A 57,671-nucleotide genomic window follows, 5' to 3' on the forward strand; every position below is an offset into this window, starting at 1 on the left:
TGCCGATGAAGCGGGTGAAGGCGGTGGGGTAGCGGTCCACGAAGGTCATGCCGCGCTCGCTCAGCCGCGGGATCGGGGACACCACCTTCATGCCACCGGAACCGACGAAGACCAGGGCCAGCAGGGCGTTGAGGATGATCAGGGCAATAAACACGGGGGTCTCCTTGGGGAAGTGGGGCCCTGAAAACGGGCAGAACCTCACCGTAGCGATAAATAGTTGAACTCGCAAGTATTGAAGCTTCACGGAATTTCGATAGGGTGGACTCATGGATACCCCGCGCTGGCTCAATGACGAAGAAATCGCCCTGTGGAAGCGACTCCAGGCGATCAGCGAGATCCTCCCGGCCACCGTGGATGCCCAGCTGCGCGCGGATGTGGAACTCACCCGCTACGAGTACTACGTCCTCGCCATGCTCTCCGAGGCCCCCGAGCGCAGGCTCCCGATGAGTACCCTGGCGCTGGTGACCAATGGGTCGCTCTCGCGGCTGTCACACGCGGCCCGGCGGCTCGAACAGGAGGGGTGGATTGTGCGCGAGCGGGTCCCCACCGACCGCCGGGCAATGATCGCCACCCTCACCGAGGCGGGCTTTGCGAAGATCGTGGACGCCGCCCCCGGACACGTCGAGCGGGTGCGCGAAGTGCTGTTTGACCATCTCGACCCCGATCAGGTTGCCGCGCTCAATGCCGCGCTGGCCCCGGTCCTCGCCGCGCTGCTGCCCGAGCTGGGCGACCCCGCCGAGTGCCCCGGCAGCTGCTAGCCCCTGAAAACCTGAGAGATTCGGTGCCGGGCCGCGGGATTTTCGGAGGTGGGCGCGGCCCCGTCATAGCGGATCTCACGGATATCGCATCACATGTCGTATCCAAATTGTTATCGGTTCGTCGAAAAACGTTCGCGTCGGGGTGAGGTGGAGGGTGAAACCCGACATAGACTACGTCTCAGGTGGCGAAAAGTCGGCAAAATTCGCCATCGCGTCGGATGACGAGGGGAGTGCCGGTGCTGAAGCAGATGACGGTTGGATCGGAGTCGATCCCGCTCACCCTGCCCGGACTCGTCCCCGTGGGTACGCCTGAAAACTCCAGCACCGCCGAGCGACGTGACCTGGCCCAGACTGGCCTGCGGGTGCACCCGATTGCGCTGGGTACCTCGGTGTTTGGGTGGACCGCCCAGACAGCCGACTGCGAACTCATCCTGGATCGCTACGCCGAGCTCGGCGGAAACTTCCTGGACACTGCGGACAGCTACTCGGCCGGTCGCAGCGAGCACATCATCGGCTCCTGGATGTCGCGCCGAGGGGTCCGCGATCAGAGTGTCATCGCGACCAAGATCGGCCGCCACCCGGACAACCCGGGCCTGGGATCGGTCAGCATCGTGCGCGCGGTCGAGGCGAGCCTGGAGCGCCTGCAGACCGACTACATCGACGTCCTCTACTTCCACGATGATGACCCCACCGTTCCACTCGAGGACGCCCTCGGGACCGTCGAATGGCTGATCGAGAGCGGCAAGGTGCGTCACCTCGCGGTATCCGCCTACCGTCCCGAACGCCTGGTTCAGGCGCGCATCCTGGCGGCCTCGGGCTACCCGCGGATCGCCGCGGTGGGCACCCACTACTCGCTGCTGCACCGCAGCAGCTACGAGGGAACCCTGGAACTGGTGTCGCGGGGCCAAAACCTCGCGGTGGTTCCCTACCTGACCCTGGAAAACGGCTTCCTCAGCGGCAAGTACCGTTCGCGGGCGCAGCTGGACACCACCGCACGCGGAACCCGGGTGAGCAGCCTGGTCAACCGTCAGGGTCTGCGCGCGCTGCAGGTGCTGGACCGGGTGGCCGAGGAGCAGGGGGTCACCCCCACCACGATCGCGCTGGCCTGGGTGCTCTCGCGCCCCGGCATCACCGCCCCGGTGGTGAGCGCGAATGACCCCGAGCAGGTGGACGCGCTGATGGCCGCACCGGCCATTTCGCTGACCCGTGCGCAGAGCGCCGAACTGGAAAAAGTGTGGCACTCCTAGTCGCGATGGTCCGCTGCGTCGGGGTGCTAATTTGGCCCCGCGCCGGACAAACCCATCGGAATGTGAGCGTCCTGGCTTAGGGTGGAGCCGATGATTCCCCCGAGAGCGTTCCCCCTCACCGAGCCCAATATCGACTTTGAAACCGCGGCCGGCTCGCGGATTCGGCGCACCGTTTTGCCCACCGGCCTGCGGATTCTCAGCGAGGAGATGCCCGCCGCCCAGAGCGCCACGATCGGCTTCTGGGTGGGTGTGGGTTCCCGCGATGAGCTGGCCACCGAGTCCGCCGTGGGTGCCTCGGGGTTTGGATCCACCCACTTCCTCGAGCACCTGCTGTTCAAGGGCACCCCGACCCGCAGCGCGCTGGATATCGCGATCGCCTTTGACGCCGTCGGCGGCGAGCACAACGCGCTGACCGCCAAGGAATACACCTGCTACTACGCCAAGGTTCGCGACCAGGACCTCGGCATGGCCACCTCGGTCCTCGCCGATATGATCGCCTCCTCGCTGATCGACCCCGAGGAGTTTGAGCGCGAGCGTCAGGTCATCATCGAGGAACTGGCGATGCGGGAGGACGATCCCGGGACCGCGGTCTGGGAGCTCCTGTTTGAGGCCGTGCTCGGCGAGCACCCGCTGGCCCGCCCGATCGGTGGTACCCCCGAGACCATCGAGGCGTGCACCCGCGAGGCCGTACTGGAGCACTATGCCCGCAACTACCGCGCCGCCGATGTGGTGATCTCGGTGGCCGGGGCCGTGCGTCATGATGAGCTGGTCGCCGATGTGGTGTCCGCGTTGACCGAGGCCGGCTGGGATCCGACTATTCAGGCCGATCCGGTGCCGCGTCGTCCGCTGGTGCCGGTGAATACCCGGCCCGCTCGCTCGCTTGTGGTGGAGCATCGCCCGATCGAGCAGGTGCATCTGCTCCTGGGCTGCACCGGAATCGCAATGCGGGACGAGCGCTGGCCGGTCATGAGCATCCTCAACTCGATCCTCGGCGGTGGCATGTCCTCACGCCTGTTCCAGGAGATCCGCGAGAAGCGAGGGCTCGCCTACTCGGTGTACTCGTTCTCCAGCGCGTTCTCCGATACCGGAGTGTTTGGGCTCGGCGCTGCGTGTACCCCGGCCCGCGCCCGCGAGGTTGCCGACCTGATGTATGCGGAACTGATCACGATGGCCACGGACGGGGTCACCGAGGAGGAGATGGCGCGCGCCCTCGGGCAGCTCTCCGGTGCCTCGGCGCTCGCCCTCGAGGATTCCGACTCGCGGATGTCGCGGCTTGGCCGCGCCGACCTGATTCTCGGCGAGTTCCAGGAATTAGACACCATCCTGGAGATGCTTGCCGCCGTCACCGCCGAGGACGTGCGAGCACTCGCTCGCGAACTCGCGGATCGGCAGTTTACGGTTGCCGCGGTGGGGGCAATCGACGAGAGTGTATTTGACGGCTTCGGTGAGTCCTTAGAAGGGAAACGATCATGAGCCAGTATCTGTACCTCGTGCGTCATGGCGAACAGCAGGACGCCGAACACGGAATGCCCGACGGACCCCTCTCCCCGCGTGGTCGTCGCCAGGCCCGGCTGATCGCCGAACGCCTGAGCGGGCTTCCGCTCACCGCCGCCTACCACTCCCCGCTGCAGCGGGCCGCCGAAACGGCCGAGCTGATCGCCGAGCGTCTGCCCTCGATCTCGCTGGAATCCTCGGCCCTGCTGTTTGACTGCGTGCCAACCGGCAAGACCCCGGATACCCCGAGCGCGTTTGACTCGTTCTTCGGCGGCATCACCGACGCCGAAACCGAGGCCGGCACGGCGCAGATGAACGATGCGGTGGCCGAGTTCCTGGCCCCCAAGAGTGGCGAGCGACACGACCTAATCATCAGCCACAACTTCGTGATCGCCTGGTTTGTTCGGGAGGTGCTCGGCGCACCCGACTGGCGCTGGATGACCCTGGACCAGGCCAACTGTGGGCTCACGGTGATCCACCGCAAGCCCGGTCGGCCCTGGACCCTGCTGACCCACAACGATCTGGCCCACCTGCCGATGGAGCTGCGGACCGGACTGCCTGATCCGCTGCCGGTTTAACGTCCGCCGAGCCGGCCGCCGCTGAGCTGCCCGCCACTGGGCTGGGCTCTGCTGGGCGGCCGTCGTTGGTGTCACCACCGGTGGCCCCCATACAAAAAGTCACCCCGCACGCGGGGTGACTTTCTGGTTTCGCCGGCTAGTCGGTGAGGGTCTTGCCGTACCAGTGGTTGGCGTTGGGGTTTGAGTTATAGGGCTCGATTTCCACATAGCCCGAGCTGCGGTACAGTCCGCCGGCGGCGGCCAGGGTCGCGTTGGTATCCAGGACCAGCTCGGTTGCTCCGAGCGCGCGAGCCTCCTCCTCGAGTCGGTTTAGCAGGGTGCGGCCCAGGCCGCGTCCACGCGTGGCCGGGCGCAGGTAGACATGCTTGATCTCGAACCGGGTGGGGGAGAGCGCGCGTACGCCGCCGCATCCGAGCAGGGTGTCATCCTCGGCGAGCACGATGAACGAGCCGGCCGGGGGAATGAAGCGTGCCGGGTCGGGCAGGGTGACCACGTAGTCTCCGTCTTCAAACCCGACCGCGCGTTCGCCAAAGTACTCCATCAGGAGCGTGTGCGAATCGGGAGTATCGGTGCCGAGGCGGTGAAAGGTGAGCATGCAATAATGCTACGCCGCGGTCGCGCACTTTAATCACGAGTGTGATCGAGACAGGGTCGCGTTCACTTTCCGACATTCTGAACCGCGAGGCAAATCGGGTCTCAAATATTACATATCGTAAGCTCGATATGTTTAAAAATACTGAATTGAGGTGGGGCGCCCCACCGAATAGTGCGCACACTCGCCCACGACGCGGCCTGGCCGCGCTGCTGCTTTCGGCCCTGCTCACCGCATCCGCCCTGGTCTTGGCACCCGCCGCCGCACAGGCGGCCCCCGAAGGTGTGGAACGCGGCTGCGTGATTGATGCCGTGACCGTCTCCAACGAGGCCGGCCAGAGCGTGGAGGGCACCACCGTCAGTCGCTATTCGCGGCTGATGATCGGGTTCAACTGGAGCAAAACGGCCGACTGCGTGATCAACGAGGGCGACACCGCCACGATCACCTTCCCCGCCGAACTGCAGATCTCCGGTGCCGCGGTGACCAGCAACATGTTTGACGACGCCGGCAACCTACTGGGAACCATGACGCTCAGCCCGCAGAAGGCGGGCACGCCGGCCACCGTGAAGCTGGTGTTCTCCAAGTTTGTGGGGGACAACCAGCTCGCCTCCGGCACTGTGCGCGTGCTCAGCACGATTAGCTCGACCGTGATACCCGGGGAGGACCCGGTACCGCTGGAGTTTGTGACCGATACCGGCACCACCACGGTGTCGATCATCATCACCAACCCGGCCATTCCCGCCCCCGACCCCGAGGTGACACATAAGTACTGCTACTGGCGCGAGGGAGGCACCTCGCTCTACTGCGATATCTGGCTGCCTCGGACCCAGCTCACCGCCGCCGGCGAGCCGATTCCGTGGACCGATGTGACCATCGAGGATCGCCTGAACAGCCCCGGTCAGCGCATCGTCCCCGATTCCTATGTGCTGCTGGCCTCCGAGGCCACCGACGTGAACGCCAACGGATGGCCGCGCTGGGGGACCGCCTTCAAGCCCGCGACCCGGGCCGTGGACCTCGGATTCTCGGTCGTGGAACAGTCGGAGGGTGGCTTCACCGCGCATCTGGACACGACCGGTCCCCGGTTCGGCTATCTGATGCTGCGCTATGACGTGGAAATCACCGATGCCACGCTGCCCCAGTATTTGAACACCGCGATCACCCGAATCAATGGTCGGGCCGCCGAATCGATCCTCTGGACCACCATCAATAACGGCGTCAGCGGTGGCGGATCCGCGAGCGGCCTGGGGATCGTCAAGGGCGAGATTGGTGCGATCCCCGGACGGGTCGCGGACACCGCGCCCACGATGGCGGATGCCCGGATCTACGACCTCGAAAAGGGCCGGGAAGTGGTCATCGAAATGGTAAACCGTGGCGGCACTCCGCTGACCAACGTGACCGTCTCCGACCGCCTGATCAACGGGTCCGAAGCCCTGGAAAACGTGATGTGCGCCTTCCCGGGCGATGCCAGGCAAACCGTGGGAGTGCAGGCACCGGACGGCACCTGGAACATCACCTGGGAGGCTTCCGTTTCCGGCGGCGCCACCTGGGCCCCCGGTGACGCGGGCATGTTTCAGTGCACCGGGTGGCTGGGCCTGTACGGCGTGGGCGGTGCCCACACCGATGAGGCACGCATCGTGGCCACCGATCCGGTCCGCAACGCCGTGCTCACCAACACCGCGCGCTACAACGCGGTGACCGGTGGGGTCCGCGTGGTGCGCTACGACGCCCGCGACAACTTCAGCGCCCCGCTGACCGCGGGCATCGTGACCAAGCCGCTCGGCTTCGGCGATGCCGACTACTATCGCGATGCGAACACCGCCGAAACCGCGATCGAATATCCCTATGCGAACGGTGCCGATATTGTTGAGCCCGTGCGCTGGACCGTCAGTAACATCGGGGGCAGCACGCTGGCGGATATCGTCCTGTCCGAGCAGACCCTGGAGGGATCTCCGCTGGCCAACGCGCGGTGTGAGTTCCCCGACGGCAGCGCGGGGATGACCTGGCCGGGCCCGTGGGCACCGAGCACCAGCTTTGAGTGCGCGGGCGAGCTGACCCTGCCGGCCCAGACCGATGGTGTAGCGGACGAGTCGCCGCAGACCCATGCCAGCGAGGCCGTCGTTCGTGCCTCGGTGATTCTGCCCGATGTGGATCAGAACTACCGGGTGACCGGTGAGCCGATGACCGATCTCGATGGAAACCTCGTGCACGCCGGCCTGGAGGTGACCGATTCGGATCCGTACTACGCGATTCGCGCCGGAAAGCCGGCACCGGAGCCCACGCCGGAGCCGAGCACCGAACCGACACCCGAGCCGAGTATCGACCCGAGTCCGGAACCCAGCGTGGATCCGACCCCGGAACCCAGCGTGGATCCGACCCCGGAACCCAGCGTGGATCCGAGTCCGGAACCCAGCGTGGATCCCACGCCCGAGCCGAGTATCGACCCGAGTCCGGGCCCGAGCCCGGACCCGAGTGTGGATCCCACTCCCGAGCCGAGTACCGGGCCGACTCCGAAGCCGAGCATCACGCCGAGCGGTACGCCGACCCCGAGTGTCGAGCCCAGTGCCGATCCCTCGCCCGAGGCGACCGCAAGCACGGATCCGAGCACGGATCCGAGCACGGACCCGAGTACGGATCCGGCCGCGCTCCCCGGCGGCGGAGCGGGCACTGACTCGACCGCCCTGGCCCCCACCGGGACCGCGCCGATCGCCTTCCTGGGTGGTGCGCTGATCCTGCTGGCCCTGGGGCTGGCCTTCCGTCCGCGTCGACGTGTGGCAAACGCACACTCGCGGCGCTAGCCGTCGCCCCACCCCACCCCACCGGGCTCGCGTTCGGTGGGGTGGGGTGTGTCGTCACTCCGGACCACGAAGTTGCTAGATTAGGGGTATGACTACACGGGTTGCGATCGTTGGTGCCAGCGGAAAAATGGGACGACTGTTTAGCCGACTGCTGGAGGCCAGCCCCGACTATGAGGTGCACGCGGCCCTGACCTCACGCAGCGACCTGTCCGAGATGGACGGCGCCGACCTGGTGGTCGACGTGAGCACCCCGGCGATCAGCCCCGCGGTGGTCGCCCATGCGCTGGCCGCCGGTGCCAACGTGCTGGTGGGAACCTCGGGGTGGTCCCGGGAGAAGCTGGACGCGCTGGAGCGCACCATCCCGACCGGCCGCGGCGTGCTGATCATCCCCAACTTCTCGGTGGGATCGGCGCTGGGCACCGCGCTGTCGATCCTCGCCTCGCGATTCTATGAGTCGATCGAGATCATCGAGTCCCACGCCTCCACCAAGATCGATTCCCCGAGCGGCACCGCCGTGCGCACGGCCGAGCTGATCGACCGTGCCCGCGCCGATCTCGGCCCGGTGGAGGCCCCGCACGTGGACCAGCGCGCCCGCGGCGAACTGATCGCCGGGATTCCGGTGCACAGCCTGCGCCAGCGCGGGATCGTCGCCCAGCAGCGGGTGATCCTGGGTGGGCCGGGGGAGACCCTGACCATCGCCCACGACACCATCGACCAGAGCGCCTATGAGCACGGCATCACGCTGGCCCTCGCCCGGGCGCAGCACGTGAGCGGCCTCGTGGTGGGGCTGGAAAACGTGATCGACCTGGGCCTGGGCGGCCAGGCTTGATGCGCGCCCGCACCGACGAGGCGGGGGCACGCTAGTGCGCGCCCGACTGCCCGCCATCCTGGTCTCCGCCTTCCTGGTGATCTGCCTGATCCTGGTGGGTCAGAAGGCGCTGGTGGCGATCGGCACAGGGCAGCCCATCGCGATCGTGATCGGCATCGCCCTGGTGGTGCTGCTGCTCGCCGGGGTCTGGGCCCTGTGGCGGGAGCTGCGGTTCGGGTCGGCATCCAGCCGTCTGGGCCGCCTGCTGGAGGAGCGTGGCCTGGTGCCCGAGGACGAGGTTCCGGTACGCCCCAGCGGACGCCCCGAACGCGCCGCCGTGGACGAGCTGTTCCCCGCCTATCGCGCGGCCGTCGAGGCCGAACCCGAGAGCTGGACCGCCTGGTTCCGGCTGGGCATCGTCTATGACGGGGCCGGGGATCGCATCCGCGCGCGTCAGGCGATCCGAGAGGCGATCCGGCTGGAGCGCGCTGCCCGCTAGCCGCGGGGAACACTTCGGTCGTTGGCAAGTCGCCGCTAGCCGCCCGTCGGCGAGCCTCTCCTGAGCACCCGTCGACCTCCCCTCCGTCAACCGATCGGTTGACCCCGGGGTCCCTCGATCGTGCCTCCCCGCGGATGCGCGCGGCCGCCAGCATGGAGGTATGACGGTTGCACTCCATATTCACGACCTCCGGAAACAGTATTCCGGGACCACAGCGGTAGCCGGCCTGAGCTTTGACGTGGAGGCCGGAAGCCTCTGCGCGCTGCTCGGTGCCAACGGGGCCGGGAAGTCCACCACGATCGCCTGCATCTCGACCCTGCTGGGTTTTGACGCGGGGGTGATCGACGTCCTGGGCGACCGGGTGGGTTCGGGACCCGCGGCCACCGCGCGCATCCGCGGCCGAATCGGGGTGGTGTTTCAAACCTCGGTGCTGGATCCGCTGCTCAGCGTGCGCGAAAACCTCACCGTGCGCGCCCGGCTCTACCGGCTCGACGCGGCGAGCACCGACGCCCGCATCAACGAGCTGGCCGAGATGACCGACCTCACCGGGTTTCTGGATCGCCGCTACGGCACCCTCTCCGGCGGGCAGAAGCGGCGCGCGGATATCGCCCGGGCGCTGATCCACTCGCCCGACATCCTGATCCTCGACGAACCCACGGCGGGCCTCGACCCCGCCAGCCGGGAACGCATCTGGGATGCGATCCACACCCTGCGCCGGGCCACCGGCATGACCGTGCTGCTGACCACCCATTACCTGGCCGAAACCGAGCTCGCCGACGACGTGATCATCATCTCCGGGGGTGCCCTGGTCGAGCGCGGATCCGCCGCCGAGCTGCGGGCCCGGCTCGGAGCCAGCCGACTGAGCATCACGCCGCGCCCCGACGCCGCCGCGCTGATCGCCGCCTGCGCGGCGCTGCCCGGCACCTGTGAGGGCGACCGCTTCGAGCTGCGCCTGCCCGGAAGCGCCGTGGCCCTGGATCTGCTGGCCGCCCACCACACCGACATCCTCGACTTCGAATTCCGGCACGGCACGATGGACGACGTGTTCCTCAGCGTGACCGGCGATACCCCCAAGGACCCCGCATGACCACCATCTGGACCCTGACCCTGCGTAACCTCCGCCTGTTTTTCCGCGACCGAATGCGGGTGTTTTTCTCGCTGCTGTCGGCGCTGATCCTGGTTGCCCTCTACGTGTTCTTCCTGGGCAATCAGATCACTTCCTCGGTCACCGCCCAGCTTCCCGGAGCCCCCGCGGAAGATGTGGACCGCTTCATTCGGGCCTGGGTGTTTGCCGGGGTCATCATGATCACCTCGCTGACCGCGAGCCTGGGCGCGATGGCCGTCTTTGTGGATGACCGGGTGGCCCGCCGTTTTGATGACTTCCTGGTTGCCCCGCCCCGGCGCGGACACCTGACCCTCGGCTACCTGTTGGCGGCCTTCCTGGTGGCCGCGGTGATCTCGCTGCTGCTACTGGCCGCCGCGCAGATCACGCTGGCGATCTCCGGCGGCGGGATGACCCTGGGCGAGCTCGCCACGGCCGCGGGCATCACCCTGCTGTGCTGCCTGGTGTTTGCGGCGCTGTCGGCCCTGGCTGCCTCGTTTATCGCCTCGACCGGGGCGTTTGCGGCGCTGTCGACCATCGTGGGAACCGGGGTCGGGTTCCTTGCCGGGGCCTATGTGCCGCTGGGTACCCTGCCCGCGGGCGTCGCCAAGGTCCTCACCCTGCTGCCCTTCGCCCAGGCCGCGAGCCTGGTGCGTGGACCCCTCACCGCGGGTCCGCTGGATGCGCTGGATTCCGCTCAGCCGGGTGCCGGCGAGAGCCTGGCCACGTACTTCGGCGTGCACGCGATGGTGGGGGATACCGAGCTGGGGGCACCGCTGCTGATCGCGATCCTCGCCGCACTCGGAATCGTATTCCTGCTGCTGGCCATCGGCCGGTTCGGGCGGCGCCTGCGCACGGTATGAGCCGCTGTGTCAGAATGAGGGACATGAAACTCAGACGGGGGTGGGACCTTGCGGTTTCCGCCTGCATGGTGCTGCTGATCCTGCTGGCCTTCGTCTCGGTCACCCACGAGGGTGCCTCGCGGCTGGATGTGGGAACCCGCGCGGTTCTGATCGCCGTGGGCCTGGGGGCCCTGGCGGCCTACTATCTGCTGTGGGCGCGCCCCCGCAACGAGTCCAACGCGGTGGGATGGGGTGCCGCCTGGGTGATCCCGATTGGTGCGCTACTCACCTTCGCCAGCCCCTCGATGTTCACCGCCCAGGTAATCCTGTATCCGATGATCTGGGAGGGCAATGCCCGGCCGCGCCGGCCGCTGATCCTCTCGGGGATCGCCGCCATCGCGATGACCACGACCTCGATCCTCGGCACCGAGGGGCCGGACTGGCCGGGGAATGCCCTGGTCATCGGCGCCGTGTCCTATGCGTTCAACCTGGCGATGGGACTGTGGATCTCGGGCATCTCCCGGGTGAGCGCCGAGAACGCGCGCCTCTACGACCAGCTGCGCCTGCGGCAGGAGGAGATCGCCGCGCTCAACCGCGACGCCGGTGCCATGCACGAGCGGGGGCGTCTCTCCCGAGACCTGCACGATACCGTCGCTCAGACCCTGACCGGCGTGGTGATGCTCTCGCGCAGCGCACTGCGTCAGGCCGAGGCGGGTTCACCCAAGCTTGTGGACACTGTGCGGCTGATCGAGTCCAGCGCCGCCGAGGCGCTCGCCGAAACCCGGGCGATGGTCGCGACCGCCTCCTCGCTCGAGGAATCGACCTTCGCCGAAACCCTGGAGCGCTTCTGCACCCGGTTTGCCCGGGAAACCGGGATCGCCGTGGACCTGGAATTCTCGCTGGATCCTGGGCTTGTACTGTCCCGCGCCGAGGAGGTCATCCTGCTGCGCTGCGTCCAGGAGGGGCTGGCCAACGTGCGCAAACACTCGGGGGCCAATACCGCGTGGGTGCGCGTGGCCTCGGGCCGGGCGAGCGTGCGACTCGGGATCGCGGATAACGGTCGCGGCCCGATCACCGCGGCCCCCGAGCCACACGCACCGGGGGAGGAGGCCGCCACCGCTCAGCCGACCGGTGGGCAGTTTGGGCTCGCCGGTCTGGCCGAACGCCTGGGAGGGGTGGGCGGCACGGTCGCCCTGACTGCACAGCCCGAGGGCGGGGCTCTGCTGAGCGTCGAGCTTCCGCTGAGTGCCGATCCGGGCACCGCTCCGAGCTCCGATCCCCACACTGATCCGAGCATCCGTCCACATATTCGTCCGAGCGCCGTTCCGAGCACCGAGGAGCAATCATGACCGCCGAGCTACGGGTTTTTGTGGTGGACGATCACCCGATCGTGCGCGCCGGAATCTCGGCGACCCTGGAGGACGCCGCGGGGATCACCGTGGTGGGCACCGCCGCGAGTGGACCCGAGGCGGTCGCGCGGGTGCGCGCGATTCCCACCGACGTGGTGCTGATGGACCTGCGCATGCCCGGCGGAGACGGGGTCGCGGCAACCGCGCAGATCCTCGCCCACTGCCCGGACACCCGCGTGCTGATCCTCACCACGTATGAGAGTGATGATGCGATCCTCGACGCGATCGAGGCGGGGGCCGCCGGCTACCTGCTCAAGGCCGCGCCCGAGGAGGAGATCATCGCCGGCGTGCGCGCGGTCGCCGCGGGCAAAACGGTGCTGGCGCCGGAGATCGCCGCGGCCCTGGTGTCGCGGATGCGTCAGCCCGCCGCGCCCACCGGCCCCACCCTCACCCCGCGCGAGCGCGAGGTACTGGCTCTCGTTGCCCAGGGGCGCACCAACGGGCAGATCGCCCTGGGGCTGCACGTCTCCGAGGCCACAGTCAAAACACACCTGGTGCGCATCTTCGACAAGCTCGGCGTGGGCGATCGCACCCGTGCGGTGACCCTGGCCCTGGAACTCGGCCTCCTCCGCGACTAGCGCTCCGGGCATGATCAGCTCACCGATCCTGAGCGTTTGGGGATAGTCTCCGGGGTTTGCACGGATGTTTTCCTATATTGGAATCATGCACACGCCTATCCCGGACTATCTGCACGAAGTACTCGAGAACACGCGGGACGACGGGGAGGTTGCGGCCTATATCCCCGAGCTCGCGCGGGCGAATCCCGATCTGCTGGCCAGCGCGCTGTGTATGTCCGACGGCAAGATCTATGCGGCCGGAGACATCCACGAGCGCTTCACCATCCAGTCGATCTCCAAGCCGTTTGTCTATGCCCTCGCCCTTCAGGAGCGCGGGTTTGAGACGGTCTTGGACAGGATCGGGGTCGAGCCCAGCGGGGAGAGTTTCAACTCCGCCTCCCTGGATCCCCGCACCCAGCGTCCCGAAAATCCGATGGTCAACATCGGCGCGATCGCGACCCACGCGCTGGTGCGACCCGAGGCCAGCCGGGACGAGCGGTTCGAGGCGGTCCGGGCCGGTCTTTCGGCGTTTGCCGGCCGCGAGCTCGACGTGGATGAGGCGGTCTACGCCTCGGAGATGGGTACCGCGTTTCGCAACATGTCCCTCGCCTATCTGGTGCGTTCTGTCGACGGATTCACCCAGGACCCCGCGGACATCGTCGAGGGGTACACCCGTCAGTGTTCGATCCTGGTGGATGTGCGGGACCTGGCGGTCATGGCCATGACCCTGGCCAACGCGGGGATTAACCCGATCACCCGGGAACGGGTGGTGAACGAGCACGTGGCTCAGCAGGTCCTCTCGGTGATGACCACCTGCGGCATGTACGACGCCGCCGGGGACTGGATGACCCAGGTGGGCATCCCCGCCAAATCCGGGGTGGCCGGCGGCATCATCGGGGCACTGCCCGGGCAGGTGGGGGCGGCGGTATTCTCCCCGCGGCTGGACCCGGTGGGCAACTCCGTGCGCGGGGTGCAGGCATTCGAACGCTTCTCCGGCGACATGGGGATGCACCTGCTGAAGTCCCCGCCGCTCTCCCGGGACGTGATCCGGCACGCTAATCGGCGGGTGTCCGGGCAGGGGGAGTTCCACGTGATCGAGTTGCAGGGTCCGCTGCGCTTCTCGAGCGCCGAACGGGTGATGCGCGAGCTGGAGCAGATCCCCAACGACCGCCAGGCCATCGCGCTGGATCTGGCCCGCGTCTCCTCGGTGGATGATGTGAGCCGGCGGATGCTGATGGAGGGTCTGCGACGACTGATCCTCGAGGGTCACGCGGTGTACCTGGTGGATCCGCGCTCCTCGATTCCCAACCGGGACCTCGGCGACGGAACCTTCCCCGCCGATGCGGCCTCCCTGGAGACGCTGGGTCTCGCGCTTACCGAGGGCAGCTAGCCGCCCGGGCCCACTCGTCCGGGCCACCCGTGCGCGCCGAGTGTACGCACGGGCGCGGAAGCCGACACCCTAGTCGGCGGCGAGCGCCACCTTCAGCGCCGAGGCGGCATCGGGATGGCTGAACTCGAAGCCCTCACCCTGCAGCACGGCCGGGTGAATGTGCTGGTCTACCAGCAGCAGATCCTCGGCCGCATTCTGCAACAGCAGGCGCAGCGCAAACGCGGGGGCGGGCAGCCAGTAGGGACGTCCCAGGTTTTCGGCGAGCGCCCGACCGATCTCGCCCGAGGTGGCCGCCACCGGGCCGGTGATGTTGACCGGGCCGGACAGGGTTGAGGTGAGCAGGAACTCCAGTGCGCGCACCTCGTCCTCCAGGGACACCCAGGGCCAGACGTTTTTGCCCGAGCCGAGCGGGCCGCCGAGGCCCAGCTTGGCGAGGGTCAGCATGGGGCCGATGGCACCGGCCGGATCCAGCACGATGCCGGTGCGGGCAAGTACCACGGTGCAGCGATCCGAAGCCTCCAGCGCGGCGGCCTCCCAGCGCTGGGTCAGCTCGGCGAGGAATCCGGTGCCGCCGGTGCTCGACTCGTCCAGGTCGATGCCGGGGCGGGATCCGTAGAATCCCGAGGCCGATGCGTTGATCAGGATCCGCGGGGGAGTGGCGGCGGTACGAATGGCGCGCACGATGGTCTGGGTCCCGTTGAGTCGGGAGGAGAGCAGGGTGCGCTTATAGCTCGCGGTCCAGGGGAGCTTGCCGATGCTGGCCCCACCGAGATTGATCACGGCTTCGATGCCGTCCAGGGCGTCGGCTGGAAGGAAGTGCGCGTCGGGATCCCAGCGCACCTCGTTCTCGGCGGCGGGCTCGCGCCGCACGAGCACCCGGAGGGAGTGCCCGGCGGCGCGCAGCCTTGCCTGCAGGGCGGAACCGATCAGACCGGAGGCACCGGCCAACAGAATGTTCATGTTCACACCCCGCTTTCTGGCTAGGCCAGGCTTGCTTCGAGGGTGATCTCGATGCCGGCCAGGGCGGCCGATACCGGGCAACCGGCCTTGGCCTCGGCGGCGATGCGGTCGAAGTCCTCGGCCGAGATGCCCGGCACGGTCGCGTTGACCAGCAGGTGGCTGCCGGTGATGCCGGTGCCCGGAACGAAGGTGACGGCGGCGGTCACGTGCAGGCGCTCGGGGGTGAAACCGGCCTCGGTGAGCATGTTCGAGAAGGCCATCGAGTAGCAGGACGAGTGTGCCGCGCCGATGAGTTCCTCGGGGGTGGTGACCTTATCCGAACCCTCGGATCGGGCCTTCCAGTTCACCGGAAGGTTCGCCGCGGAGGACGAATCCAGGTTCACGGTGCCCGAACCCTCAAACAGGGACCCGGTCCAGACGGTGGTTGCTTCGCTGGTAATTGCCATGGTGTCCTCCACAGGTAGCTGATGGTGGCCGTCGAGCCGAACGCCCGACAGGCCTCGTGTATGCCGAGCCTAACGCTTTCACGGCGGGCACGCACCTTCCTTTCTGGCGTTTTTCAGGGACCGCTGTGGGCAACCGGTCGCGCCCCCGCACGCCGCGCCCGAGACAAAAAATCTGGGGGCCGGGCGGATGCCGGTCAAACTTCCCGAAGGAGGGGACAATTCGAGGGTGAAGTCCCGCCCACTTCGATCCCAAAGCGCATCGCACGCGATAGGCTGGAGCCGTGTCAGAGATCGAATTCCGCAGCGAAATGACGGTGGAACTGGTTCGTTCAAACGCCAGTGACGCCGATGTCCTGTTTGCAGCCCGGGTGTCCACCCAGGGTGAGCAGACCCTCGAATCCGCCCAGAGCGGTGACGAGGCCACGAGCCGCGACCGCGGTCTCATCAACTACCTCATGCGAGACCGTCACGGTTCCCCGTTTGAGCACAACTCGATGACCTTCTACGTGCAGGCACCGATCTTCGTGTTCCGCGAGTTCATGCGTCACCGCATGGCCTCCTATAACGAAGAGTCGGGCCGCTACCGTCAGCTGAACCCCACCTTCTACGTGCCCAACGAGCAGCGCAACCTGGTCCAGGAGGGTAAGCCCGGCGCGTACAACTTCCTGCCCGGTACCCCCGAGCAGACCGCGCTGGTGCAGGCCGAGGCCGAGGCCCAGTCGATCGCCGCCTATGAGTCCTACCAGCGCATGCTGGAGGCCGGCGTGGCCCGCGAGGTTGCCCGCATCGTCCTGCCGCTGAACCTGTACTCCTCGATGTATGTGACCGTGAACGCACGCTCGCTGATGAACTTCCTCAGCCTGCGCACCAAGCGTGAGGGCACCCACTTCCCCTCGTTCCCGCAGCGCGAGATCGAGATGTGTGCCGAGCAGATGGAGAACTTCTTCGCCGAGCTCATGCCGCTCACCTATGAGGCGTTCAACAAGAACGGCCGCGTCGCCCCGTAGGGACACACGGATCCAAACGACCCCCGGACATCGTCCGGGGGTCGTTCTGTATTTTGGGGTGCGGACCCGGGCAGCCGGTGCATGATCGGGGGTCCGCCGGGATGTGTCCGAGCCCGCACGGAGGCAGGCTCGCGGCCGCCGCGTAATAATCACGGCACCCGAACAAAATCGCGAAAATCCGCGTGTTTTCGGCGTTTAGCCAAGAAATCTCCACGCCCTCCGGGGCAGATAACGTCATCTATTGCAACCGGGCGTAATACTCCGTCACGCCAAAATGACCCCCGCCCGAGGGGCTGGTACCGTGGCGCTATGACCCCGCAGAACATGATGCCAGCACGAGCGCTTTCGCGTCTCTGTTGCCGGGCACTCATGCCGTAGCGGGATCGCCCCGCTCCCTCGCCGCGCCCTCCCCGCCCGGCAGACCGTCTCTGCGGTTTCGGCCGCCGTCGCAGCATCGCCCGCTCCGGGCACCCTGCGCTGCACCATCCTCGCTCACTCGCGTGACCACACCGCGAACGTGCTCATTGGTGCACCCTGCCGCGCCCCCTTCGCGACGCCCTGGACTCCATCCCTCCCCAGAAAGTATCCCGATGTCTCGACGTACCACCCTCCTTGCCCTCCCCGCGCTGATCGCGGTGTCGGCGCTGGCCCTGACCGGCTGCTCGGCCCCGAGCGATGCCGCCCCGGTTGATGGCGGCTCGATCACCTACGCCACCGGTAAGGACATCACCTGCCTCGACCCGCACGTGGGAGGCGACATGCCTCAGGCCACGATCGCCGCCCAGTACCTCGACTCCCTGGTGGCTCAGGACGATAAGGGCGCGATCCACCCGTGGCTCGCCAAAAGCTGGGAGACCAGCGCCGACGGTCTCACCTGGACCTTCCACCTGCGCGACGACGTGAAGTTCACCGACGGCACCCCGTTTGACGCGGCGGCGGTCAAGGCCAACCTCGACCACATGGTCAACCCGGCCACCCAGTCCGGCACCGCCGGAGGTTACCTGCGTCAGTACGTGAAGACCGACGTGGAAAACCCGACCACCGCCGTGGTGACCCTGAACAAGCCGTACCAGGCGTTCCTCGAGGTGCTCGCCCAGCCCTTCCTCGGCATCGAGTCGCCCACCGCCCTGGCCCGTCCGCAGGCCGAGAACTGCGCCTCGCCGGTGGGATCCGGACCCTTCAAGATCGTGGGCTACACCCCGCAGCAGGAGGTCAAGCTGGTGCGCAACGACGGGTACAACAGCCCGCCGCCGTTTGCCAAGAACAAGGGCCCGGCAAAGATCGCGAACATCACCTGGAAGATCATTCCCGAAAACGCCACCCGCTACGGCGCGCTGCGCACCGGGGAGGCCGACATCATCGACTTCCTACCGCCGGAGAACTTCGCCGAGGCTAAGGCCGACAGCACGATCGCGCTGAGCCTGACCGACCGTCCCGGTAACCCGACCGCGCTCCAGCTCAACACCACCCGGGCACCGTTCAACGACGAGGCCGTGCGCCGCGCCTTCCTCACCGCCTCGAACACCGAGGCCAGCGTGAAGAGCGCATTCCTGGGGACCGCCTCCTACGCCGGTGGTCCGCTGAGTTCGGTCACCCGGTTCTATGACAAGGACTATGAAAAGACCTACGCGTTCGACCTGAAGAAGGCCAATGATGCGCTGGATCAGGCGGGCTGGACCGAGCGCGACTCGGCCGGGTACCGCACTAAGAACGGCACCCGCCTGACCGCCGTGCTCCCGCTGACCCCCACCAGCTGGCCCGCCGCCACGGTCGAGCTGCTGACCCAGATCCAGGCTAACGAGAAGAAGGCGGGCATCGAGGTCAAGATCGAAAACGTGGATGACGCGACCGCCAATAAGCGGGGCAACACCTTCGACTACGACCTGCGGGTGGGTTACTGGAACACCAACACCGCCGACGTGCTGCGGATCGTTTTCTCCAGCGCCGCCCGCGAATCCGCCGGATTTGTGCCCAACGGGGCCGGCTATGCCAACCCGGATCTGGACAGCATCCTCGATCAGGCCCTGGCCACCACCGATGACACCACCCGCGGCGAACTGTACAACAAGGCGCAGAAGATCATCGACGATGCGGCGATCAGCCTCTCGCTCTACAACCAGAGCACCCAGCTGGCCAGCCGCAAGGATAAGGTAACCAACGTGGTGGTGGAGCCCTCACTCAAGCTGCCCTACCTGTACGACGCTCAGGCGGTGGCGAAGTAGTGTCCGGCACCGTTTCGCCGGGCTCGGTCCCGGAGATCGCCGATCCCGGCGTGGACGCCCAGTCGGTGCAGGTTCCGGCCGCCGCCTCGGCCGCGGGGTTTTCCGCGCCCGCCGCGGGCCGCGGCTCGCGTCCGAACCCGGTCTGGCGAATCGGTGCCCGCCTCCTCGGGGCCCTCGCGGTCCTCTTCGCCGTGGTCACCCTCACCTACTTCGCCCTGAAGCTGGTGCCGGGTGACCCGGTGCTGGCGATCCTCGGCGGGGGAGGGGCCGCCCCGAGCGACGCCACCGTCGCCGCGGTGCGCGCCCAGTACGGCCTGGATCTGCCGGTGTATCAGCAGTACCTCAACTACCTGGCGGGTGTGTTCCGCGGGGATCTGGGTACCTCCTATATCTTCAAGCGCCCGGTGCTGGAGTACCTGGGCCCGCAGATCTGGCCCACCCTCCAGCTGACCCTCGCCTCGGTGGCGCTGGCCTGGCTGATCTCGCTCGCGCTGACCCTGCTCACGGTGCGCCGCGGGCGCGTGGCCGACGCAATCGGCAACGCGGTCGAGGTGCTGTTTGCGGCGATCCCACCGTTCTGGATCGGCATCATCCTGCTGGTGGTGTTCTCCTTCACGCTGGGCTGGTTCCCGGTCGCCGGGAACGCCGACCTGCGCGCGCTGGTGCTCCCGGCCCTCGCCCTGGCGATTCCACTAGCCGGGTTCCTTGCCCAGGTCACCCGGTCCTCGTTTGCCGAGGCGCTGGATCAGCCCTTCGTGCTCTCGGCCCGCGCCCGCGGTGCCAGCACCACCGGGGTGCGGATCCGGCACGCGCTGCGTCACGCGCTGCTGCCGGGCCTCGAACTCTCGGGCTGGGCCGTCGGGTCGCTGATCAGCGGCGCGGTTGTGGCCGAGGTCATCTTCTCCCGGCAGGGCCTCGGCCGGGCCCTGGTGGATGCGATCGTCGCCCGCGATACCCCGGTGGTCCTGGCCGTGGTGGTGTTCATCGCGCTGGTCTACGTGGTGGTCAACATCCTGGTGGAACTGCTGGTGCGCGTGGTGGATCCGCGCCTGATTCGAAAGCGAGCCGCAGCATGAGTGTCCTGAGCGCCCCGGTGACCGCACGTTCGCGGAACCGATTCCTCGCCGAGCTGGCCCGCACCCCGATTACCGTGATCATTGCGGCGGTGATCCTGGCGGTCATCCTGCTCGCGGCGATCTGGCCGAGCCTGTTGCAGAGCCACGATCCCTTCGGCGTGGATCCGCAGGCCAACCTGCTGCCGCCGAGCCCGCAGCACCTGTTTGGGACCGACCAGTCCGGCCGCGACATCTTCTCCCGCATCATCGAGGGCACCCGCCAGTCGCTCGTGGTGGGGGTGGGCGCGACCCTGGTGGGCCTGATCATCGGCGGACTGCTGGGCATCACCGCGGCCCTGTCCGGTCCGCGCACCGACGCGGTGATCAGTCGGATCATCGAGGTCCTCTACGCCTTCCCGAGCCTGCTGCTCGCGCTGCTGTTTATCGCGATTGCCGGCACCGGGGTGACCACCCTGGTGTTTGCGGTGGGGATCGGGACCGCACCGGGATATGCACGGATCCTGCGGGTCCAGACGGTCAAGGTGGCCGGATCCGGTTATCTGGAGGCCAGCCTGGCCCTGGGCTGGGGACCCCGGCACCGGCTGTGGCACACGATTGTGCCCAACGTGGTGCGCCCGCTGCTGATTCTCGCGACCCTCGGCGTGGGTCAGGCGATCGTCTGGGCTTCGGCGCTGAGCTTCCTCGGGCTGGGGGCTGCGCCGCCCGCCGCCGAGTGGGGCACGATGCTGGCCGACGGCCGCAACTTCATTCAGCTGGCCTGGTGGATCGCCGTGTTCCCGGGCCTCGCCATCACCGTGACCGCCCTGGTCACCACCGTACTGGGACGCTACATTCAGCGCCGGACCGACGGAGTAACCCGATGACCCAGATCCTGACCCCGACCGACATCCCGGCCGAGACCCCCGTGGCCTCCCCGCTGCTGCGGGTCGAGAACCTCAACATCTCCTTCGCGGTGGGCCGCGGACGCGTGGACGTGGTCCACGATGTCTCGCTGAGCCTCGACCGCGGACGCAGCCTCGCGTTGGTGGGCGAATCCGGCTCGGGCAAGACCGTGACCGCGCGCAGCCTGCTGGGCCTCAGCGGCGACGGTGCCCGGGTGCTCGCCGACCGACGCGAGATCCTCGGCCGCGACGTGCGCAAGCTGAATGATAAGCAGTGGCGCGGAATCCGCGGCAAGCACGTGGGCTTTGTGCTGCAGGATGCGCTGGTGTCCCTCGATCCGCTTCGCACGGTCGGGGGCGAAATCGAGGAGCTGCTGAAGCTGCACCGTTTCGGCGACAAGGCCGAGCGGCACGCCCGGGTGATCGAGGCGCTGACCCGCGCCGGGGTTCCCGAGCCCGAACTGCGCGCCCGGCAGCGTTCGGGGGAGCTCTCCGGCGGCCTGCGCCAGCGCGCGCTGATCGCCCAGGCTACCGCGCTGAATCCCGAGCTGATCATCGCCGACGAACCCACCACCGCGCTGGATGCGACCGTGCAGGCACAGATCCTGGACCTGCTCGCCTCGCTCAAGGCCGACGGTGCCGGGGTCCTGCTGATCTCCCACGACCTCGCCGTGGTCTCGGCCGTGGCCGATGAGGTGGCGGTCATGAAGGAGGGGCGGATTGTCGAATCCGGACCCGTGGAACAGGTGTTCGGAGATCCGCAGCACGCGTACACCAAGGCGCTGCTGGCCGCGGTCCCGCGAGCCCATGCCAAGGGCACCCGGCTCTCCGCCGCCGCCCCGGTCACCGCGATCGCGCGGACCGAACGGGCCGCGAAACTCGACCCGAGTGCCCCGGCCATCGAGGCCGTGGGCCTGCGCAAGGACTACACCGGGCCCGACGGGATCACCCGCACCGTGGTGAACAACGTGTCCTTCACCCTGGAAACCGGCACCACGCTGGGCATCGTGGGGGAGTCGGGATCGGGCAAGTCCACCACCGCGCGGATCGCGCTGGGCCTGACCGAACCCACGGCCGGGACTGTTTCGATCGGCGGCCATGCCTGGACCGGGCTGAGCGAGCGCGAACGGGCACCGTTCCGCCGCGAGATCCAGGTGGTGCATCAGGATCCGCTGAGCTCGTTCGATCCGCGCTTCACCGTGCAGAAGATCCTGCGCGATGCGCTGCGGGCCGCCGGAACCGACCGGGCCGGTCATCCGGCGCGCATCGCCGAGCTGGCCGAGCAGGTGGGCCTGGCCGCGGCCGTGCTCGACCGGCATCCGCTTACGCTCTCCGGCGGGCAGCGCCAGCGCGTCGCGATTGCTCGCGCGCTCGCCCTGGAACCGCGTATCCTGGTGCTCGATGAGCCGGTCTCGGCGCTCGACGTCTCGATCCAGGCGCAGGTCCTCGACCTGCTCGCCGACCTGCAGACTGCCTTCGGGCTGAGCTACCTGTTCATCAGTCACGATCTGGGTGTGATCCACCACGTGAGTGATCGGGTTCTGGTTCTGAGTGACGGCGAAGTGGTCGAAACCGGCAGCGCCCACGAGGTCTTCACCAACCCCCGGCAGACCTACACGCAGACCCTGCTCGCCTCCGTCCCGAGCTTGCCCCCGCACACCCGCTAGATCCCCGATCCCCGCAAGGAAGCTTTTCTATGTCCAAGCAGCTGCACTTCAACGCCTTCGAGATGAACACCGTGAGCCACATCAATCACGGTCTCTGGGTGCACCCCGACAACCGCCGTCACGAGTACACCGACATCGAGTACTGGGTTGAGACCGCCCAGCTGCTGGAGCGCGGCCTGTTTGATGCAATGTTCATCGCCGACGTGGTGGGCACCTACAACGTGTATCGCGGAAGCCGGGATGCGGCGGTTGAGCGCGGCATCCAGATCCCCAATAACGACCCCTACCTGATCGTCCCGGCCATGGCCGCGGCCACCAGGGATCTGGGCTTCGCGGTGACCTTCGCGACCACCTATGAGTCGCCCTTCGCCAACGCCCGCCGCCTCTCGACCCTCGACCACCTGACCAAGGGTCGCCTGGCCTGGAACGTGGTCACCGGGTATCTGCCCGATGCGGCCAAGAACTTCGGGCTGAGCGAGCAGGTCACCCACGATGTGCGCTACGAGGTGGCCGAGGAATTCCTCGACGTGTCCTACAAGCTGTGGGAGGGTTCCTGGGACCGGGACGCGGTGATCCGCGACCGCGAGCGGGCGATCTACACCAACCCGCGCGGGGTGCACGAGATCGGCCACGTGGGCAAGTACTTCACCGTGGATGGTCCGCACCTGTCCGAGCCGAGCCCGCAGGGCACCCCGGTGATCTACCAGGCCGGATCCTCCGGCGCCGGCAAGCTGTTTGCCGCCAATAACGCCGAGGGCGTGTTTGTGTCCTCACGCACGCTCGCCGAGGTGGCCAAGAACGTGGCCGACCTGCGCGAGCTGACCGAGCAGGTGGGCCGCGGACGCGACGCGATCAAGGCGCTCGCCTCGATCAACATCGTGCTGGGCGAGACCGAGGCCGAGGCCAAGCGCAAAACCGAGGAGGTGCTGGCCCTGCGCGACGTGCACGGGTACCTGGTGCACCTGGGTGGCGGCACCGGGATCGACTTCTCGGCCGTGGCCAACAACGAAAAGCTCGAATATAAGGGACGCGGACACATCGAGTCCGCCGAGGCCGAGCACACCCGCGACGCGAAGGCCAACGGTGCCACCTCGATCATCGATAAGCTCAACGATCCCCGCGGCGACGAGTTCTTCGTCTCGGGCACCGTGGAACAGGTCGCCGACCGGATCGAGGAGATCGCCGAGGTCACCGGCGTGGACGGATTCAACCTGGTGCAGTACCTCTCCCCGGGAACCTTCACCGACGTGGTTGAGCTGCTGGTGCCCGAGCTGCAAAAGCGCGGCCGCTACCGCACCGAGTACACCGAGCACACTCTGCGCGAGCGCCTCTTCCCGGGCCAGGGCAGCCAGCTTCCGGACACCCACCCCGCCGCCGCCTATCGCGGTGCCTTCGGGGATAAGTAGTCGTCACCGCGGTTCCCCTTCCCTCAATCCCTCGGAGATTCCCATGAGCACGCCCACCTCGTCCCACACTGCCCGCGAGACCGACACCGCCTTGGGCGGGGCATCCGCGCGCCTGGCCGCCGCCGCGCACCGGCGCGATCTGCACGCGCGTTTCGCGCCGGTATTCGCTCGGATCGCCGCCGAGTCGGCGACCCGGGAGGCCGAGCGCACCCTGCCCTTCGATCAGGTTGACTGGCTGCGGGATGCGGGGTTTCTGGCGGTGCAGGTGCCGGTCGAGTTTGGCGGGCTGGGGGCCTCCAGCGTGGAGTTCTTCGAGCTGTTGGTGTTGCTCGCCGAGGCCGATTCCAACCTGCCCCAGCTCCTGCGTGCTCACTTCACCACGGTGGAGTCCTGGCTCGTGCGCGAACCCGGCGAGCGCCGCGCGTTCTGGTTGCGGCAGATCGCCGGCGGCGCGGTGTTTGGTAACGCGACCCATGAACGTTCCGCCGCCACGGTGGGCACCTATCAGACCACCCTGAGCCGCGAGAACGGCCGGGCACGGCTGGACGGCACCAAGCACTACAGCACCGGGTCGATCTATGCCGACTGGATCCTGGTAACCGCGACCGATGCCGAAACCGGCGAACAGGTATCGGTCACGGTGGCCGCCGACGCCGCGGGTGTGGATCGCCGCGACGACTGGGACGGGTTCGGGCAGCGCCTCACCGGGAGCGGGACCACGGTGTTCACAAATGTGACCATCGATCCCGAGCACATCGACGTGGCCCACGCAGCCACCCCCAGCCACATCACCGGGTTCCTGGAACTCGTGTTGCTGGCGAGCATCGCCGGTATCGGGCGGGCCGCCCTGCGCGATGCGCGGGACTTTGTCGCCTCCCGTACCCGCGTTTACAGCCAGGGGGTGGGGACCAGCGCCCGCGAGGATCCGCTGGTACAGCAGGTGATCGGGCAGATCTCCGGGCTGGTGTTCGCCGCCGAGTCCGCAGTGCTTGCCGCCGCGGCCGAGGTGGGGGAGGCCTCGGACCTGGCCCTGTTCGAGGCGGCGAGCGCCGCGGATTCGGCGCGGGAGCTGCCAGTGGATTCCGGGGAGAATCACCACGGAGAGATTTCCGGAGAACCAAGCGGGACGCCCACTGCTGCGCACACCGCGGAGTCCACCCGGGCAATCCGTGCCGCCGAGACCGCGGCGATCCGCGCCCAGCTCCAGGTTCCCGACCTGGTGCTGCGGGCGACCACCGCGCTGTTTGAGGTGGGCGGTGCCTCGGCCACCGCACGCGAGCGCAACCTCGACCGGCACTGGCGCAACGCCCGCGTGCTCTCCTCCCATAACCCGGTGATCTATCAGGCCCGCGCCCTGGGTGACGACTTGCTGAACGGCGACGGCCTGCTGTTCACCTGGGCCACCGGTGAGGGCACCCCCGCCGCCACCGCCTAACCGGCGGGATCGATTCGGTGGGGGTCACGAATGCGACAGGCCCCCGAAATGTGGCCGCCCGCGCGCGACTCCCGGGTTAGCCTTGCGCTATGAGCATGCCCCACACCGATCCGGCCGGCCGAAACTTTGCGGCCCTGGCCTGGCAGCCCACGTCCCGCGACAAGGCCAGGTTTCGTGACTACCTGAAGCGCACCTATAACATTCGCTACTTCGCCAAGGCGTCGGACAACGTGGCGGTTTTTGGGATCGCCGCCGGGCTGGGGGCGCTGCTTCTTTTGCCGCTGGCCGGGGTGCTCATGTCATCGGTGGGCGGCGGATCGGCGGGCGGTAGCTGGGCAGCCTTCTTCGTCCAGCTGGTGATCTCGGCGGGTATCGTCTGGGGCGTCTGGGCGCTGTTTCGGGGGATGCGGAATCGCGGAGACAATAACCCTATTCGCATGTTCAGCTTCGCCCGGGACAACGGGTTTGGCTACACTCCGGCGACCAACAACATCAACTATCCGGGCATGATCTTTAACACCGGATACGACCGCGTGGCCTTCGACCGGGTGCACGCACTACCGGGCCAGCGCTACTTCGATATCGGAAACTTCCGGTTCAAGTTTGGAAACCAGTACGTCAATCCGTGGCTCGATCGGACCGGGAGTCCCGCCGGACGCCGCGAGCTGTGGAGCACCTGGGGGTACATGGTGTTCCAGTTGGATCGCCGTCTTCCGCATATCGTGCTTGATGCCCATGCTAACAATAAGCTGGGCTTCTCCAACCTGCCGTACACCCCGGATGCGAGTCAGCGGCTCTCCCTCGAGGGGGATTTCAATCGCTACTTCACGCTGTATGGCCCGGTGGGTTATGAGCGGGACGTCATGCAGATCCTCACGCCGGACGTGATGGCCCTGCTGATCGACAACGCGGCACCGTTCGATGTGGAGATTATCGACGACCTGATGTTTATCTATTCGGCGACCCCCTTCGTGGAGGGGGACCGGAGCCCGTTTGTGCGGATGTGGCGGGTGATGGACACCGTCGGCACGCAGACCGCGCGCCAGGCCGCCCGCTATCAGGACCCGCGCATGCCGGGCGCGCAGGCCGGACCGGTGCCCGGACCCGTGCCCGGCTACCTGCCGCCCGCCGCCCCGCAGATGCCCACGCCGCCGCCGGCACCCGGCTTCAGCCCGCCGCCGGGATATCCGCACACCGCGCCGGGATATCCCCAGCCTTCCCAGGGGTATCCCCAGCCCGCGCCGGGGTACCCGCAGCCCGTTGCCGGATACGGCCAGACCATCCAGGGGTACGGTCAGTCGGGATCCGGGAACAACCAGGTTTCCCCCGGCGGGCAGCGCCTGCGCGGACGCACCAGCATCATCGCCATCGTCCTGGGTGTGATCGTGATCGTGCCGGGCATTATCCGGCTGTTCACCTGGCTCGCCGGCTAGCTTTCGGTCCCCAATCGAACGTACGGGATTGTCCCGGCTAGCATCCAGGCGCCGGGGTTACCCTAGTGTTCATGCCCGAGATCTCCGCCCCCGGTTTCGCCTCTCGCGCGACCCCCGGGGACACCGGATCGGGCCCCCTCGACCTCCTCCCGGATCCGCGCCAACTGGCCCGATTCGACCGTGAAGTTGCCCTGCGCGCGGCCGCGATCGCCGCGCTCGCCGCCGTGGTGCTGGCGGGGGTAATGATCGGCCTTGACCTCTTCCTGGCCGAACCCACTGCCCCGTTCCCGGACGATGCCCAAAACACCATCATCCTGATCCCCGCCACCGTGCTGGGGGCGATCATCAGCGTGTGGGGCGCGCGGAGCGTGGAGCGTCGCCGCGGCGGGTTTACCCCGCTGGTGCCGCTGACCACCCTGGCCCTGGGCCTGGCCGTATCCACCCCGTACCTGATCCTTCCGGTGATATCCACGGTGAGCGCGGGACAACCCAGCCGTCGGGCGATCTTCTCACTGGGGATGGCCGTGGTGATCTGGCTGCTCGTGGGTCTGGCCTATCGCCGCGCCACCCGGCTCCCCGATACGCCGACTCGGCGCATCGCCGGGCGCACGATCCTGGTGCTGGTCGCGCTGCTGGTGGCGATCCTGCTGTGTACCACGCTGGGCGCCCCGATGTCGTTCTTCGCGTTCCTGCTGCTGACCCCCGGCTACGCGATTGCCCCGTTCCTGTTTGTGGGACTCTTCGCCTGGGCGGGCATCCTCGCCGGGCGCGATCGACGCGGCGCGGTTCCCGGCCTGGCGATGCGGACCCTGGCCTCGGGCACGCTGATCCTGCTCGCCCTGGCGTGCGGGGCGGCCGCCTGGGTCGGGTTCCAACGGGTCGCGACGCGTGAGCTGGTGGGCCTGGACCTGATCGATGCCACCCCCGCCACGGTGCCGCTGATGGACCTGAGCCCGGTGCGCATGCTGGCACTGATCGTGCTGATGGCCGCCCTGCTGGCGTTGCTGGCCCGACGGACGGCCGGGACCGCGGCCTTCCTGGTGGTCTCGGCCCTGCTGGCGCTGATCATCGTGCCGCTCAGCTTCCATACCGAGGAACCCTCGGCTCGGCAGAGCGCGCCGGCCATGTTCACAACCGGGAGCGTGCCGGGGGTCTACGACGACCAGGCCACTCCGGCCCCGACGGTGGAACCCAAAAACATCACGGGTTCGCGCTCCAGCGTGCTCACCGAGGCGCAGTCCAAGCCCGGGACCGAACGGCGCTATGAGGAAGCACAGGTGCCCGACGGCACGGTGATCGCCGGAATCGATCCTGAGGATCTGCAGACCCGCTTTGCCGATCTGGTGCAGTCCAGCGCCCGGGCGGTGGATCCCACCGCGGATCCCAAACCCGACATCGACACCGTATCCTGCGCCGACGGCAAGGGCGTCAGTTACGTCTGGAACTCCGACACCCTGAGCGCCGGCGCGGATAATCCGCGGGCAAACGCGCTGGCCCTGGTCAAGGTGGGCCAGGTGTGGAACGCCGCCGGTCACAACCTGCACGCGTTTGAGGTGGACCACCTCGACGCGGTGCGCTCGAGCGTGGGAATCGGCCAGAGCCTCAGCGCCCAGCGCCTCGCCGACCACGTGGTCCTGGGGATGACCAGCATCTGCGTGTCCACCCGATAGCTGAGTAATTCGTGCGGACGTGTGTCGCCAATGGTGCGCACGGCACCCAGTTGCCGGTACTCTGGAGGGGTGTCTAACGTTGAAAACCCCTTCGGTCAGGTCCTCGTCGCGCTCGTCACTCCGTTCACCGCAGACGGTGAGGTGGACTGGCCCGGTGTCGAAAAGCACATCGACGATGTGATCACCGCGGGTGCCGACGGCATCGTGGTCACCGGCACCACGGGGGAGACCTCGACCCTGACCGACGCCGAGAAGCTGCGCCTGGTGGAGGTTGCCCGCTCGGTCTCGAACGGCCGCGCCAAGATCATCACCGGTGGTGGCTCCAACGAGACCGCCCACGCGATCGAGCTGTACAAGGCCAGCGAGAAGGCCGGCGCCGACGGCGTCATGATCGTGACCCCGTACTACAACAAGCCCACCCAGGCCGGTGTGCTCACCCACTTCCGGATGATCGCCGACGCCACCGACCTCCCGGTCATCCTGTACGACATTCCCGGCCGTACCGGCATCCAGATCACCTACGACACCATTCTGCGGGCGGCCAAGCACCCCAACATCCTCGCCGTCAAGGATGCTAAGGGCGACTTCTCCGAGGTCAGCCGCGTGCTCAACCAGACCGACCTGCTCTACTTCTCCGGCGACGACGCCAACGCGCTCCCGCACCTCTCGATCGGCGCCTCGGGCCTGATCGGCGTGACCGCCAACATCGCCGCCACCCCCTACCGTCAGATCGTCGATGCCGTCAACGCCGGCGACCTGGCCACCGCAACCGCCGCACACAAGAGCCTCGAACCGCTCGTGCGCGCCGTGATGACCCACGTGCCCGGCACCGTTGCGGCCAAGTACATCCTGCAGGGACTCGGACGCATCGACAGCGCCCGCGTCCGCCTGCCCCTGGTGGGCCCCGAAGACTTCGAGGCAGCCAAGATTGAAGACGACCTCGCTCTGGTGGGCACCATTCCCGGTGTCGACCTGAGCAACTTCCGCCCCGACCGTAATGCTGCGGCCGGTGGCGCACTCCCGAAGGTGCACGGCACGACGCGCTAGTTCGCCAAGCTGCACTGCATCGCAATACACAACATGGCCGCGGAATAACACCGCTGCCCGATAAGGAGGGCGTATGCCCGTAACCGCCTACACCCCGCCGAAGCTCAAGAAGGGGACCCTGCGGGTCACCCCCATCGGCGGACTCGGTGAGGTCGGTCGCAACATGACCACCTTCGAAATCGATGGCAAGCTGCTGATCGTCGACTGTGGCGTGCTCTTCCCCGAGGAGCACCAGCCCGGCGTCGACGTCATCCTGCCCGATTTTGGCCCGATCAAGGACCGTCTTCAGGACGTGGTGGGCGTTGTGCTCACTCACGGCCACGAGGACCACATCGGTGCCGTCCCCTACCTGCTGCGTCTGCGTCAGGACATCCCGCTGATCGGCTCCGGCCTGACCCTCGCCCTGGTTGAGGCGAAGCTCAAGGAACACCGGATCAAGCCCTACACCCTGACCGTCAAGGAGGGCGAGACCGAGAAGCTGGGTCCGTTCGGCCTGGAATTCGTCGCGGTGAACCACTCGATCCCCGACGCCCTCGCGGTGTTCATCCGCACCGTGGCCGGTAACGTCCTGGTGACCGGTGACTTCAAGATGGACCAGCTGCCGCTGGATGGCCGGATCACCGACCTGCGTGCCTTCGCGCGTCTGGGCGAGGAGGGTGTGGACCTGTTCCTGCCCGACTCCACCAACGCCGAGGTTCCCGGCTTCACCTCGCCCGAGCGCGAGATCGGCCCGGTCCTCGCCTCGGTCATGGCCAAGACCCCCGGCAAGGTAGTGGTGGCATCGTTCTCGAGCCATGTGCACCGCGTGCAGCAGGTCCTGGATGCCGCCCACCAGAACGGCCGTCGCGTCGCGCTGCTGGGTCGCTCGATGGTGCGCAACATGACCATCGCCGCCGAGCTCGGGTACCTCAAGGTGCCGGATGGCGTGCTGATCGACTTCAAGAAGACCGCCGGCGTGCCCGACAACAAGATCGTCTTCATGTCCACCGGTTCGCAGGGCGAGCCGATGGCCGTGCTCAGCCGCATGGTCAACCGCGATCACCAGGTCGAGCCGCGCGAGGGCGACACCGTGATCCTGGCCTCGAGCCTGATCCCGGGTAACGAGAACGCCGTCTACCGCATCATCGATGGGCTGACCAAGCTCGGCGCCAACGTCGTCCACAAGGGCAACGCCCGCGTGCACGTCTCGGGCCACGCCTCGGCCGGTGAGCTGCTGTACTGCTACAACATCCTGAAGCCCAAGAACGTGCTGCCCGTTCACGGTGAGCACCGTCACCTGTTTGCCAACGGCAAGCTGGCTAACCAGACCGGTGTACCCGAGAAGAACACCATCCTCGGTGAGGATGGCACGGTTGTGGACCTGCGCGACGGTGTCGCCCGGGTGGTCGGACAGCTCGATCTCAAGTTTGTTTACGTGGATGGTAAGACCGTCGGCGAGATCACCGAGGACGACCTGCACGACCGCCGCGTACTCGGCGAGGAGGGCTTCATCTCCATCGTGGTGGCCGTGGACCTGAAGAACGGAAAGATCCTTTCCGGACCGCAGATCTCCGCTCGCGGATTCGCCGAGGACCCCCGAGTCTTCGACAAGGTGCGTCCCAAGCTGGTTCAGGCCCTCAACGACGCCCTCTCCAACGGCACCCGCGACACGCACGCCCTGAGCCAGATCGTGCGCCGCACGACCGGGCGCTGGGTCGCCACCTCGCTGCGTCGCCGGCCGATGATTGTGCCGCTGGTGGTCGACGCCGGCTAGGCAACATCGCAACAGTTATCTCGTCACGGGCGGGTGTTCTCCACGGAGAGCACCCGCCCGTGACGTGATTTGGGGGGTCGTGATCCTCCGCGCGGCGCAGGGCACCTCATGCCGCACACTGCTAGTTTCAAGAGGAAACACCAGGTATGCCAGGGGGAAATCCGGCAGTGTCATATGCGCCTGGCCATCGCCCCGCTCACATCCGGGGCCTATTTTTTGAGGAGTACCCGTGGGGGTCTGGCGTCGTTGGATTTTTCCGAGCCTAAGAATTGTAGTGTTTGCGGCGATTGCTATCGCCCTGGTGAAGATCGCATTTTTCCCCGATCAAGATACCCGGCGTGAGGCGATCGCTCCGACCGGCAACATTGATGACCGGGTTGTCAGTGTGAGCACCGGTAATATCGCCAACCAGATCGAGCTGTCGGCCACCGTCGTGGCCGACCCCGCGGTTCCCGCCCGCGGAACCCTGGCCGGAGAGATTTCCGAGCTGCACGTCAAGGAGGGGGCCAAGGTGGCCGCCGGGGCGGTCATCGCCACGGTGCGAAAGGAGATCGAGCAGGAGCCGATCGTCCGCACCGACGCCGAGGGTAACACCACCACCACGACGCCCGCACCCAAGTACCGCACCGCCCAGGTCACCGCACCGGCCGCCGGTATCGTGAGCTCGCTGCCGATGGTGGTGGGTCAGTCAGTGGCCATCGGCGACCCGGTCGCCCAGGTGGCACCCGACTCGTTCTCGGTGACCGCGACCATCGATCCCGCGCAGCGATTCCGGCTGACCGAGGAGCCCACCGAGGCGCGGGTCTCGGTGACCGGTGGTCCCGATGAGTTCACCTGCACCGCTCTGCGCATCATCACCCCGCTGGAGGGTCAGTCCAGCACCCCCGAGAACCCGGGTTCCGGCGCGGCCCCCAGCGGCCCGACCGTGCGCTGCGCGGTCCCCGGAGACGTGCGCGTGTTCGCGGGCCTGGGCGGCAAGCTGATGCTGCCCGGCGGGTCGGCCGAGAACGCCCTGCTGCTGCCGGTTACCGCGGTCAAGGGCAGCTCTCAGGGCGGAACCGTCTGGGTGGTAACCGCCGACGGAACCCAGGAAAAGCGCGAGGTCAAGCTGGGCCTCAACGACGGCCGACAGGTGCAGATCACCGAGGGCCTCGCCGAGGGCGACAGCGTGCTGGAGTTCATCCCGGTGGAGGATCCCACCAACCCCGGCGGCGGTGCCGGCGAGGACTGCTTTGAGCAGCCCGACGGCAGCATCGCCTGCTCGACCTCCCAGGAGGGATAGTGAGCCTCCTGCACCTGGAGCGGGTCACCCGAGCGGTGCGCCTGCCCGATGACACCATCCTGCCCATCCTGCACGACGTGAGCCTGAGCGTGAGCTCGGGGGAGCGGGTATCGATCGTGGGGCGTTCGGGATCGGGCAAGTCCACCCTGCTCAACATCCTGGGCCTGCTGGACAACCCCACCACCGGTACCCTGCACTTTGACGGGCAGGATGTATCCCGCCTCTCTCAGCGTCGCCGTGACCGGCTGCGGGGCAACAACGTGGGTTTCGTGTTTCAGCAGTTCAACCTGCTGGAGGGACGAACGGCCCTGGAAAACGTGCTGATGCCGCTGATGTACTCGCACGGGCGTGAGTTTTGGCGTCGCACCCGCATCGCCACCGAGATGCTCGAGCGGGTGGGACTGGGGCACCGCCTCGCGTCCTTGCCCGGCAGCCTGTCCGGTGGTGAGCAGCAGCGCGTGGCGATCGCCCGCGCCCTGGTCCGCCGTCCGCGACTGATCCTTGCCGATGAGCCCACCGGCGCCCTGGACCTGGAAACCGGGAACAGCGTGATGGCGCTGATGGATGAGATCGTGCACGAGGACGGTGCCGCGCTGGTCACGATCACCCATGACTCGGCGATCGCCGCCCGAAGTGACCGCCATTTCCGGCTGGACCATGGGGTCCTGACCTCCGAGACCCTGGTTCCCGTCGCGGCCGCATCGGCACTGCCCGCGGCTCCGGCGGGCACCGCGGCTCCTCTGAACCCGGCGACTCCGGCGGGCACCGCGGCCCCGCTGAACCCCACGACGCCGGAGGCCACCGCATGAACGGCTTCTTCGCCGGCATCGTCGGTGCCTTTTCCGATGCCGCCCAGGAGGTGCGGGTCCATCGTGGGCGCGTGCTGCTCTCCCTCGTCGGGGTGGCCGCGGCGGTCACCGCGCTCACTGTATCGATGGCGTTTGCCGACATCGCCGAGCGCACGGTGGTCGAGCAGATGGAAACCTATACCGGACGCCCCACCACCCTGGATCTCACCGCATCGCCCACGGACGAGCCCCGTATCGACCACGTCGAGCGGTTGGAGAGCGCCTGGTTTGACGTGATGAAGCGCTCGGACATCACCCACGCCACCCGTGATAGCAACGCCTCCGCGCGGATGCGATTCAGCGACGGCGCCCAGGATGTGCAGCTGCAGCTTGTGGACCAGCCGTACGCGGTGATGCGCCACCTGCGCATGCTGGAGGGGACCTGGTTCGCCCCCGGAGACAGCGAGCGATTGGCACCGGCCCTGGTGGTGAGCCGCAATATGTACGAGATGCTGGGGTCCCCAGACCTGCGCACCCACCCCACGATCGTCAGCCCCGGCCTCGGCAACGCGCGCCTGGTGATCATCGGCGTCTATGACGGGCCGATCTATGAGGGGATGCCGCCCGAGGCGAAGATCCTCACGGCCTCATTCCGTCAGGTGGCACCCGAGAAGGATGTGCTGACGGCGGCCAGCGGCACCCGCTACCAGATGTGGGTTCCGCAGGACATCGGGGACGAACTGGGCAAGCGCATCAAACAGTCCATCGCCGGAGCGCTGGGGGACGGGTTCCTCGTCGAGGTCTATAACAACAACCAGGGCGGGATGGATCCCAGCCAGGATCCCACGGTCATCTTCCGCCTGCTCTCGCTCGGGATCGGCGCGATCATTCTCACCCTCGGTGCCCTGGGTCTGGTCAACATCGCGATCGTCTCGGTGCGCCAGCGGGTGCGCGAGATCGGTGTGCGCCGTTCCTTCGGGGCGAGCACCGGTCGGGTGTTCTTCTCGGTCATGATGGAGAGTGTGGTCGCCACGGTGGTTGCCGGATTTGTCGGGGTGATGATCGCGATCCTGATCATGCGCATCCCCGCCGTTTACGGGATCTTCACCGGCGGAGCGGTGGGTACCGGTGCCCCGGCCTTCCCGGTGGGGGCCGCGGTGACCGGCATGGTCGCGGCGACGATTGTGGGGGCGCTGGCCGGCCTCATCCCGGCGATTATCGCGACCCGGGTCAAGGTCATCGACGCCCTGCGGTACTAGCGTTCGTACCGAGCATCGCGATCGCAGAAATCCGCGGGATCACCAGGCAAGAAACGCCGCGTGATTCCGCGGATTTCCGCGTCAATCCCGGAAAAAATCGGTGGGGCGCAGTACCGTAGAGAACATGGCTACCCGTTCCACACCCACCGGACCGCGCAAGAAGTCGACCACCACGTCGGCCACCGCGCGGAGCGGTGGTGCGCGCACCACCGCCGGCGCCTCGGCCAAATCTGGCAAGGGTGCCGCGGCAAAACCCGCGACCGCGACCACCAAGGTCGCGTCCTCGCGCGCGTCCAAGACCGCGCAAACCCCGACCGTGGCATTCCCCACCGAGTCCTCACGCAACCCGATTGCGGTGGCCTGGATGGCGCTCGCCCACGTGGTCGGCGGTGCCTTCCGCGCCTTCGGCAGCGAAAAGCTGGAGCCCGAGGAGCGCCGCGACGGCGTGCCGTTCCTGTTCTTCTTGCTCGCGGTGATCGGTGCCGCGGTGGTCTGGTTCGGCGTGAACAACCCGGTGGCCCAGAACCTCAACGCCTGGAGCTTTGGCGGACTGGTGGGCCAGGTGGCCTTCGCGATGCCGGTGATCCTGATCCTGCTGGCGCTGTGGCTGTTCCGCAATCCCAGCTCGGTGCACGATAACGGACGTATCGGGATCGGCCTGTCCATCGCGCTGATCTCCGTGACCGGGCTCTGCCACACCTTCTCCTCTCTGCCCGATCCCAGCCAGGGCCTGCCCGCCCTGGCGGCGGCCGGTGGCCTGATCGGCTGGATGATCGGTGGTCCGCTGACCTTCCTGCTCACCCCGATCGGCTCGGGTATCGTGCTCTCGCTGGTCCTGGCGCTCAGCCTGCTGATCATCACCAAGACCCCGCCGAACCGCATCGGTGCGCGCCTCAAGGAACTCTACGGCTGGCTGTTTGGTGCCGATGTGCACACCGAGCCGCGCGCGAAGGCCGACGCCGCGACGGCTTCGGCCGCAGCTGCCGGCGACTCGGACATCGAGGACGATCCGATCGCCGATCCCAACATGCTGCCCTGGTGGCGTCGCAACTCCTCCAAGCGCGAGGAGGCCCCCGAGACCACGGCCCCGTCCGATTCCGACGCCCTCACCGAGCTACTGGGTGGCACCACCCGCGGTGGCTTTGACAGCGCGCTGGAGCCCGAGGTTGTGGCTCCGGTCCCCGACAACACCGCCGGCCAGACCGAGGCCATCGCCCACCTGGCCGCCGCCGAGGCCGCCCTGGACGGCTACGCCGCCGCCGGGGCCTCGAGCGGGCTGCGGGAGGACGACGCCACCGACCAGACCGAAATCCTGCCGGACCTCACCTCGGTGGCGCTGCGCGACGGTTCGGACACCGGAGAGCTCGCCCGTGGCGGCATCCCCGATGTCCAGAGCGGTCCCTATCAGCTGCCCTCGGCTCAGTCCCTCTCGGCGGGAACCCCGCCCAAGGCGCGCTCGGCCGCCAACGACGCGATCGTCGCGGCGATCACCGAGGTGTTCGCCCAGTTCAAGGTGGATGCCAAGGTCACCGGCTTTAGCCGTGGCCCGACGGTGACCCAGTACGAGATCGAGGTGGGTCCCGGCGTCAAGGTTGAGCGGATCACCGCGCTGCAAAACAACATCGCCTATGCGGTGGCCTCCAACGAGGTGCGCATCCTCGCCCCGATTCCCGGTAAGTCGGCGATCGGTGTGGAGATCCCCAACACCGACCGCGAGATCGTCTCCCTCGGCGACGTGCTGCGCTCCCCGGTGAACGTCAAGGCCACCCACCCGATGACCATCGGCGTGGGCAAGGATGTCGGCGGTGGGTTTGTCGTGGCGAACCTCGCCAAGATGCCCCACCTGCTGGTGGCCGGATCCACCGGTTCGGGTAAGTCCTCGTTTGTGAACTCGATGATCACCAGCCTCCTGATGCGCGCGACGCCGCAGGAGGTCCGGATGGTCCTGATCGACCCCAAGCGCGTGGAGCTTGCGCCCTATGCGGGCATCCCGCACCTGATCACCCCGATCATCACCAATGCCAAGAAGGCCGCCGAGGCGCTGCAGTGGGTCGTCAAGGAAATGGACATGCGCTACGACGATCTGGCAAGCTTCGGCTTCCGCCACATCGACGACTTCAACCGTGCGGTCCTGGGCGGCGAGATCGTGCTGCCCGCCGGTTCCGAGCGTGTGCTCAAGCCCTACCCGTATCTTCTGGTGGTCGTGGACGAGCTCGCCGACCTGATGATGGTGGCCCCGCGCGACGTGGAGGACTCGATCGTGCGGATCACCCAGCTGGCACGCGCATCGGGTATCCACCTGGTGCTGGCCACCCAGCGTCCCTCGGTGGACGTGGTGACCGGTCTGATCAAGGCCAACGTGCCCTCGCGCCTCGCGTTCGCCGTAACCTCGGTGACCGACTCCCGCGTGATCCTCGACCAGCCCGGTGCCGATAAGCTCATCGGCCAGGGTGACGCCCTGTTCATGCCGATGGGTGCCTCCAAGGCGCTGCGGGTCCAGGGTGCCTGGGTCAACGAGGACGAGATCGAAAAGGTTGTGCACCACGTCACCGCCCAGGCGCGTCCCGACTACCGCAAGGATGTCGAGGCCGTGATCGAGAAGAAGGAGGTCGACGCGGACATCGGCGATGACCTCGAGCTGCTGTGCGAGGCCGTCACCCTCGTGGTCGGCACCCAGTTCGGCTCAACCTCGATGCTGCAGCGCAAGCTCCGCGTGGGCTTCGCCAAGGCCGGGCGTCTGATGGACCTGATGGAGTCCCGCGACATCGTGGGGCCCTCCGAGGGATCCAAGGCCCGCGATGTCCTGGTGACCGCCGAGCAGCTGCCCGGGACCCTGGCGCTGCTGCGCGGGGAGACTCCGCCGCCCGCCGCCACTGCTGCGCCGGCGGCTCCCACCGCGCCGTCTGCTCCGGCCAGCGCGGCCCCGGCCGGCCTGCCGCTGCCGGGCCCGGTGGATGACGACGCCCCCAGCCACACCGCCGCGGCACCCGCCGTGGATGACCGCTACGCGGATGACCCGGTCGAGAAGCAGTTCGAGGGGTATCCGGTGGTCAACGCCGATGACGAAGACGGCGAAGACGCCTGGGGACTGACGGGACGAGACTGACATGACCACACCCACACCGGCCACCGTGCCCTCCAACTGGAATCTACCCAACGCGATCACCGTGTTCCGCATCCTGCTGGCCCCGCTCTTTATCTGGTGGGTGCTGGCGGATGACGGTGCCGATGGGCCGCTGCGCTGGTGGGCTGCGGGACTGTTTATCTTTGCCATCGCGACCGACGGCATCGACGGGGCCATTGCCCGGCGCACCGGTCAGGTGACCGATCTGGGCAAGCTGCTGGATCCGATTGCCGATAAGGTCCTCACCGGTGGCGCGCTGGTGGCGCTCTCGATCATCGGCGAGCTGCCGGTGTGGGTGACCGTGATCGTGCTGGTGCGCGAGATCGGGATCACCGTGCACCGGATGATCGTGGTCAGCGACCACGTGGTTGCCGCCGCCTGGATGGGCAAGCTCAAGACCGTGGCCCAGGCGGTCGCCATCTCGCTGGCCCTGCTGCCCTTCCCGATGCTGCTGGGCGACTGGGTCAACGTGGTGAACATCATCACGATGACCATTGCCGTGGTCCTCACCATCGCCAGCGGCATCGACTACGTCATCACCGAGATTCGCGGACGCGCCCGCCGATGACCGGGCACCCCGCGTCTCCGGCGGAGCCGACCGATGCCCGGGCGGCGGAGTATGGGGACGCTCGGTCTCGGGATGCCGAGCTGGCCGACGTCGTGGCCTGTGGATTTAGCATCGCCGTGGCCGAGTCGCTGACCGGCGGGCTGGTACTCGCCTCGATCGTCTCCGTTCCCGGAGCCTCGGCGGTGTTGCGCGGGGGAGTGGTCGCCTATGACACCGAGCTCAAGCACCGTGTGCTCGGGGTGGATGCGGCGCTGCTGGCCGAATTCGGGCCGGTGGATCCCCGGGTGGCCGAGCAGATGGCCCGCGGGGCCCGGCGAATCGGAACCACCGCGGCGGGCGAGGCGCAGATCGGTGTCTCGACCACGGGGGTCGCCGGACCCACTCCGGATCCGCAGACCGGTACCCCGGTGGGAACCGTCTTTATCGGGATCAGTAGCGTCCGTGGTGATCGCTCGATCGCGGTGCACGCCCACGGTGATCGCGCGCAGATTCGCGAGTGGAGCGTGCGTGCGGCGATCCGCGCGGTGCTCGAAGAAGCCCGGATTCTCGGGGAACACGCCCATTCCTGAAGATTCGCCGATAACCTGGAATAGACCCCCGGGGGGCTGGGTTATATTCGGTGTCAACAAATGTGCGGCAAGATCTCACCGATTCCGGGGTTTCCCAGGGAACGGTGTAGTAATCTAAATCATCCCTCGGGTTAATCGATCCGGGGTCGCACGGCAGAAAGGGAGGCCCCAATGGTACTCGTACGTCAGGAAATCGGCGACGTTCTTCGTGACTTCCGCCTGCAGAAGGGACGCACTCTGCGTCAGGTTGCGGGCAAGGCCAGCGTGGCTCTCGGCTACCTCAGCGAGGTTGAACGTGGTCAGAAGGAGGCTTCCAGCGAGATTCTCGCCTCGGTAGCCGACGCGCTCGACACCCCCATCTCAGTCATCATGCGCGAGGTTGGTGATCGCCTGGCGATCATCGAGGGCCTCGCGCCGATCCCGGACACCATTCCGGAGAGCTTCACGGCCGACATCGAAGCCGAACTCGCGATTCGCTAGTCCCGCCGGCACAACACCCCGCACGAATTCGTGCGGGGTGTTTGCGTTGTCGGGCATCGTCTCCTCGGTCTGTGCCGTGGGTGCGCCGAGGTGTGTGGGGGCAGGGTCGGGGGAGTTGGGTAGGCTGAACGGGTGAAGAATAGCGAACTGCGCCATGCGATTGCCGCCGAGTTTGGTGCCGGATACGGCGGCGTGCTGATGCGCGACCTGGCGCTGCGAGCCCTCGATGGGCGTACCGGGGATGAGGCACTGGCGGCCGGGGTTCCCGCGCGCGATGTGTGGCTGGCGCTGTGCCGCGAGAACGAGGTGCCGCGCGAGCGCTGGGATGGCGTGCGCCTGCCCGCTCCGCGGGACTAGGTAAACGATCCGAAAACTCATTCGACACGCCGCGGGCAATATCTCGAACATTCGTTCGGATCGGCGTATGCTCCTACACAGGACGAAATCTTCGGATTGTTATCCACAATAGGACCGCAACTCGACCCGGTGTCGGAGGGTGATCCTAGAGTCGAAGCAACCGGAGCAGATCGCTCCAGCCTTGTTCACCGAGGGCGTGCCGGTGGTGCTGAAGTCAGCACCACGCGGGCACACGGCATCCAGATGTCGCCTCGGGACAGTATGTAGGCGCATCACCCACGAACGTAGCGCGCAGCCGCTACCGAGACGAAAGAGAGACGGCCATGGCTTCACCCACGGATCGCGAAAAAGCACTCGAAACCGCCCTTGCCCAGATTGACCGCCAGTTCGGTAAGGGCTCGGTTATGCGCCTCGGCAGCGATGAGCGCGCCCCCGTAGAAATCATCCCCACCGGCTCGATTGCTCTGGACGTCGCGCTCGGCGTGGGAGGTCTGCCCCGCGGCCGCATCATCGAGATCTACGGCCCGGAGTCCTCGGGTAAGACCACGCTGACCCTGCACGCTATCGCCAACGCTCAGCGCCAGGGCGGCATCGCCGCCTTCATCGACGCCGAGCACGCCCTCGACCCCGAGTACGCCAAGAAGCTGGGTGTCGACATCGACGCGCTGCTGGTTTCTCAGCCCGACACCGGTGAGCAGGCGCTGGAAATCGCCGACATGCTGATCCGCTCGGGCTCGATCGACCTGGTTGTCATCGACTCCGTAGCCGCCCTGGTGCCCCGCGCCGAGATCGAGGGTGAGATGGGAGACTCGCACGTGGGTCTGCAGGCCCGACTGATGTCGCAGGCGCTGCGAAAGATCACCGGTGGCCTCAACCAGACCAAGACCACCGCGATCTTCATCAACCAGCTGCGTGAGAAGATCGGTGTCTTCTTCGGAAGCCCGGAAACCACCTCCGGTGGTAAGGCACTGAAGTTCTACGCCTCGGTTCGCCTCGACATCCGCCGCATCGAGACCCTCAAGGACGGTTCGGACGCCGTGGGTAACCGTACCCGCGTCAAGGTGGTCAAGAACAAGATGGCTCCGCCCTTCAAGCAGGCCGAGTTCGACATCCTCTACGGTGTGGGTATTTCCCGCGAGGGCAGCCTGATCGACTTCGGTGTCGAGCACGGTCTGGTCAAGAAGTCCGGTTCCTGGTACACCTACGATGGAGACCAGCTGGGTCAGGGTAAGGAAAATGCCCGTAACTTCCTGATCAACAACCCCGATATCGCCGCCGACATCGAGAACAAGCTGCTGGCAAAGCTCGGCATCGGCGCGGCCGGTGCTCAGGCCAAGGCCGATGCTGCCGCCGCCGAGGCCGCGGCCGAGGCCAAGGCGACCGCCGCCAAGAACGCGCCCGCCGCCCCGGCGAGCGAGGCACCGGCGGTAGCGCTCAAGCGCGGCGCCTAGTCCCATGGTCCGCTTCATCGATGAGGGGCCTTCCTCGGAAGGCCCCGAAACCGAGAATGGTGGGCCCTCACGTTTCGGCGGGGCCGCCGGCGTATCCTCCCTCGGGCCTTGGCCCTCCTCGCGTTCGCGCGGGGAGGCCTCGGTCGAGGAGCGAGAGGCCGCGGCTCCGTCGGCGTTTGCCCCCACTTTCGCGCCCGCCTGGGGTGTGATCCCGGCATCGGCCGAACCGACCCAGGACTCCGCCGCGGCATCGGATTCGCGAGAGTCTCCAGGCTCCTCGGTGCCCGCGGAGCATTCGGATTCGGAGTATTCGACCACTGAATGTTCGGATTTTGAGCGTTCGCATTTGGCACCTTTGGATTCGGCACCTTTGGATTCGGTGTCCTCAAAATCGGTGCCGTCGGACTCGGCACCTTCGCATTCGGGGCCTTCGGATTCGACGTCTGCTGAGCCCGCGGCGTCGGCCGCGGCTCACCCGACCTTCGCCCCGGCCTGGGGCGCGCCGAACCGCGTCGCCCCACTGTCTGAAGCAGCGGTGACTGACGAGGCAGTGACTGAAACGGCGGTGACTGATGATGCGGAGACCGAGGAGTCGCTGGCCCCGGTGATTTCGCTGGGCAGGCGGCGGTCGACACCGATACGCTCGGGCGCTCGCGAAGCAGATTCGGCCGTGGCCGAAGACGCGACCTCTTCATCTGTCACCGCGGCATCGGTAACGGCGGACACGGATGAGACAGGGAAGCCTGCGGTACGCGCAATCGTCTCCGATCTCGCGACCCGGGCGCGCAAGACCATCGCCGCCGATCCGGCAGATCCGGCCGCATCGGTCGTAGCGCCCGCGCATACGGCGGCCTTCGAGGAGTATCCCGACACCGAGATTCCCAGCTTCGCCGCCCGGTTCGGGCTGGACGAGGAGGAAGACTTTGAGGACGACGGCGAGTCCGAGGAGGAGATTGTTCCGCCCACCTTCGATGAGGCGGTAGAACTCCTTGTGCGTCGGCTTGCCCGATCTGCGCTGAGCCGTGCCGAGGTGATTTTCGAGGTCGAGCGGCTGGGCCTGGAAAACGACGGTGCCGAAGCCGTGGCCGAACGTCTGGACGAACTTGGCTATCTGGATGATGCGGTGCTGGCCGAACAGCTCAAGCACTCCCTCTACGATCGAAAGGGTAAGTCCCGCCAGGTGGTGGCCCGGGAAATGGCGCAGCGGAAGATCCCAAACGAGGTCATTCAGGACGCGCTGGCCGAGGTTGCCGATGACGACGAGCTTTCCGCCGCCACCGCGCTGGCCAAGAAGCGGGTCGGGCAGATGAGCTCGATCGATGATGCCGCCGCCGAACGTCGCCTCACCGGCTTTCTCGCCCGTCGGGGATACCCCGGATCAATCGTGCGCGAAGCCGTGCGGGCGGCACTGGCAACCCGTGGGTCCCGCGGACGCGTGACCTTCCGGTAGGGAGGCTTTCGGGGGAAGGTTGGGTGTTGACCAGCCTTCCTCTACAGGCCCGCATTCTTCCACGGGCCTGCCTTCTCCCAGCGGGAGTTCTTCCTGTAGCTGTGTGCCTTCCTCCACAGGCCAGAGTTATCCACCGGGTGGGTCGTGCGACCACACGGGCCGCCCGGGTTTCGTAGAATGGACACATGAGCACTTCCGTGAGTTCCTCGCCCGTCAGCACCCCCACCATCATCACGCCCTCCGAGGCGGCGGTTGGTACCGGTGGTCGTCGGCGTACCTATGAGGTACGTACCTACGGATGCCAGATGAACGTGCACGATTCCGAGCGCCTGAGCGGGTCGCTGGAGGCCGCCGGATACGTTCTCGCCGCTGGTGAAGAACCCGATGTGGTGGTCATCAACACCTGCGCGGTTCGGGAAAATGCCGACAATAAGCTCTATGGCAACCTGGGTCATCTGGCGTCGGTCAAGAAGCGTCACGAGGGCATGCAGATTGCCGTGGGTGGCTGCCTCGCGCAGAAGGACAAAAACGTCATCCTGGAAAAGGCACCCTGGGTCGATGTGGTGTTTGGAACCCACAACATGGGCGCGCTGCCGAACCTGTTGGAGCGTGCGCGTCACAACGACGAGGCGCAGCTGGAGATTCTCGAATCGCTGGAAACCTTCCCCTCGACCCTGCCGACCAAGCGCGACTCCAGCTATAGCGGCTGGGTCTCGATCTCGGTGGGATGCAACAATACCTGCACGTTCTGCATCGTGCCCGCGCTGCGTGGCAAGGAAAAGGATCGTCGCCCGGGCGAAATTCTTGCCGAAATCCAGGCGCTGGTTGACGATGGGGCCATCGAGGTCACCCTGCTGGGGCAGAACGTCAACAGCTACGGCGTTGAGTTTGGTGACCGCTTCGCCTTCAGCAAACTGCTGCGCGCCGCGGGCCAGATCGAGGGGCTTGAGCGCATTCGCTTCACCAGCCCGCATCCGGCCGCCTTCACCCAGGATGTCATCGATGCGATGGCCGAAACTCCCAGCGTGATGCCGCAGCTGCACATGCCGCTGCAGTCCGGCTCGGACACCGTCCTCAAGGCCATGCGTCGGTCCTACCGCAGCAAGAAGTTCCTGGGAATCCTCGACCAGGTACGCGAGAAGATTCCGCACGCTGCCATTTCCACCGACATCATCGTGGGTTTCCCCGGTGAGACCGAGGAGGATTTCCAGGAGACCCTGCGTGTGGTGGAAGCCTCCCGCTTTGCCACCGCGTTCACCTTCCAGTACTCGGTGCGCCCGGGCACCCCCGCCGGGGAAATGGAGAACCAGATCCCCAAGGCCATCGTGCAGGACCGCTACGAGCGTCTGGCCGCGCTTCAGGACCGGATCTCGCTCGAGGAAAACCAGGCTGTGGTGGGCCGCGAGGTGCGTATCCTGGTCGCGACCGGTGAGGGCAAGAAGGATGCCGCAACCCGACGGATGTCCGGCCGCGCCGAAGATTCCCGTCTGGTGCACTTCTCGGTACCCGAGGGCTCCGAAATTCCGCGTCCGGGCGATGTGGTGACCGCGGTGGTCACCGAGGCCGCGCCATTCCACCTGATCGCCGACGCCCCCGAGGGCACCCTGCTGAACATTCGTCGCACCCGCGCGGGTGATGCGTGGGATCGCGATCAGGCCGAGTCCTGCGGGGTTCCCAGCGATCCCGGGGCCGGATCGACGGGGTCCGCCGGTGGGCCGGTAAACCTCGGGTTCCCGAGCCTGCGTGTGGGGCCGCCGGTCGCGGCCTCGACCAGCAGCACCGTGCCGATCTACAACACCAACGACGACCTGCGATAGGCGTGAGTATCTCCGAAAGTTCACGGTATCCGTCGGCCTCGGAATCAGGGGCGAGCACGAGCACGAGCCCGAGCATGAATCCAGTTTCGAGCCCGAGCACGAATCCGGCTTCGGATCTGAGCGAGGTTACGAGTACCAGCGCGAGCGAGCGTGAGTCGGGGCCGATCTCGTCCGGACCGCTGCTCCAGGACCTCGGGAATCCGCGACTGATAGCCGTGGTCGGGGCCACCGGCACCGGGAAGAGTGACCTGTCTCTCGAGCTGGCGCGGAGGCTTGCCGGCTACGGGCAGCGGGCCGAGATTATCAACGTGGATGCGATGCAGTTCTATCGCGGCATGGATATCGGTACGGCCAAGCTCAGTGTCGCCGAGCGCTCGGAGTTTCCGCACCACCTGTTCGACATTCTGGATCCGCATGAGGATGCGGCCGTCGCGCACTATCAGCCCGAGGCTCGCGGCATCATCCGTGACGTCCTTGACCGGGGTGCCTGGCCGATCCTGGTGGGCGGATCCGGCCTGTACGTGTCCAGCGTGCTGTTCGACTTTGAATTCCCCGGCCAGGATCCAGAGATTCGCGCCCGATTAGAGGCCGAGCTGAGCGCCCAGGGGCCCGGCATGCTGTTTCGCCGGCTGCGCGATCTCAGCCCCGAGGCGGCCGAGAGGATCGGTCCGCACAACGGACGCCGCATCGTGCGAGCACTCGAGGTGGCCGAAATCACCGGGGAACCCATCGCCGGAACCCTGCCGGACGAGCCCGTGTGGTGGACCCCCACCCTGCTCATTTCGCTCACCGCGCCGCGTGAGGACCTCGTCGCCCGCCTGGATGCGCGGGTGACCCGGATGTGGGAGGCCGGGCTGGTTGCCGAGGCCGGCGGTCTGCTCGAGGCGGGCATCGATGCCGGGGTCACCGCGAGACGGGCGATCGGGTACGGCCAGGCCGCCGCGCAGATCCGCGGGGAGATGACCGAGACCGAGGCGATTGAGGACACGCGCCGGCTCACCCGCCGCTATGCGCGTCGTCAGGTGAGCTGGTTCAAGCGCTATCGGGGTGCCCACGTGTTCGACACGGTTGCCGAGACGCTGCCCGAGATCGCCGAACACATCCTGCCCTCCGCCTTGTCCTGACGTCTCACCCCTGACGCGGGGACCGGCAGCCGTCCCTGCCTAAAACGCGCGGAAACGGCACACGCCGCAACGGTTTCCCGATGCGGCGTGTGCCGTTATCGACGGCGACTACGAGCGGGTCGCGCCCACCGCCTCACGCTTCTTCGCTCCGCGCCGGCGCAGCGCCTGGAACAGGGTGAAGCCGATCGCGATGGCCATTAGCGAGTACAGGGTGATCGTGATCGGGGAACCCACCAGGATGCCCAGGTCGCCCTCGGAGACCGCAAGCGAGCGCCGCAGCTCGGTCTCGGCCAGCGGACCGAGGATCGCGGCGATCAGCACCGGGGCCAGCGGGATCGAGAAGCGGCGCATCAGGAATCCGAGCAGTCCGATGCCCAGCACCAGCCACAGGTCCATCTCGGCCGAGGCGATTGCATACACACCGAGCATCGCAAACAGGGTGATCCCCGCATAGAGGTAGTGCTTGGGCACCAGCAGCAGCTTGGCCCAGACGGCGGCGAAGGGCAGGTTGATGATCAGCAGGATGATCAGCCCCACAAACAGACTCGCCAGCAGCGGCCACACCAGGTCGGCGCTGCGCTCAAACAGCAGCGGTCCGGGCTGCATGCCGTACTGCTGGAAGGCCGCGATCATCATCGCCGCGGTGGCGGAGGTGGGCAGTCCCAGCGCGAGCAGCGCCCCCATCGCGGTTCCGGCGGTCGCGTTGCCCGCGGCCTCGGGGGCCGCCACACCCTGAATCGCGCCGCGCCCACCAAAGTCGGGATCCTTGCGGCGCTGCGCGAGCTTCTTCTCGGTGCCGTAGGCGAGGAAGGTCGGAACCTCCGAACCACCCACCGGGATCACACCGAACGGCACACCGAAGCTGGTGCCACGCAGGAACGCGGGGAAGGCCTTGCGGAATTCCGACCAGTTGAGGAACGGCGATCCGCCGGCCGAAACCCGGGTGACCGCGCCGTCGCGGTGAATTCGAGACGCCACGTGCAGCACCTCGCCGAGCGCCAGCAGGCCCACGGTGATCACGATGATCGAGATGCCGTCAAACAGTTGCGGGAGTCCCAGGGTGAATCGGGCAGCGCCACTGGGACCGTCGATTCCGACCATGGCCAGGGCCAGGCCGATCGCGAGGGCGAGCAGTCCGCGCAGCACCGATTCGGCCACAACCGAGGAGATCGCCACGAAGGCGAAGGCGGCGAGCGCGAAGTATTCGGCCGGGCCGAACAGGGTTGCCAGCTTCACCAGGTAGGGCGCGAAGAACACCACCAGCGTGGTCGCGATCATCCCGCCCAGGAACGCGCCCATTGCCGAGGTTCCCAGGGCCTTGGCGGCACGGCCGTCCTTGGCCATCCGGTGGCCCTCAAACGTGGTGGCGATGGCCGAGGAGTTGCCGGGGGTGTTGAGCAGGATGCCGGCGGTGGAGTCCCCGAACAGCCCACCAAAGTAGATGCTGGCAAACATGATGAAGGCACCGGTGGGATCCAGGCTGAAGGTCACCGGGAGCAGCAGGGCCACCGCCATTGCCGAGCCGAGGCCCGGGAGCACACCCACGGCGGTACCGAGGACCGCGCCGATGAGGAGCCAGAGCAGGTTGATCGGGGTCAGCGCGACGCTGAATCCCTCAAGCAGGTGGGTTAGCTGATCCATGTCCGGACCTCCAAATACATCGCGTCAACAAGCGGGGAAAGGGTGCTTAGCCGAGCCATGAGAACACCCCCGAGAGGATGCCCGAGGGCAGGGTGAGGCCCAGGCCCGCGGAGAACGCGAGTTGAATGGCCGAGGACATTAGGATCGCGATGGCGATATCAAACACCGGTCGCTTGCTGCCCAGGGCCCGGGCGATGACCCAGAACAGCACGGCCCCGGCGAGAATCCACCCCAGCGGAACCAGCAGCAGCACAAACCCGACCAGACCGGCCAGCACAAATCCGAAGGTTTTCCAGTCGGTTCCCGTGCGCGGCACGTCGTCCCCGGTGGCCGAGGCGACCACCCGGATTTCCGAGGTGGTGTCGATATCACCGAGCTCGCCCAGCAGGTCGGGGTCCATGCCCAGATCATCGCTTCCCCCGGCACCCACCTCGGCCTCGGGATTGCGAATGACCTGGATGGCCAGCAGCACCCCGAGGATGCCCAGCCCGGCGCTCACGATGGTGGGGAAGAACTGCGGGCCCGGCACGCCGGATCCCGGTGGAACCTCCATGGTTGCGGTGCCGATGCCGAGGAATATCCCGAGGCCCAGCACCAGGGCGGCGACCACGAGCTCGCCGCGCCCGTGCCACCAGGAGGCATCGGCCGGACGGGTCGGGGTGACGGATGTGGCGGTCATAGTCCCAGCTCCCTAATCAGATCGGACACCCGAACGGTTTCCTCCTCCAGGAAGGCGTCAAACTCGGCCCCCACCTGGAAGGAATCGGTCCAGTTGTTGCGGCGCAGAGTGTCCTGCCACTCGTCGGTGGCGTGCAGTTCGGTGATGATCGCGACCATCTCGTCCCGGGCCTCATCGGAGATGCCCGGCGGTGCCACGTAGCCGCGCCAGTTGGACATTTCCACGTCGATCCCGGATTCGATGAACGTCGGCACGGGCACCCCGTCCAGACGCTCGGGGGAGGAGATCGCCAGGGCACGCAGGGTGCCGGCTTCGATCTGGTCGCGGAACTCGTTGTAGCCGGAGATCCCCGCGGCCGCGGTGTTGGAGAGCATCGAGGCGAGCACCTCGCCGCCGCCCGAGTAGGCGACGTAGTTGACGTCCCCCGGGTTGATCCCCACGGTGCGCCCGAGCAGGCCGCTCAGCAGGTGATCGATGCTGCCGAGCGAACCCCCGGCGATCGAGTGCGCGCCGGGAGCCTGCTTCCAGGCCGCGGCGAACTCCTCCATCGTGGTGTACGGGGAGGCCGCGGGGACCACGAGCACGCTGTAGTCATCAGCGAGGCGCGCAATCGGGGTGGTGTCGGCCAGTGATTCGGGCGTCTTGGAGAGCGCGCTGGCACCGATCATCACCGCTCCGGTGACCATCAGGATGTCGTCGCGTCCATCCATCTGAACCAGCTTGCTCAGCCCGATCGTTCCGCCCGCCCCGGGCACGTTGATGACCTGGGCGTTGTTGACGATGCCGGCCATCCGCAGGCCCTGCTGACCCTCGCGGCCGAAGCCGTCCCAGCCTCCACCGGGGGAGGCCGGGGCCATAATGGTGAGTTTGCTGCGTGCCGAGGCGGTGGACCCCGAGGCGCTGGCATCCATCGCCGCCGCCGTGAACACACCGATCGTGAGGACTCCCACCACGACCGAAAGAATCGTTTTCTTCATGTTTGTTCCTTCCGCTTCCGCCACAACGCTGTGACGCAAGTTTGGTGTTCCCACGCTAGGCACCCGGGAGGGCCCGGTCTATTTGTGTGTTTTGTGGTCTTAAATGACCGCGCCGTGTGCCGGAGCGGATGCCCGTGCGCTGGTAGCCTGGCGGTGGCCCACGGGCCGTGAGGGAGGACGATGGTGTCTGGGCACAGGACGGATGGGCGCGCCGAGCGCTCCCCGAGTGCGCCGCGCCGCCTCACGCTGCTGCTGGTTCAGGTGGGGATCGTGTTTGTGTGCCTGGGGATCACGGTGATCGTGGCGCTGATGGTGCAGGAGCGTCAGATTCGCGCGGCCACCGAGGAGCGGGTGATCCAGGTCGCCGAGTCCCTGTCCAGCCTGCCCGCCGTCCGCGCGGGAATCCTGGCCCCCTGGCCCACCGGGGAGCTTCAGCCCGTCGCCGATCTGGTGGCCGAGGCCGCGGGGATGGACTACGTGGTGATCACGGATACCGCGGGCATCCGGCTCACCCATCCCAACGCCGCCCTGGTGGGGGAGCGGGTCTCCACCGATCACCGTCGGGTCCTGGCCGGGGAACACTTTGTCGGGGTCGAGGCGGGCACCCTGGGACCCACCCTGCGCGCCAAGATGCCGGTCTACGACACCTCGGGGACGGTGATCGGCACCGCCTCGGTGGGCATCCTGGAGAGCGCAATCGCCGAGGATATGCGTGACGGGGTCGCCGGCCTGCTGCCCTGGGCGCTGGGATCCCTCGCGGTGGGGATCGGGGCGGCCGCCCTGGTCACGATGCTGCTGGGACGGCGCCTGGACCGCCTCGCCCGCGACGCCCGCGACCTGGTGGTTCAGCGCCGAGTGGGCGCGGCCCTGGGGGAGCAGTCGCATGAATTCACCAACCGCCTGCACGTGCTCTACGGCCTGCTCGAGGATCGGGAAAACGACGAGGCGCTCGACTATATTCGTACCCTGGTTCCCGTGGACGCCGAGGTGGTTTCCGGCGCGGATTCGGTGGGGGGAGGTGAGGCGGCGTCCACCGGACCGCGCACCGCTCCCACCCCGGTGTCCCGCAGCGGCCTGCGCACCCTGATCGAGCGGCAGCGGGCAATCCTGGTAGCCCAGGGCGGCCACCTCGAATTCGAGGATGCCGAGCCGGGCAGCCTGGACACCGAGGAGTTTGAGGTGATCGCCAACCTACTCTCGAATGCGGTGGATGCGGCCGGACCGGGTGGCCGGGTCGAGCTTCGCCTGACCCGGGGGCCCGAGGGCCTGTCCATCCGGGTGTGCGACAGCGGGAGCGGGATTGCCCGCGCCGACCACGAGCGCATCTTCGAGCGTGGCTTTAGCACCAAATCGCCGGGGGAACGGGACCTGCCCCGCGGCTTCGGTCTCGCGCTGGTGGCCCGCATCATCGAGACCCGCGCCGGCTGGATCACCGTGGGAACCCCCACCGACGGATCGGCGGGTACCCGGATGGACGCCCTCGTGCCGCCGCTGCGTCCCGCCCACGGCGCCGTCAGTGCGCAGCACCCGCCCGCACCCGTCCACCCCGACCCGGAGGAGACCGCGCGATGATCCGCACCCTGATCGTGGACGATGACTCGGCCGTCTGCCGCATGCACATCCGCGCGCTGGAGCGTCTTCCGGGCTTTGTGGTTGCCGACACCGCGGCCACCGGGGCCGCCGCACTGGACCGGCTCCTGGACGGCGATATCGATCTGGTGCTGCTGGATATCCACCTGCCCGATTTCAGCGGGGTCGAGGTGTTGCACCGCCTGCGTCAGCTCAGCGACGACGCGGTGGACGTGATCGTGGTGAGCTCGGCCAACGACGGCATCACGGTGTCTCAGGCGGCCTCGGCTCGGATCGCCGACTACCTGGTTAAGCCCTTCTCCCGCGCCCTGTTTGAGCAGAAGCTCGGCGCGTATCGCGACGGGCGCGCGGCGACCCGTCCGCGGGTCGACCCGGCACCGCTCGGACAGGAGGACGTGAACGCGCTGATCGAGGCCGGCCGGGGTGGCGATCGCCGTCTGCCCAAGGGGCTCTCCGAATCCACCGCGCGGCTGGTGGAGAACGCCGTGTCCACCGAGCAGGCCTCCTCGGCGATCGAGGTTGCCGCCGCCTGCGGACTCTCCCGGATTACCGCCCGGCGCTATCTCGACCACCTGGTGCGCACGGGGGTGCTGCGCAGCGAACACCGCTACGGCCAGCGTGGACGCCCGGAGATCCTTTACCGCCGCCGCTGAGCGGGTTTTCCGATGCGGGCCGCGACGCCTAAACTGGGGCAATGGCGAACACACTCGATTTCCACAAGGGCCACGGCACCGGCAACGACTTTGTCCTGATCACCGATCCCGATGCCCGGCACGAGCTGACTCCGGCCACCATCGCCGCCCTGTGTGATCGTCGCTTCGGGATCGGTGCCGACGGCCTGATCCGCGCCGCCCGCTCCGCCTCGCTCGAATACGGGGCCGAGAGCCTGGCCGAAGACTCCGGCGCCGAGTGGTTCATGGACTATTACAACGCCGATGGTTCGGTGGCCGAAATGTGTGGCAACGGAATCCGCGTGTTTGTGCGCTACCTGATCGACACCGGCCTGATCACCCTTGAGCGCGGCGAAACCATCGCGATCGGGACCCGCGCGGGTGTCCGCGACGTCCAGGTGACCGCCGGCGGATTCGCCGTGGACCTGGGACGCTGGCGCCTGGAGGAGGACGGCCCGCTGGTGCACACCCGCGGCGTCGAGGTGGCCCGTCCGGGTGTGGGCATCAACGTGGGGAATCCGCACGTGGTGGTTGCGCTCGCCGATGACTCCGAGCTCGACCAGGCCGACCTCACCGTCGCCCCGACCCTGGATCCGGCCCCCGAGGCCGGTGCCAATGTGGAACTCGTGGTTCCCGCCGCCCAGCTGGTGCGTGACGGCGTGGGCCAGATCCGCATGCGCGTGCACGAGCGCGGCTCGGGCGAGACGCTCTCCTGCGGCACCGGGATCGCCGCCGCAGCCCTGGCCACCCGCTTCTGGGCCGGCCCCGCCGCCCCTAACCAGTGGCGAGTTACCGTGCCCGGCGGCGTCTGCGCCGTGCGCATGTTCCCCACCGAGGACGGCGAGCACGTGTCCCTCTCGGGTCCCGCGGAACTGGTCTACACCGGCACCGTGGACCTGGACGCGCTGCACCGGGTCTAGGCACCATACTCAAAAGGCCCCGGTGGATGTGAATTCCACCGGGGCCTTTCTCGTGTGTGATCGCTATACGAAGTCGGGCAAATCTTCATCATCGGCGGCGGAGTGATCCACCAGGATCACCCGGAAACCCTTGGCCGTGGTGTGACGGCTCACGGTGAACTCGCTCCCCAGGGTCTCGGCGATCCAGCGCTGCAGCGAGTCGCCACCCAGGTTCTTCTGCACCACGAGCCAGGCCTCGCCCTGCTCGACCAGGCGGGGCAGCCAGTGCTCCAGCATGCCGTGCAAGACGTCCTTGCCCACGCGGATCGGCGGGTTGGACCAGATGGCCTCAAACCGGATGTCCGCGGGTACCTCATCGGGGTGCACGGCACGGATATTGGTGATACCCAGATCGGCGGCGTTATTACGCACCAGGTCGAGTGCACGATCGTTCACGTCCACGGCCCAAACGGTGGCCTCGGGGCTCAGCAGCGCGAGCTCGAGGGAGATCGGGCCCCAGCCGGCACCGAGGTCGAGCAGGTTGCCGTGGGTCGGCGGCTCGGGCACCTCCTCGAGCAGAATGCGGGTGCCCTCGTCGAGGTGGGCGGGGGAGAAGACCTTATTCGCGGTGGTCAGCGTGCGCTCGACGCCGGCAATGCGCGCGGTGATGGTTCGATAGACCGCATCACCCGCGGGTGTTGCATCAAAATAGTGTTCACTCGACATATTTAGACCGTATCCGATGGATACGAACTAGGGTTAACTCGATGACAAAAGACACCCCGAACACCATCACCCCCGCAGACGACCGCGATGCCGCGGTGCAGAGCGCCACGGGCACCGCCCAGGCCGCCGAGCGGGGTACCCACAATTCGACACAGACCGGCGATTCCGCCACTCATTCCCCCGCCGCGTCCGGGTACGACGCGTCCCATTCCACCGGTGCCTCTTCCACGGGCACCTCCTCCACCGATTCCACCGGTGCTGACGATCACGGTGCGGACGATCACGGTGCGGACTCCGAGGACGCCGTCGAGCGTGTCCTGCGTGGTGCCGCCTCCCGTGCCGGCGCGGTCAACGTGTTTGCCACCGGCCGTGCCGCCGCCCTGCAGGACCACGACACCGAGGGATCGGCGGGCGATGGCGATCAGGCCGACCGCGCCGACCGCGCAGCCCTGCGCCGCGTCGCCGGGCTCTCCACCGAGCTTGAGGACGTCACCGAGGTTGAGTATCGCCAGCTTCGCCTGGAAAACGTCGTCCTGATCGGCGTGTATCCGCAGGGCAAGCAGGACGACGCCGAAAACTCGCTGCGGGAGCTGGCCGCGCTCGCCGAAACCGCGGGTGCCGCGGTTCTCGACGGTCTGCTGCAGCGCCGCGCCAATCCCGACGCCAGCACCTATCTCGGGAGCGGAAAGGCCGCCGAGCTTGCGGGGATCGTCAAGGCACTCGGTGCCGACACGGTCATTGCCGACACCGAACTCTCGCCCAGCCAGCGCCGCGCGCTCGAAGATGTGGTGAAGGTTAAGGTGATCGACCGCACGGCCGTGATCCTCGACATCTTCAGCCAGCACGCCAAGAGCCGCGAGGGTAAGGCCCAGGTGGAGCTGGCCCAGCTCGAATACCTGCTGCCCCGTCTGCGTGGTTGGGGTGACTCGATGTCCCGCCAGGCCGGTGGTCAGGTGGGTGGAGCCGGTATGGGTTCGCGTGGTCCCGGTGAGACCAAGCTCGAACTGGACCGCCGACACATCCACATTCGGATGTCGAAGCTGCGCCGTCAGATCAAGGGCTTCCTGCCCGCCCGAGAGGCCAAGCGCGCCAACCGTCAGCGCTTCGAGGTACCCTCGGTCGCGATTGCCGGGTACACCAACGCCGGCAAGTCCAGTCTGCTGAACCGGATCACCCGGGCCGGCGTGCTGGTCGAGAACGCGCTGTTTGCGACCCTGGACGCGACCGTCCGCAAGAGCAAAACCGAGGATGGTCGGGTCTACACACTCACCGATACCGTCGGTTTTGTCCGTAACCTTCCGCACCAACTGGTCGAGGCATTCCGCTCGACCCTGGAGGAGGTGGGCGACTCCGATGTGATCGTGCACGTGGTGGACGGATCCCATCCCGACCCCTCGGCCCAGCTCAAGACCGTGCGTGATGTGATCACCGATGTCGGTGCCCGGGACATCCCGGAAATCGTGGTGTTCAATAAGTCTGACCTGGTGTCCGAGGAGGACCGCCTGGTGCTGCTGGGACTCGAACCGCACGCGATCTTCGCTTCGGCGCGCACCGGCGAGGGCATCGAGGAAATCCTGGCGAAGATCGCCGAGCTGCTGCCCAGCCCGTCGGTTGAGCTCAATTTGCTGGTGCCCTACGACCGCGGCGACGTGATTTCGTTGCTGCACCGTCGTGGCCGCGTGGTCACCCTCGACTATGAGGAGGACGGCACTCGCGTTCACGCGTTTGCCTCACCCGAGGTGGCCGCGGGACTCGACGAGTTCGCGCGGTAGTGCCGATCCCCGAGTGACCGATGTCCTGCGCCGAGCGTCACGCGACCAGCGCAGGCACGATCAAAAGACGAAGGGGCGAGTCCTGATGGACTCGCCCCTTCGGCGTTGCTGAACGACACACCCTCGGTGTTGTCGGCTAGAACAGCCGGGCCGCGCTGGCCGACTCGTCCTCCTCGAGTTCCAGGAGGAAGGCCTTGCGGGCGGTGCCGCCCGCGTAACCGGTCAGCGATCCGTCGGCCCCGACCACGCGATGACACGGCACGATGATGCTCAGCGGATTGCGACCCACCGCTCCGCCCACGGCCTGCGCACCGCCGGGCTGGCCGAGCTCGGCGGCGATATCGCCGTAGCGGATGGTTTGTCCACGCGGAATCCGCCGAATCTCGGCCCAGACGCGCTGGGCAAAATCCTCACCCTCGGGGGCGAGCGGGAGATCGAAGGTCTCGCGATCACCGGCAAAGTACTCCGCCAGTTGATCGCGGGTGCGCGCGAGCACCGAACTGTCCGCGATGTCCACCCGGTCGCCGAGAGCACCATCGGAGGGCCGGCGAGCGTGCTGGGCGAAGTACACGGCGATCAGCGTCTCGCCGCGAGCGACCAGGGTCAGCTCATCCACCGGCGAGGGAATGACCGCGTGAATCAGGCGGGACACGTTCGAATCCTCGGTGGTGTGCACGCTCTACCTCGTTTCGGGCTGCGGGATCCGGGATGCGGGCTGCTCGACTCGGGATGTCGGACCGGGGCCCGGGAAATCGAATCGATCGAGCCCGCGGCGGGGAACTAGACCGCGCGCAGGACCGCGACGATCTTGCCGAGCACCTCGGCGTGATCACCCAGGATCGGCTCGAAGTTCGAGTTGCGGGGGAGTAGCCAGGTGTGGCCGTCGCGCTGACGGAACACCTTCACGGTGGCCTCATTGTCCAGCATCGCGGCCACGATGTCCCCGTTTTCCGCGTCGTGCTGCTGGCGCACCACAACCCAGTCCCCGTCGCAGATGGCCGCGTCGATCATCGAGTCGCCGGAAACCTTGAGCATAAATAGGTCGCCCTTGCCCACGAGCTGGCGCGGCAGCGGGAAGACCTCCTCCACCTGCTGCTCGGCGGTGATCGGGGAACCCGCGGCGATCCGACCCACCAGCGGCACCATGGCGGCGTCGCCCACCGGCGGGGTGACCGATTCGAAACTGGCCGAGGACACGGTGGTGCCGGGCAGATCGATCAGGATCTCCAGGGCGCGGGGACGATTGGGGTCGCGGCGCAGGTATCCGCTGAGTTCCAGCTGATTGAGCTGGTGGGTCACGCTGGACAGCGAGGCGAGGCCCACGGCGTCGCCGATCTCGCGCATGCTCGGCGGGTATCCACGGTCGGCCACCGAACGGGAGATGTATTCGAGAATCGAACGCTGCTTCTCGCTCAGGCTCTTGCGTCGCCGAGTGCCGGTTTTGGGCGCGTCGGTGGCGTCTACGTTCGGCTTCTTGGTGACCATGGTTTCCCGTCCTGACGGCCCGTTTGAGCCAGTGTCGGTGGTTATTGGTTGAGTAATCCCAACACTCGAAACTGTATCCAGCGACGGCTGGGAAAACAAACATTTCTTCGAGTGTGTCGGGAAAAAATCTCAAAAAGATTCGAATACCGGCTTGTGAATTCGATTATTCGAAGTTATATTCGAAACAGATGTTCTAACGCCCTTCGAAAACACCGCCTCGGTACAGCAAACCCCGGTGTTGGATTTCCCTTCTTCAGCACGCTTTGTCTTCAGCACGCTTTCATTTACACCGGCCACGGCTTCCACTCCTCGGACTCTGCTTCGCAGGATGGAGCGCCGCACGGGCACCGAAAGCCGGGCATGCCCGGCTGATCGCCACCCACCGGTACAGAGAGGCCCATTATGAGTACCGCAATCCTGAATCCCCGCCGTCCCGCTACCGCTCGTCCCTCCTTCGGATTCGAGCCCTCTGCTCTGGCAGCACCCGCCGGTGTTGCCGCCTCTGCTGCCAAGGCTCGCCCCTCGGGCAAGCTGCGTCTGACCCGGCGCGGCCGCATCGTCATCACGACGCTGGTGGCGCTGCCCCTGGTGATCGCGCTCCTGGTGGTGGGTTTGAGCGCCGGGGGAGCGGTTGCCTCCTCAACCCCGAGCGACGCTTCCTTCCACTACGTCACCGTGGAAAGCGGCGATACCCTCTGGCAGCTCGCCGTGTCGCTTGACCCCTCGGCCGACCCGCGGGATGTCATCGCCGAGATCCGAGACCTCAACCAGCTGCAGGGATCCGGCCTGGAAGCTGGTCAGCGCTTGGCGATTCCGCTGCGCTTCGACGCTCCCACGCGCTAGGTTCGCACACCCGTGCAGACTGGGTAAATGTGCGCCCTGTTGCCCGGAGTGACTGGGTAAACTTTTCCCGTGACCACTCTTGACGATCTGCCCCTCCGCGATAATCTGCGCGGCCAAACCCCCTACGGCGCACCGCAGTTGAACGTGCCCGTTGCGCTCAACGTCAACGAGAACACCCATCGCATCCCCGAGGCGGTGGCCCACGATATCGTCGCCCGTATCGCCGAGACCGTGATCGGGCTCAATCGGTATCCGGATCGCGAGTTCACCGGTCTGCGCGAACGCCTGGCCCGTTACCTCGGCCACGGGCTGACCGCCGAGAACATCTGGGCGGCCAACGGCTCCAACGAGGTGCTGCAGCACGTCCTCTCGGCCTTCGCCGGACCCGGACGCACCCTACTCGGGTTTGCCCCCACCTACTCGATGTACTCCCTCCTTGCCGCCGGCGGCGACACCACCTGGATTCCCGGTGTGCGGGATGACGAGTACGAGCTCTCCGCCGAGACCGCCGTGGCCCAGGTGCGCGAGCACCAGCCCAACGTCGTGTTCCTGTGCTCCCCGAACAACCCCACCGGTACCCCGATCGATCTGGAAACCATCGCGGCGATCTACGATGCCACCGATGGGGTGGTTGTCGTGGATGAGGCCTATGCCGAATTTGCCCCCGACGGCACCGAGAGCGCTCTGAGCCTCCTGCCCGGACGCCCGCGGCTGCTGATCTCGCGCACCATGAGCAAGGCCTTCGCCTTCGCCGGTGCCCGGGTGGGATACCTGGCCGCCGATCCCGCGGCCATCGATGCCCTGCGTCTGGTGCGTCTGCCGTACCACCTCTCGGCACTCACCCAGGCGGCCGCCGAGGCGGCCCTCGATCACACGGCGGAAATGCTGGCGATGGTGGATGATATCCGCGGCCAGCGGGACCGCATCGTGGCCCGCCTCACCGAACTCGGCTACACCCCGCACCGCACCCACTCCAACTTTGTATTGTTTGGTGGCGTCGAGGATCCCCAGGCACTGTTCACCGCGCTGCTGGAGCGCGGCATCC

General features: G+C 67.2%; 51 protein-coding genes (2 of these 51 cut by a window edge). 41 read left to right on the forward strand and 10 right to left on the reverse strand.

Annotated elements, in window-relative coordinates:
* On the reverse strand, positions 1-154 hold the 5' portion of the coding sequence (locus IE92_RS0101005; RefSeq protein ID WP_030143017.1) for a DoxX family protein. The gene continues 215 nt to the left of window position 1, outside the view; the window shows 154 of its 369 coding nt (coding positions 1-154); its start codon is at positions 152-154; its stop codon lies off the left edge, out of view.
* 112 nt (positions 155-266) lie between these two features.
* Here IE92_RS0101005 and IE92_RS0101010 point away from each other — a divergent pair, with 112 nt between their 5' ends.
* From IE92_RS0101010 to IE92_RS0101025, 4 genes are all read left to right on the forward strand, one after another.
* Positions 267-758, forward strand: coding sequence for a MarR family winged helix-turn-helix transcriptional regulator (locus IE92_RS0101010; protein WP_043321262.1), 492 nt, complete (start codon positions 267-269; stop codon positions 756-758).
* Positions 759-994: 236 nt separating this feature from the next.
* Positions 995-2,005 (forward strand): aldo/keto reductase, encoded by a 1,011-nt coding sequence (locus IE92_RS0101015; RefSeq protein WP_245601192.1) that lies wholly within the window; start codon positions 995-997, stop codon positions 2,003-2,005.
* Positions 2,006-2,095: 90 nt separating this feature from the next.
* Positions 2,096-3,478 (forward strand): M16 family metallopeptidase, encoded by a 1,383-nt coding sequence (locus tag IE92_RS0101020; protein ID WP_030143020.1) that lies wholly within the window; start codon positions 2,096-2,098, stop codon positions 3,476-3,478.
* The gene (locus tag IE92_RS0101025) at positions 3,475-4,077 is read left to right on the forward strand and encodes a histidine phosphatase family protein (RefSeq protein WP_030143021.1); all 603 of its coding nucleotides are present in this window, start codon (positions 3,475-3,477) and stop codon (positions 4,075-4,077) included. Before IE92_RS0101020 ends, IE92_RS0101025 begins: the two co-directional genes overlap by 4 nt.
* A gap of 136 nt (positions 4,078-4,213) precedes the next feature.
* Here IE92_RS0101025 and IE92_RS0101030 read toward each other — a convergent pair whose 3' ends face one another.
* Positions 4,214-4,672, reverse strand: a complete 459-nt coding sequence (locus IE92_RS0101030) for a GNAT family N-acetyltransferase (RefSeq protein ID WP_030143022.1) — start codon at positions 4,670-4,672, stop codon at positions 4,214-4,216.
* Positions 4,673-4,818: 146 nt separating this feature from the next.
* Between IE92_RS0101030 and IE92_RS19020 the strand changes: the two genes are divergently transcribed.
* The 8 genes from IE92_RS19020 to IE92_RS0101070 all read left to right on the forward strand — a co-directional run bounded on the left by IE92_RS19020 (position 4,819) and on the right by IE92_RS0101070 (position 14,071).
* Positions 4,819-7,464: an Ig-like domain-containing protein gene (locus IE92_RS19020; protein ID WP_156027349.1), complete on the forward strand. Its 2,646-nt coding sequence runs from the start codon at positions 4,819-4,821 to the stop codon at positions 7,462-7,464.
* A gap of 88 nt (positions 7,465-7,552) precedes the next feature.
* Entirely contained in the window at positions 7,553-8,293 is a 741-nt protein-coding gene (gene dapB / locus IE92_RS0101040) for a 4-hydroxy-tetrahydrodipicolinate reductase (protein WP_030143024.1), read from the forward strand.
* A 34-nt stretch (positions 8,294-8,327) separates the two neighbouring features.
* Positions 8,328-8,771, forward strand: coding sequence for a tetratricopeptide repeat protein (locus tag IE92_RS0101045; protein ID WP_030143025.1), 444 nt, complete (start codon positions 8,328-8,330; stop codon positions 8,769-8,771).
* 160 nt (positions 8,772-8,931) lie between these two features.
* Positions 8,932-9,858 carry an ABC transporter ATP-binding protein gene (locus IE92_RS0101050; protein ID WP_030143026.1) on the forward strand — a complete coding sequence of 309 codons (927 nt, stop codon included), beginning with the start codon at positions 8,932-8,934 and terminating at the stop codon, positions 9,856-9,858.
* A complete protein-coding gene (locus IE92_RS0101055) occupies positions 9,855-10,736 on the forward strand; it encodes an ABC transporter permease (RefSeq protein ID WP_030143027.1) in 882 nt (293 codons plus the stop codon). The genes IE92_RS0101050 and IE92_RS0101055 overlap by 4 nt, the downstream gene beginning before the upstream one ends.
* Before the next feature lie 23 nt (positions 10,737-10,759).
* The gene (locus IE92_RS0101060) at positions 10,760-12,064 is read left to right on the forward strand and encodes a sensor histidine kinase (RefSeq protein WP_162178472.1); all 1,305 of its coding nucleotides are present in this window, start codon (positions 10,760-10,762) and stop codon (positions 12,062-12,064) included.
* Positions 12,061-12,702 carry a response regulator gene (locus tag IE92_RS0101065; protein WP_030143029.1) on the forward strand — a complete coding sequence of 214 codons (642 nt, stop codon included), beginning with the start codon at positions 12,061-12,063 and terminating at the stop codon, positions 12,700-12,702. The genes IE92_RS0101060 and IE92_RS0101065 overlap by 4 nt, the downstream gene beginning before the upstream one ends.
* A gap of 85 nt (positions 12,703-12,787) precedes the next feature.
* The gene (locus tag IE92_RS0101070) at positions 12,788-14,071 is read left to right on the forward strand and encodes a glutaminase (protein ID WP_081863834.1); all 1,284 of its coding nucleotides are present in this window, start codon (positions 12,788-12,790) and stop codon (positions 14,069-14,071) included.
* A 69-nt stretch (positions 14,072-14,140) separates the two neighbouring features.
* Here the strand turns inward: IE92_RS0101070 and IE92_RS0101075 are convergent, their stop codons facing one another.
* Complete coding sequence (locus tag IE92_RS0101075) at positions 14,141-15,031, reverse strand: TIGR01777 family oxidoreductase (RefSeq protein WP_030143031.1); 891 nt, start codon at positions 15,029-15,031, stop codon at positions 14,141-14,143.
* A gap of 20 nt (positions 15,032-15,051) precedes the next feature.
* The gene (locus tag IE92_RS0101080) at positions 15,052-15,477 is read right to left on the reverse strand and encodes an OsmC family protein (protein WP_030143032.1); all 426 of its coding nucleotides are present in this window, start codon (positions 15,475-15,477) and stop codon (positions 15,052-15,054) included.
* Positions 15,478-15,785: 308 nt separating this feature from the next.
* On the opposite strand from IE92_RS0101080, the gene thyX reads away from it, so the two are divergent.
* The 23 genes from thyX (at position 15,786) to miaA (ending at position 45,343) form a co-directional block, all read left to right on the forward strand.
* Complete coding sequence (gene thyX, locus IE92_RS0101085) at positions 15,786-16,484, forward strand: FAD-dependent thymidylate synthase (protein WP_051701453.1); 699 nt, start codon at positions 15,786-15,788, stop codon at positions 16,482-16,484.
* 590 nt (positions 16,485-17,074) lie between these two features.
* Entirely contained in the window at positions 17,075-18,706 is a 1,632-nt protein-coding gene (locus tag IE92_RS0101090; protein ID WP_043321265.1) for an ABC transporter substrate-binding protein, read from the forward strand.
* Positions 18,706-19,782: an ABC transporter permease gene (locus tag IE92_RS0101095; RefSeq protein ID WP_245601193.1), complete on the forward strand. Its 1,077-nt coding sequence runs from the start codon at positions 18,706-18,708 to the stop codon at positions 19,780-19,782. Before IE92_RS0101090 ends, IE92_RS0101095 begins: the two co-directional genes overlap by 1 nt.
* The gene (locus IE92_RS0101100; protein WP_030143036.1) at positions 19,779-20,645 is read left to right on the forward strand and encodes an ABC transporter permease; all 867 of its coding nucleotides are present in this window, start codon (positions 19,779-19,781) and stop codon (positions 20,643-20,645) included. Before IE92_RS0101095 ends, IE92_RS0101100 begins: the two co-directional genes overlap by 4 nt.
* Positions 20,642-22,330 (forward strand): dipeptide ABC transporter ATP-binding protein, encoded by a 1,689-nt coding sequence (locus IE92_RS0101105; protein ID WP_156027350.1) that lies wholly within the window; start codon positions 20,642-20,644, stop codon positions 22,328-22,330. Before IE92_RS0101100 ends, IE92_RS0101105 begins: the two co-directional genes overlap by 4 nt.
* A gap of 29 nt (positions 22,331-22,359) precedes the next feature.
* Positions 22,360-23,736, forward strand: a complete 1,377-nt coding sequence (locus IE92_RS0101110; protein WP_043321267.1) for an LLM class flavin-dependent oxidoreductase — start codon at positions 22,360-22,362, stop codon at positions 23,734-23,736.
* A 43-nt stretch (positions 23,737-23,779) separates the two neighbouring features.
* Positions 23,780-25,171: an acyl-CoA dehydrogenase family protein gene (locus tag IE92_RS0101115; protein WP_081863778.1), complete on the forward strand. Its 1,392-nt coding sequence runs from the start codon at positions 23,780-23,782 to the stop codon at positions 25,169-25,171.
* 89 nt (positions 25,172-25,260) lie between these two features.
* Entirely contained in the window at positions 25,261-26,604 is a 1,344-nt protein-coding gene (locus tag IE92_RS17035; protein ID WP_051701454.1) for a hypothetical protein, read from the forward strand.
* A 71-nt stretch (positions 26,605-26,675) separates the two neighbouring features.
* Entirely contained in the window at positions 26,676-28,274 is a 1,599-nt protein-coding gene (locus IE92_RS0101125) for a hypothetical protein (protein ID WP_156027351.1), read from the forward strand.
* Positions 28,275-28,304: 30 nt separating this feature from the next.
* Entirely contained in the window at positions 28,305-29,321 is a 1,017-nt protein-coding gene (gene dapA, locus IE92_RS0101130) for a 4-hydroxy-tetrahydrodipicolinate synthase (protein ID WP_370581409.1), read from the forward strand.
* 73 nt (positions 29,322-29,394) lie between these two features.
* Positions 29,395-31,074, forward strand: coding sequence for a ribonuclease J (locus tag IE92_RS0101135; protein WP_030143043.1), 1,680 nt, complete (start codon positions 29,395-29,397; stop codon positions 31,072-31,074).
* Between the two features lie 274 nt (positions 31,075-31,348).
* The gene (locus IE92_RS0101140; protein ID WP_051701455.1) at positions 31,349-32,356 is read left to right on the forward strand and encodes an efflux RND transporter periplasmic adaptor subunit; all 1,008 of its coding nucleotides are present in this window, start codon (positions 31,349-31,351) and stop codon (positions 32,354-32,356) included.
* A complete protein-coding gene (locus tag IE92_RS0101145; RefSeq protein ID WP_081863779.1) occupies positions 32,356-33,165 on the forward strand; it encodes an ABC transporter ATP-binding protein in 810 nt (269 codons plus the stop codon). Before IE92_RS0101140 ends, IE92_RS0101145 begins: the two co-directional genes overlap by 1 nt.
* Entirely contained in the window at positions 33,162-34,403 is a 1,242-nt protein-coding gene (locus IE92_RS0101150) for an ABC transporter permease (protein WP_030143046.1), read from the forward strand. The genes IE92_RS0101145 and IE92_RS0101150 overlap by 4 nt, the downstream gene beginning before the upstream one ends.
* A gap of 124 nt (positions 34,404-34,527) precedes the next feature.
* A complete protein-coding gene (locus tag IE92_RS0101155; RefSeq protein ID WP_081863780.1) occupies positions 34,528-37,509 on the forward strand; it encodes an FtsK/SpoIIIE family DNA translocase in 2,982 nt (993 codons plus the stop codon).
* 1 nt (position 37,510) lies between these two features.
* Positions 37,511-38,095 (forward strand): CDP-diacylglycerol--glycerol-3-phosphate 3-phosphatidyltransferase, encoded by a 585-nt coding sequence (gene pgsA, locus IE92_RS0101160; RefSeq protein ID WP_030143048.1) that lies wholly within the window; start codon positions 37,511-37,513, stop codon positions 38,093-38,095.
* The gene (locus IE92_RS0101165) at positions 38,092-38,664 is read left to right on the forward strand and encodes a CinA family protein (protein ID WP_081863781.1); all 573 of its coding nucleotides are present in this window, start codon (positions 38,092-38,094) and stop codon (positions 38,662-38,664) included. The genes pgsA and IE92_RS0101165 overlap by 4 nt, the downstream gene beginning before the upstream one ends.
* Before the next feature lie 171 nt (positions 38,665-38,835).
* On the forward strand, positions 38,836-39,144 hold the full coding sequence (locus IE92_RS0101170; RefSeq protein ID WP_030143050.1) for a helix-turn-helix domain-containing protein: 309 nt from the start codon (positions 38,836-38,838) through the stop codon (positions 39,142-39,144).
* 132 nt (positions 39,145-39,276) lie between these two features.
* Positions 39,277-39,501, forward strand: a complete 225-nt coding sequence (locus IE92_RS0101175; protein WP_030143051.1) for a DUF3046 domain-containing protein — start codon at positions 39,277-39,279, stop codon at positions 39,499-39,501.
* A gap of 323 nt (positions 39,502-39,824) precedes the next feature.
* On the forward strand, positions 39,825-40,952 hold the full coding sequence (gene recA, locus IE92_RS0101180; RefSeq protein ID WP_043321270.1) for a recombinase RecA: 1,128 nt from the start codon (positions 39,825-39,827) through the stop codon (positions 40,950-40,952).
* 565 nt (positions 40,953-41,517) lie between these two features.
* Positions 41,518-42,402 (forward strand): regulatory protein RecX, encoded by an 885-nt coding sequence (locus IE92_RS18515; protein ID WP_051701456.1) that lies wholly within the window; start codon positions 41,518-41,520, stop codon positions 42,400-42,402.
* Positions 42,403-42,587: 185 nt separating this feature from the next.
* Entirely contained in the window at positions 42,588-44,219 is a 1,632-nt protein-coding gene (gene miaB / locus IE92_RS0101195) for a tRNA (N6-isopentenyl adenosine(37)-C2)-methylthiotransferase MiaB (protein ID WP_051701457.1), read from the forward strand.
* 74 nt (positions 44,220-44,293) lie between these two features.
* Complete coding sequence (gene miaA / locus IE92_RS0101200; RefSeq protein ID WP_081863783.1) at positions 44,294-45,343, forward strand: tRNA (adenosine(37)-N6)-dimethylallyltransferase MiaA; 1,050 nt, start codon at positions 44,294-44,296, stop codon at positions 45,341-45,343.
* Positions 45,344-45,451: 108 nt separating this feature from the next.
* Here miaA and IE92_RS0101205 read toward each other — a convergent pair whose 3' ends face one another.
* Genes IE92_RS0101205 through IE92_RS0101215 form a run of 3 tightly spaced genes read right to left on the reverse strand, consistent with a single transcriptional unit; the run spans position 45,452 to position 48,640 of the window.
* Positions 45,452-46,984 (reverse strand): tripartite tricarboxylate transporter permease, encoded by a 1,533-nt coding sequence (locus IE92_RS0101205; RefSeq protein ID WP_030143055.1) that lies wholly within the window; start codon positions 46,982-46,984, stop codon positions 45,452-45,454.
* A 46-nt stretch (positions 46,985-47,030) separates the two neighbouring features.
* Complete coding sequence (locus tag IE92_RS0101210; RefSeq protein WP_030143056.1) at positions 47,031-47,663, reverse strand: tripartite tricarboxylate transporter TctB family protein; 633 nt, start codon at positions 47,661-47,663, stop codon at positions 47,031-47,033.
* Complete coding sequence (locus IE92_RS0101215) at positions 47,660-48,640, reverse strand: Bug family tripartite tricarboxylate transporter substrate binding protein (protein ID WP_030143057.1); 981 nt, start codon at positions 48,638-48,640, stop codon at positions 47,660-47,662. The genes IE92_RS0101210 and IE92_RS0101215 overlap by 4 nt, the downstream gene beginning before the upstream one ends.
* A gap of 180 nt (positions 48,641-48,820) precedes the next feature.
* Between IE92_RS0101215 and IE92_RS0101220 the strand changes: the two genes are divergently transcribed.
* The 3 genes from IE92_RS0101220 to dapF are packed head-to-tail and all read left to right on the forward strand — an operon-like array spanning position 48,821 to position 51,821.
* Positions 48,821-50,212, forward strand: coding sequence for an ATP-binding protein (locus tag IE92_RS0101220; protein ID WP_051701458.1), 1,392 nt, complete (start codon positions 48,821-48,823; stop codon positions 50,210-50,212).
* Complete coding sequence (locus tag IE92_RS0101225) at positions 50,209-50,883, forward strand: response regulator (protein WP_030143059.1); 675 nt, start codon at positions 50,209-50,211, stop codon at positions 50,881-50,883. The genes IE92_RS0101220 and IE92_RS0101225 overlap by 4 nt, the downstream gene beginning before the upstream one ends.
* 41 nt (positions 50,884-50,924) lie before the next feature.
* Positions 50,925-51,821, forward strand: a complete 897-nt coding sequence (gene dapF, locus IE92_RS0101230; RefSeq protein ID WP_030143060.1) for a diaminopimelate epimerase — start codon at positions 50,925-50,927, stop codon at positions 51,819-51,821.
* Positions 51,822-51,884: 63 nt separating this feature from the next.
* Here the strand turns inward: dapF and IE92_RS0101235 are convergent, their stop codons facing one another.
* Positions 51,885-52,526: a class I SAM-dependent methyltransferase gene (locus IE92_RS0101235; RefSeq protein WP_030143061.1), complete on the reverse strand. Its 642-nt coding sequence runs from the start codon at positions 52,524-52,526 to the stop codon at positions 51,885-51,887.
* A gap of 41 nt (positions 52,527-52,567) precedes the next feature.
* Here IE92_RS0101235 and hflX point away from each other — a divergent pair, with 41 nt between their 5' ends.
* The gene (gene hflX / locus IE92_RS0101240; RefSeq protein ID WP_245601194.1) at positions 52,568-54,298 is read left to right on the forward strand and encodes a GTPase HflX; all 1,731 of its coding nucleotides are present in this window, start codon (positions 52,568-52,570) and stop codon (positions 54,296-54,298) included.
* A 136-nt stretch (positions 54,299-54,434) separates the two neighbouring features.
* On the opposite strand, the gene IE92_RS0101245 is transcribed toward hflX, so the two are convergent.
* Positions 54,435-54,950 (reverse strand): methylated-DNA--[protein]-cysteine S-methyltransferase, encoded by a 516-nt coding sequence (locus IE92_RS0101245; RefSeq protein WP_211250738.1) that lies wholly within the window; start codon positions 54,948-54,950, stop codon positions 54,435-54,437.
* Positions 54,951-55,078: 128 nt separating this feature from the next.
* Positions 55,079-55,783, reverse strand: coding sequence for a transcriptional repressor LexA (gene lexA / locus IE92_RS0101250; protein ID WP_030143064.1), 705 nt, complete (start codon positions 55,781-55,783; stop codon positions 55,079-55,081).
* Positions 55,784-56,185: 402 nt separating this feature from the next.
* Between lexA and IE92_RS0101255 the strand changes: the two genes are divergently transcribed.
* Positions 56,186-56,626, forward strand: a complete 441-nt coding sequence (locus IE92_RS0101255; protein WP_081863784.1) for a LysM peptidoglycan-binding domain-containing protein — start codon at positions 56,186-56,188, stop codon at positions 56,624-56,626.
* Positions 56,627-56,695: 69 nt separating this feature from the next.
* On the forward strand, positions 56,696-57,671 hold the 5' portion of the coding sequence (locus IE92_RS0101260) for a histidinol-phosphate transaminase (RefSeq protein WP_030143066.1). It continues 107 nt past the right edge of the window; 976 of the gene's 1,083 nt are visible here — the first part of the coding sequence; the start codon lies at positions 56,696-56,698; its stop codon lies off the right edge, out of view.

The sequence above is a fragment of the Mycetocola saprophilus genome (genome assembly GCF_000718085.1).
Taxonomy (GTDB): Bacteria; Actinomycetota; Actinomycetes; order Actinomycetales; family Microbacteriaceae; genus Mycetocola; species Mycetocola saprophilus.

Excerpts from the sequence above, each read along its gene's own strand:
- IE92_RS0101010 (WP_043321262.1), top strand. The coding sequence starts at position 267 with ATGGATACCCCGCGCTGGCTCAATGACGAAGAAATCGCCCTGTGGAAG.
- IE92_RS0101020 (WP_030143020.1), top strand. The coding sequence starts at position 2,096 with ATGATTCCCCCGAGAGCGTTCCCCCTCACCGAGCCCAATATCGACTTT.
- IE92_RS0101025 (WP_030143021.1), top strand. The coding sequence starts at position 3,475 with ATGAGCCAGTATCTGTACCTCGTGCGTCATGGCGAACAGCAGGACGCC.
- IE92_RS0101030 (WP_030143022.1), bottom strand. The coding sequence starts at position 4,672 with ATGCTCACCTTTCACCGCCTCGGCACCGATACTCCCGATTCGCACACG.
- dapB (WP_030143024.1), top strand. The coding sequence starts at position 7,553 with ATGACTACACGGGTTGCGATCGTTGGTGCCAGCGGAAAAATGGGACGA.
- IE92_RS0101050 (WP_030143026.1), top strand. The coding sequence starts at position 8,932 with ATGACGGTTGCACTCCATATTCACGACCTCCGGAAACAGTATTCCGGG.
- IE92_RS0101055 (WP_030143027.1), top strand. The coding sequence starts at position 9,855 with ATGACCACCATCTGGACCCTGACCCTGCGTAACCTCCGCCTGTTTTTC.
- IE92_RS0101060 (WP_162178472.1), top strand. The coding sequence starts at position 10,760 with ATGAAACTCAGACGGGGGTGGGACCTTGCGGTTTCCGCCTGCATGGTG.
- IE92_RS0101065 (WP_030143029.1), top strand. The coding sequence starts at position 12,061 with ATGACCGCCGAGCTACGGGTTTTTGTGGTGGACGATCACCCGATCGTG.
- IE92_RS0101070 (WP_081863834.1), top strand. The coding sequence starts at position 12,788 with ATGCACACGCCTATCCCGGACTATCTGCACGAAGTACTCGAGAACACG.
- IE92_RS0101075 (WP_030143031.1), bottom strand. The coding sequence starts at position 15,031 with ATGAACATTCTGTTGGCCGGTGCCTCCGGTCTGATCGGTTCCGCCCTG.
- IE92_RS0101080 (WP_030143032.1), bottom strand. The coding sequence starts at position 15,477 with ATGGCAATTACCAGCGAAGCAACCACCGTCTGGACCGGGTCCCTGTTT.
- thyX (WP_051701453.1), top strand. The coding sequence starts at position 15,786 with ATGACGGTGGAACTGGTTCGTTCAAACGCCAGTGACGCCGATGTCCTG.
- IE92_RS0101090 (WP_043321265.1), top strand. The coding sequence starts at position 17,075 with ATGTCTCGACGTACCACCCTCCTTGCCCTCCCCGCGCTGATCGCGGTG.
- IE92_RS0101100 (WP_030143036.1), top strand. The coding sequence starts at position 19,779 with ATGAGTGTCCTGAGCGCCCCGGTGACCGCACGTTCGCGGAACCGATTC.
- IE92_RS0101105 (WP_156027350.1), top strand. The coding sequence starts at position 20,642 with ATGACCCAGATCCTGACCCCGACCGACATCCCGGCCGAGACCCCCGTG.
- IE92_RS0101110 (WP_043321267.1), top strand. The coding sequence starts at position 22,360 with ATGTCCAAGCAGCTGCACTTCAACGCCTTCGAGATGAACACCGTGAGC.
- IE92_RS0101115 (WP_081863778.1), top strand. The coding sequence starts at position 23,780 with ATGAGCACGCCCACCTCGTCCCACACTGCCCGCGAGACCGACACCGCC.
- IE92_RS17035 (WP_051701454.1), top strand. The coding sequence starts at position 25,261 with ATGAGCATGCCCCACACCGATCCGGCCGGCCGAAACTTTGCGGCCCTG.
- IE92_RS0101125 (WP_156027351.1), top strand. The coding sequence starts at position 26,676 with ATGCCCGAGATCTCCGCCCCCGGTTTCGCCTCTCGCGCGACCCCCGGG.
- dapA (WP_370581409.1), top strand. The coding sequence starts at position 28,305 with ATGGTGCGCACGGCACCCAGTTGCCGGTACTCTGGAGGGGTGTCTAAC.
- IE92_RS0101135 (WP_030143043.1), top strand. The coding sequence starts at position 29,395 with ATGCCCGTAACCGCCTACACCCCGCCGAAGCTCAAGAAGGGGACCCTG.
- IE92_RS0101150 (WP_030143046.1), top strand. The coding sequence starts at position 33,162 with ATGAACGGCTTCTTCGCCGGCATCGTCGGTGCCTTTTCCGATGCCGCC.
- IE92_RS0101155 (WP_081863780.1), top strand. The coding sequence starts at position 34,528 with ATGGCTACCCGTTCCACACCCACCGGACCGCGCAAGAAGTCGACCACC.
- pgsA (WP_030143048.1), top strand. The coding sequence starts at position 37,511 with ATGACCACACCCACACCGGCCACCGTGCCCTCCAACTGGAATCTACCC.
- IE92_RS0101165 (WP_081863781.1), top strand. The coding sequence starts at position 38,092 with ATGACCGGGCACCCCGCGTCTCCGGCGGAGCCGACCGATGCCCGGGCG.
- IE92_RS0101170 (WP_030143050.1), top strand. The coding sequence starts at position 38,836 with ATGGTACTCGTACGTCAGGAAATCGGCGACGTTCTTCGTGACTTCCGC.
- recA (WP_043321270.1), top strand. The coding sequence starts at position 39,825 with ATGGCTTCACCCACGGATCGCGAAAAAGCACTCGAAACCGCCCTTGCC.
- miaB (WP_051701457.1), top strand. The coding sequence starts at position 42,588 with ATGAGCACTTCCGTGAGTTCCTCGCCCGTCAGCACCCCCACCATCATC.
- miaA (WP_081863783.1), top strand. The coding sequence starts at position 44,294 with ATGAATCCAGTTTCGAGCCCGAGCACGAATCCGGCTTCGGATCTGAGC.
- IE92_RS0101205 (WP_030143055.1), bottom strand. The coding sequence starts at position 46,984 with ATGGATCAGCTAACCCACCTGCTTGAGGGATTCAGCGTCGCGCTGACC.
- IE92_RS0101210 (WP_030143056.1), bottom strand. The coding sequence starts at position 47,663 with ATGACCGCCACATCCGTCACCCCGACCCGTCCGGCCGATGCCTCCTGG.
- IE92_RS0101215 (WP_030143057.1), bottom strand. The coding sequence starts at position 48,640 with ATGAAGAAAACGATTCTTTCGGTCGTGGTGGGAGTCCTCACGATCGGT.
- IE92_RS0101220 (WP_051701458.1), top strand. The coding sequence starts at position 48,821 with ATGGTGTCTGGGCACAGGACGGATGGGCGCGCCGAGCGCTCCCCGAGT.
- IE92_RS0101225 (WP_030143059.1), top strand. The coding sequence starts at position 50,209 with ATGATCCGCACCCTGATCGTGGACGATGACTCGGCCGTCTGCCGCATG.
- dapF (WP_030143060.1), top strand. The coding sequence starts at position 50,925 with ATGGCGAACACACTCGATTTCCACAAGGGCCACGGCACCGGCAACGAC.
- IE92_RS0101235 (WP_030143061.1), bottom strand. The coding sequence starts at position 52,526 with ATGTCGAGTGAACACTATTTTGATGCAACACCCGCGGGTGATGCGGTC.
- hflX (WP_245601194.1), top strand. The coding sequence starts at position 52,568 with ATGACAAAAGACACCCCGAACACCATCACCCCCGCAGACGACCGCGAT.
- lexA (WP_030143064.1), bottom strand. The coding sequence starts at position 55,783 with ATGGTCACCAAGAAGCCGAACGTAGACGCCACCGACGCGCCCAAAACC.
- IE92_RS0101255 (WP_081863784.1), top strand. The coding sequence starts at position 56,186 with ATGAGTACCGCAATCCTGAATCCCCGCCGTCCCGCTACCGCTCGTCCC.